Origin of the sequence: Novosphingobium terrae (assembly GCF_017163935.1) — a bacterium.
GTDB lineage: Bacteria > Pseudomonadota > Alphaproteobacteria > Sphingomonadales > Sphingomonadaceae > Novosphingobium > Novosphingobium terrae.
The window spans coordinates 1,412,667-1,470,337 of sequence record NZ_JABVZR010000001.1; the positions used below are offsets into that span (position 1 = coordinate 1,412,667).

Below are 57,671 nucleotides of genomic sequence, written 5' to 3' on the forward strand. Positions count from 1 at the left end.
CGCTGCCGGAGGATGCCGCCGTGCCGATGACGGCGGAGCCCAAGATCGACGGCCTGTCCTGCTCGCTGCGCTATGAAAAGGGCGTGCTGGTGCGCGCCGCCACGCGCGGCGACGGTCAGGTGGGCGAGGATGTGACGCCGAATGTGGCGCATATCCCCGATATTCCGCAGCAGCTGCGCGGCGATAACGTGCCCGACCTCTTCGAGGTGCGCGGCGAGGTCTATATGGAAAAGGCCGCCTTCGCCGCCCTGAACACCGCGCAGGAGGAGAAGGGCGAGAAGGTCTTCGCCAATCCGCGCAATGCTGCCGCCGGATCGCTGCGCCAGAAGGATGCGAAGGTCACAGCCAGCCGTCCGCTGCGCTTCTACGCCCATGGCTGGGGCGCCCATTCCGGCCTGCCCGCCGCCACGCAGGGCGGCGTGATGGAAGCCATCGCGGGCTGGGGCTTCGACACCGCTCTGGAGGAATGGCACCCGCGCGATCTGGATGGTGCGGTCAGCTATTACAACGATCTGTCCAAGCGCCGTGCAGGCCTGCCCTATGAAATCGACGGCGTGGTCTACAAGGTCGACTCGCTGGAATGGCAGGCGCGTCTGGGCTTCGTCGCCAAGGCGCCGCGCTGGGCCATCGCCCGCAAGTTCCCTGCCGAGCGCGCCGAAACCACGCTGGAAGCCATCGACATTCAGGTTGGCCGCACCGGCAAGCTGACTCCGGTGGGCCGTCTGGCGCCGGTGCTGGTGGGCGGGGTGACCGTCACCAATGTCACGCTGCACAACCGCGACGAGATCGGGCGCCTTGGCGTGCGTGTGGGCGACCGCGTGGTGCTGCAGCGCGCGGGCGATGTGATCCCGCAGGTGGTGGAGAACGTCACCCGCGATGAAGACCGCGAACCCTTCCACTTCCCCGACCACTGCCCCGAATGCGGCAGCGAGGCCGTCGCCGAAGAGGGCGAGGTCGATGTGCGTTGCACGGGCGGCCTGATCTGCCCGGCCCAGCGTACCGAAAGGCTCAAGCATTTTGTGAGCCGTGGCGCGTTAGACATTGAAGGTCTTGGAGAAAAGACCATCGATGAGTTCTTCGGCCTTGGCTGGCTGGAAAGCCCCGCAGACATTTTCCGCCTGAAGGCGCGCCGCGACGAGATCGTCGGGCGGCCCGGATGGCAGGATAAGTCTGTGGATAACTTGTTGAAAGCCATCGAGGCCAAGCGTCAGCCCGATGCTGCGCGGCTGCTGTTCGGCCTTGGCATCCGCCATGTCGGCGTGGTGACGGCGCGTGATCTGCTCAAGCGCTTTGTCACGCTGGACGGCCTGCGCCGCAAGATCGAGGTCCTCTCCCGCCACCGCGACGAGAAAGAGGCCAGCTATCACGCCGAACTGACCGGCGACGATGGCGAGGATATCAAGACCCCCGATCAGATCCGTTTCGCCCGCAAGCTGGCCAATGAGATGGCCGCGCAAATCGGCGTTCCCGGCGTCGGCCCCGAGGTGACGGTGGGACTGATCGACTTCTTCCACGAGATGCACAATGTTGACGTGTGGGAAGACCTGATGAACGAGGTCAGCCCGCCCGACTATATCGTGGAAACCATGGCCAGCGAGGTCGCGGGCAAGACCGTGGTCTTCACCGGCAAGCTGGAAACCATGAGCCGCGACGAGGCCAAGGCTCAGGCCGAGAGGCTGGGCGCGCGCTCGGCAGGCTCGGTCAGCGCCAAGACCGATCTGGTGGTGGCGGGGCCGGGCGCAGGTTCGAAGCTGAAGCAGGCCGCCGCCCTCAACATCCCGGTGATCGATGAGGCTGAATGGGCGCAGATCGTTGCGCGTGCGGGATAAATTCTTCTCGCAACCGATACTGTAATTCCCTCTTGGGGCGCCGTGCCGATTGGATTAGCCATAGCGCCGCGACGCTCTCGCTTCGATGGCGTCCCGAGGGAGAGTGCGATGATGAGCAAGTCTGTTTGGCGCGCCGGGGCTATGACTTTGGCGCTGAGTGTCGGCGTGCTGGGGGCCGGGTTCGCCACGGCCAAGCCGACCCATGTGGCAGGCGCATCGCCCGCCATCGCCGCCGCTCTGGCCGACAAGGCGCGCCCCGAAACGGACACCTCGCGCGATGAGGCCCGCAAGCCCGGCGCGCTGCTTGCCTTCGCCCGCGTCCACCCCGGTGAGAAGGTGGGCGAGTTGCTGCCCGGCGGCGGTTACTTCACGCGGCTGATCTCCAGGATCGTCGGCGAAAAGGGCGCGGTCTATTCGTGGATTCCGGGTGAAGGCCCCACGCGAGGCACCGCAAACTTCAAGGTCGTGCCGGATGTGAACTACACCAATGTCTCGCTGGTGCGCGGCCCGGCCTTCTCGGCGCCCGAGAAGCTGGATCTGGTGTGGACCAGCCAGAACTATCACGACCTTCACCACCACGGCGGCAATGCCGAGGCCACCAATGCCGCCGCTTTCGAGGCTCTGAAGCCCGGCGGCTATTATTTCGTCACCGATCACGCCGGAGCCAAGGGTACGGGTGACAGCCAGACCGATGCGCTGCATCGCATCGATCCCGAACTGGTGAAGAGCGAAGTCGCCAAGGCCGGGTTCAAGCTGGTGGGGGAGAGCAAGGCTCTGGCCAATGCTTCCGACGATCACACCGTCAGCGTGTTCAAGATCCACGACAAGACGGATCAGTTCGTGTTTCTGTTTCAGAAGCCCAAGGGGAAGTAAGCTAAGGAGGATAAGTGCGAGGGGGTTACCCCCTCGCGCTCCTATGACGTCTTCCGACGCTAGGGCAGTGGCGCCGAAATGGAGCGCCCAGCCTCTCCACCTGCGCAGCGCTAGGCGCCGCAGGCAATCGACATTTTTCATACGATGGGGGGGCGCTGGCAAATTTAAAGCCTGCGGCCCTCAGAATCCGCGCCTGCCTGTCAGCTTGGGCGCAACGTAGACACTAAAGGGAGCGCGAGGGTGTAACACCCTCGCATTTCCTCTTCCTTCTTAACCCCTTATCCCCACTTTTTCGCCCAATCCGGCAACTGCCCCGGACGGCTCGCCCGCACGCGCACATCGTTCCGCTTGCGCAGCCACAGCACAGACCAATCGCCATGCACCGCCCGTCGCGCGATCCGCAGCCCGGCGCGACGGCAGGCGGCGCGCACCTGCTCCTCCTGCGTGGAGAGCAGCCCGGCCAGCAGCAGCGATCCGCCCGGCACCAGCGCCTTGGCGAAATCGGGCGCCAGCTCGATCAGCGGCCCGGCGAGGATGTTGGCGATCAGCAGATCATAGGGCCCGCGCGATTGCAGGACGGGATCGTCCATACCGTCGGCGATCAGCATGGTGAGCTGGCCGGCGCCGGCGCCCGGCGCGATGTCGTTGATCTCGATGTTATGCTCGACCACGCCGAGGCAGGCGGCATCGATGTCCGAGGCGGTGGCCAGAGCGCGGGGCCACAGATGCAGGCCCGCGAAGGCCAGCAAGCCGGTGCCGGTGCCGATATCGGCCAGATTGCGGACCACCAGACCCTCGGCCTTCATCAGGCTGAGCATGGTCAGGCATCCGGCGGTGGTGGCGTGGTGGCCGGTGCCGAAGGCGCGGCTGGCGGGGATGGTGAAGGCGCGGATGCCTTCGGGGGGCTCCACGGGAAAATCAGGCGTATGGACGATAAAGCGCCCGGCGTGGATCGGTTCGAGGCCGGATTGGGAGAGGGTGATCCAGTCCTGATCGGGCAGGCGTTCCTCATTCATCTTCGGGGCCTTGCCCTTGCCGTCTTCGCCGGCGAACAGGGCCTTGATCGCGCTGCGGTCGGCGGCAGTGGGCTGGCGGGGCAGGAAGACGTCCATGCGCCAGTCTTCGGGCTTGTCGTCGGCGATCTCGCAGCCGGAGAGGATGACCGTTTCATCCCAGTCCCAGGCATCTTCATGGGCGATCAGCGCGGCTTCGATCTGCCAGCGCGGGCCGAAGAGGGTGATCTGCCAGCTTTGCTCCTCGGCTTCATCGGCGGGAGGTGTGACGGGGTTCTGGGATGCGGGTTTACGGGCCATGCGCGCGGCATAGCGTCAGTGTCCGGCCTCGCCAAGGGGCAGTCCGCGCATGAGCGCTATGGGGCAGCAGCGCATGCGTATGGCAAGAAGCTGAACGGCAGATGGTCGTAAGGCCTTTCTGACGCTTGCATGGTGTCGCGTTTTGGCTATGGGAAATATTCACGCGGGGCATGACCCCGCAATGCAGCAACGTGAATGCAGCAAACACAAAGGATTCCACCGATGGCCCAAGGCGCCACTGGCAAAAAGGCACGGCCGCTTTCCCCGCACCTTTCGATCTGGCGCTGGGGCCCGGCGATGTTCACCTCGATCATGCACCGCGTGTCGGGCAATGGTCTGGCCGTGGTGGGGCTGGGTGCCCTGCTGTGCTGGCTGGGCACGCTGGCCGCCGGTCCTGAGGCTTATGCCAAATATGCCGCCTTCGCGGTGAGCCCGCTGGGCCGCATCGTCTTTGTGGGCATCAGCTGGGCCTATTTCAACCATCTGTGCTCGGGCCTGCGCCACCTGCTGATGGACATCGGCGGCGGTTTCGAGGTGAAGACCAACAACATGTGGTCGATCCTGACGCATGTGTTCGGCGTGCTGCTCACCGTGGTCTTCTGGGCCATCCTGCTGCTGCGCTGAGGGAGATAGACGATGGGTAACGGAACCTCGATCGGCCGCGTTCGCGGGCTGGGCTCGGCGCATTCGGGCGCGCATCACTGGATCGTGCAGCGCGTCTCGGCCATCGGCAATCTGGTGCTGACGGCATGGTTCGCCGTCTCGCTGCTGCTGATGCCCAATTTCAACTACATCACCGTGCATGACTGGATTGTCAGCCCGGTGTCGGCGGTGGCGCTGTCGCTGCTGATCATTTCTGTGTTCTGGCATGTGCGCCTGGGCATGCAGGTCCTGATCGAGGACTATCTGCATGAAGCCGGCACGAAGTTCGTTGCGCTGGCCGCGCTGAACCTCGTGGTCTTCGGCGCCGCCTTCTACGGCGTGTTCACCATCGCCCGCCTCGCTCTGGGAGCTGCTTGAGATGTCCGCCCCTTCCTACAAGATCATCGACCATATCTATGACACCGTGGTGGTGGGCGCGGGCGGTTCGGGCCTGCGCGCCACGATGGGTGCTGCCGAAGCTGGTCTGAAGACCGCCTGCATCACCAAGGTGTTCCCCACCCGCAGCCACACCGTGGCGGCGCAGGGCGGCATCGCGGCTTCGCTGTGCAACAACACGCCCGACCACTGGACCTGGCACATGTACGACACCGTCAAGGGGTCGGACTGGCTGGGCGACCAGGACGCTATCGAGTACATGGTGCGCGAGGCGCCTGCCGCCGTTTACGAGCTGGAGCACGCTGGCGTGCCCTTCAGCCGCAACGCCGACGGCACGATCTATCAGCGCCCCTTCGGCGGCCACATGCAGAACATGGGCGAAGGCCCGCCGGTGCAGCGCACCTGCGCCGCTGCCGACCGTACCGGTCACGCCATGCTTCACGCGCTGTATCAGCAGTCGCTCAAGTATGACGCCGACTTCTTCATCGAATATTTCGCCATCGACCTCATCATGGACAATGGCAAATGCGTCGGCGTGATCGCGCTGTGCATGGATGACGGCACGATCCACCGCTTCCGCTCGCAGGCCGTGGTGCTGGCGACCGGCGGCTATGGCCGTTCCTATTACACCGCCACCTCGGCCCATACCTGCACCGGCGACGGCGGCGGCATGGTGCTGCGCGCCGGCCTGCCCCTGCAGGACATGGAATTCGTGCAGTTCCACCCCACCGGCATCTACGGCGCGGGCGTGCTGATCACCGAGGGCGCGCGCGGCGAGGGCGGTTACCTCACCAACTCGCAGGGCGAGCGCTTCATGGAGCGTTATGCTCCCTCGGCGAAGGATCTGGCCTCGCGTGACGTGGTCAGCCGTTCGATGGCGCTGGAAATCCGCGAAGGCCGCGGCGTGGGCCCCCATGCCGACCACATCTACCTGCACCTCGATCACATCGATCCCAAGGTGCTGGCCGAGCGTCTGCCGGGCATCACCGAGAGCGGCAAGATCTTCGCCGGTGTCGACCTGACCCGCCAGCCGCTGCCTGTGGTGCCCACCGTGCACTACAACATGGGCGGTATTCCCTGTAACTATCACGGCGAAGTCGTGACCATCGGCCCGGATGGCAATCCGGATCACGTGGTCCCCGGCCTGTTCGCCGTGGGCGAGGCGGCCTGCGTTTCGGTGCATGGCGCCAACCGTCTGGGTTCGAACTCGCTGATCGATCTGGTCGTCTTCGGGCGCGCCACCGGCCACCGTCTGAAGGAAATCGTGAAGCCGGGCGCTGCCCAGCCCGAACTGCCCAAGGACTCGGCCGATCTGGCGCTGGGCCGTCTGGACCACTTCCGAAACGCCAATGGCGGCAGCTCGACGGCGGAAATCCGCACCGAGATGCAGCGCGCCATGTCGCAGCACGCCGCCGTGTTCCGCACCGACGAGCTGATGGCCGAAGGCAAGCACAAGCTGGCCGACACCTATGCCCGCATGAAGGACATCAAGGTGACCGACCGCTCGCTGATCTGGAACAGCGATCTGGTCGAGACGCTGGAGCTGGACAACCTCATCAGCCAGGCCTCGGTCACGCTGCATGGCGCCCATGCCCGCAAGGAAAGCCGCGGCGCCCATGCGCATGAGGACTTCCCCGATCGCAACGATGCCGAGTGGATGAAGCACACCGTCGCCTGGTTCGACGGTTGGGGCGGCAATGGCGGCGGCGTGAAGCTGGACTACCGTCCGGTCCACGAATACACGCTGACCGACGATGTCAGCTACATCAAGCCGAAGAAGCGCGTGTACTGATCGCTTCTAACGCGGCTTAAAAAAGGGGCTGGAAGGCGCAGGCTTTCCGGCCCTTTTTGTTGCGCGCCTGTTGCTGGCTGACGATGCTGTGTATCACTTGCAGGATGGGCAGGAAGCATCTTGCCGGGCGGCTCGGTTTGTGATGCTTTACATGCCGATGAATCGGGTCACGTCGGCGACGAATCGAAACCTGCGGGCAAGCCGTAAATACCTGTCCATCATGGCGATGTTGTGCGCCATGATCGGGCAGCCGTTGGCGGCTGCCTCGTCGCATCGTGATTCCGGGCTGGAACAGCAATTGCTGGCCAGCATCACCCAGCTTGCCAGCGATGACTTCGCCGGGCGCGAGCCGGGCACCGAGGGCGAGAAGAAAACCCTGCGTTATCTGGCCCGGCAGTGGTTCGATATCGGGCTGGTCTCGGGCACCAATGATCCGGCGCATCCCTGGTTTCAGCCCGTGACGCTGGTGGGGCGCGAGCCCGTGGGATCGCATGCCGATTTCGCGCGGCGCGGGCGCCCGGTGCTGCTTGCGCCTGACGCTGTGCGGGTGATGACCTTCGGGCGGCGCGGCATGGTGCGCAATGCGCCTTTCTATTTCGTGGGGCGGATGTCGGGCGATCTGCCCTCTCGCACCGAACTGGCGGGCCGCGTGGCGGTGATCTTCGACAAGCCCGCGCCGCGTGTGGGCGGCGATGTGCTGCCGCTTGCGGTGCGCCAGAACGCTTTGCTGGAAGGCGGCGCGGCGGCGGTTCTGACTGTGCTGGACAGCTATCGCACCCTGGCTTCGGTGAGTGAGCGGCGGCGGCATCAGGGCTTCGCTCTGGCTGATGACGCGCCCGAGGGCGATCTGGAAGCCTATATCACCATGGAAGGCATGGCGCGGCTGCTGGGCGGGCGCGAGGCGCTTGATGCGCTGTCCAACGAGGCCAACCGTCCGGATTTCGCCCCGCATCTGCTCGATCTGACCGCCAATTTTGAGGCGACCACCCGCCAGACCACCATTCGCACGCATAATGTGATCGGTCGCATACCGGGCCGCCACCCTGAGGAAGGCGCGGTGCTGCTGCTGGCACATTGGGACCATTTCGGCACCTGCGGCACGGGCAGGCCCGGAGAGCCGGGGCATGAGCATCTGATCTGCAATGGCGCCATCGACAATGCCAGCGGCATCGCGGGCCTGACCGAGATCGCGCGTAGATTAGCGCATAATCAGACCGGCCCGCTCGATCGTGACGTCTATATTCTGGCCACCACCGCCGAGGAAATGGGCCTGCTGGGTGCCGAGGCCTTTGCCGAAAGCCCGCCGCTGCCGCTGGGCAAGATCGTGGCGGCTTTCAACCTCGATTCCATCGCCATCGCGCCTGCGGGCGGGCCGTTGGGCGTGGTGGGGGCGGGGATGACGCGGCTTGATTCCGGCATCTCAACCGTGGCGCAGGAGCAGCACCGCAAGATCGCCAATTCGGACTGGCCCAACACCTTCCTCAAGCGGCAGGATGGCTGGGCGCTGATCAGCCATGATATTCCCGCCGTGATGGTCACCTCCGCCTATGGCGACAAGCCGCGCTTCCAGCATTATCTGGAAACCGACTATCACCGCCCCGGCGATGTGGTGAAGCCCGGGCTGGAACTGGGCGGCGCTGCCGAGGATGTGTGGTTCCATGTGGCGCTGGTGCATTATTTCGCCGATCCGCGCCGCTGGACGGCGGCGGTCTCCACGGCGGAGCGCTGAAAATCTTCACGTAAATTCTTGTCATTGGCTCGCCGTTCATTGACGGTTCGCCCGCCGCGCAATAGTTTCCGCACCGCGCCCGGCTTTGTGCTTCGCGCAACTTGTCTCTTGAGGAGGGATGACATGAAGAAACTGATTATGCCTCTGGCCTTGCTTGCCGTTCTCGCCGTTCCCGTCACGGCTGAAGCGGCCACCTGCCGCAATGCCAAGGGTCAGTTCGCCAAGTGCGGCACGCCCGGCGCCAAGCCCGACGGTGCTGCCAAGGCTGCTCCCGCGATGAAGGCGGCTCCCGCCATGAAGGCCGCGCCTGCCATGACCGCCGCTCCGGCGATGAAGCCCATGGCCAAGGCCGAGCCTGCTGCCGCCCCCGCCAAGAAGAAGGGGCCTTGCAAGGATTCCAAGGGCAAGTTCGTGAAGTGCTGATCGGCGCCTGACGATCTGAACTCAAAAAGAAACCGGCGGGGGCTGCGATAACGCCCCCGCCGGTTTTCTTTTGCCTGCTTGAGGGAGCATGGCGAACCACGCTCCCTTGCCAGAGCTTACTTCTCCGCGCGCGCGGCCTTGGGCGCGAAGAGATTGCCGAAGAAGTCACCCTTGTACCACAGCGGCGGCGTGTCCGAATCCGCCATGGCGCTGGTGATGCGCCAGTTGGCCTCGGCAAAGCGGGCGCCCGCGCGCCAGTTGATGGGCTGCGACAGGTCGTCGCCCGGCTTGTGGTAGGTGGTCTTCATGAACTGCGTCCACTGCGCCGCGCCGCCATTGCCATAGCCGGTGGCCAGGAACACGGCGGGCACGCCCTGCTTCACGAACATATAGTGGTCCGAGCGGACGAAGATGTTCTCGGTCGGCATGGGATCGGGGCTGAGCGAAAGCTGCATCGCCTTGCCCGAATTGGCCACGATCTTGCCCAGCGTGGAGTGATCCGCGCCGAAAGCCACCAGATCGGTGAAGGGATAGAGCAGCACCGGCATGTCGAGATCGACATTGCCGACGATCTTCTCGACCGGCACGGCAGGGTGGCGGGCGAAGAAATCGGCGCCCAGCAGGCCCTTTTCCTCGCCGGTGGAGACCAGGAAGATTACGCTGCGGCGCGGGCCCTTACCGGCCTTGGCCTCCTGCGCCATCACATGGGCGACTTCCAGCAGCGTGGAGGTGCCCGCCGCATTGTCCAGCGCGCCATTGTAGATGCGGTCCTTGTCAGCCGGTTCACCGGGCTTGGGGGCATCGACGCCGAGGTGGTCGAGATGGCCCGAGAGCACCACATACTGGTCTTTCAGAGCCGGATCGCTGCCGGGGATCATACCCGCGACATTGGGGCTGGTGACGCGGGTCGAGGCGAAGTTGCCATAGATGCGCGCGCTGCCCTTCAGCGCGAAACCCTTCACCGCGACCGGCTTGCCCGAAACCCACGGCTTGTCGGCCAGCGTGCGGATCTGCGTCAGCGACTGGGGCGCACCGGCCAGCAGGGCGTTGGCGGCATCGTCGTCCAGCGAGGCGCTGGCGCGGATGCCGGTGGCATTGTCATGCGCCTTGCCGGCGTTGGGGCCATTGGTGTCGACCCAGTTGAAGCGCGGGGTGCCGGCGTATTGCAGGCTGCGCTCCCACGGGCGGACCTTGAGCGAGGCATTGGTGCCGATGGTGATGATGCCGATGGCGCCATGGGCGGCGGCGGCTTCACCCTTGGTGGCGCCGATATGCGCGGCTTCTTCGGAAGGGAGCCCGCTGGGGAAGCCCGAGAGCATCACCACGATCTTGCCCTTCACATCCAGCCCCTTGTAATCGTCGAGACCGTATTGCGCGTTCTCAAGGCCATAGCCCACGAAGACCAGCGGGGCCGAGACGTCCAGCTTGCTCTCGGTGACCGAGATGCCGACCAGAGCGTCCTTGCCCTGAGCGAAGGTCACAGCCTTGCCGTTGGCACCGGTGAAGTCCACGCCAGAGGCGCCATCGGCGCGGGTGGTCTTCTGGAAGGTGATGCGCTGCAGCCAGCTGCGTCCCGTTTCGCTCTGGTCGCCCATCGGCGTCAGGCCAAGGCCGGTGAAGCGCGAGGCGACATAGCGTGCGGCGATCTCATGGCCCTGGCTGCCCGTGTCGCGGCCCAGCAGCAGATCGTCGGCGAAGAAGGTGACATCGGCCTGAATGCGCGCGGGCGAGAAGCGCGGGTCGAGGGGCAGGGCGGCCTCGGCGATGGTCGGGCCGGCCATGGAGACGGGGGCTTCCTTGGCCGGGGCCTGCGGGCCCATGCCCAGCGTCATGCCCGCGATGTCGAGCGCGTCATCATCCTCATGCGCGGCGAGCGGCGCGGCCAGCGCCAGCGAGGCAACAGACATCAGCGCCAGAGGGCGCAGGGCAGAACGAAACTTGGTCATAACTGGAGGCGGCTCCCAAAACTGTTCGGCGCGCTTTAGAATCCTTGCGCGTGTGGGCAGCTTTATTACGAGTGTTGCGCCGAACGGCAAGAGGCTCCGCGCCAGCGACGGGTTGTACTCACTTGGGGGATTTGACGTATCTCGCCTCCACAGCACACCCTGTGGCAAACGCGCATCAAAAGCATATCCACGATCAGACAAATCGCCCTTTAAGGCTTGCTCGCCCGTGGCGCATCGCCCACATTAAGCACACGATGCTACGCCAATACGAACTTGTCGAAAGAGTGCTTTCCTACGCCCCGGACGCGGACGAGGCGATGTTGAACCGCGCCTATGTGTACACCGTGCAGAAGCATGGCAGCCAGAAGCGCGCCAGCGGTGACCCCTATTTCAGCCATCCGGTCGAGGTGGCGGGGCTGATGACCGAGCTGAAGCTCGATGTCGAAACGATCATCACCGCGCTGCTCCATGATACGGTGGAGGACACGCTGGCCACCGTCGACGAGATCGAGAAGCTGTTCGGGCCCAATGTGGCGCGGCTTGTCGATGGCGTGACCAAGCTCTCCAAGATCGAGGCGATGACCGAGAAGGAGCGCGCGGCGGAAAATCTGCGCAAGTTCCTGCTGGCCATGAGCGAGGATCTGCGCGTGCTGCTGGTGAAGCTGGCGGACCGGCTGCACAACATGCGCACGCTGCATTTCATCAAGAGCGAGGACAAGCGCCGCCGCATCGCCAAGGAAACCATGGAAATCTATGCCCCGCTGGCTGAGCGCGTGGGCATGTATGAATATATGCGCGAGATGCAGCTGCTGGCCTTCCAGCAGCTGGAGCCCGAAGCCTATGAGACCATCACCGGGCGCCTCGCGCAGATTCGCGAGACCGATGGCGGGCAGGTGGATGAGATCGCTCTGGCGATCAGCCAGACGCTGACCTCGGCGGGGGTGAAATGTCAGGTCTGGGGGCGTGAGAAGCACCCCTATTCGATCTGGCGCAAGATGGCCGAGCGCCATGTCTCCTTCGACAGCATCACCGACATCATGGCTTTCCGCGTGCTGGTCGAGAATGTCGAGGATTGCTACCGCGCCATCGGCCTGCTGCACACGACGTGGCAGATGATCCCGGGGCGCTTCAAGGATTACATCTCGACCCCCAAGAGCAACGGCTACAAATCGCTGCACACCTCGATGATCTATGAGAACTCGATGCGCATGGAGGTGCAGATCCGCACCTGGGATATGCATGAGACCAATGAATATGGTCTGGCCGCGCATTGGAGCTACAAGCAGGGCGGGGTGGCGCCGGATGGTCAGGTGGGCTGGCTGCGCGATCTGATCGAGGTGATCGACGACAGCCACGATGCCGAGGAGCTGCTCGAAAACACCAAGATGGCGATCTATCAGGATCGCATCTTCGCCTTCACCCCCAAGGGCGCGCTGCATCAGCTGCCCAAGGGGGCGACGCCGATCGATTTCGCCTATGCCGTGCATACCGATCTGGGCAGCATGGCGGTGGGGGCCAAGATCAATGGCCGCCATGTGCCGATGCGCACCGCGCTGGGCAATGGCGATGTGGTGGAGATCATCAAGAACCGCAGCGCTTCGCCTCAGCTGGCGTGGCTGGGCTTTGCCGTAACGGGCAAGGCGCGCGCCGCCATCCGTCGCGCCGTGCGCGCGAAGGAGCGTTCGGAAATCGCCGCCATCGGTGCGGATCTGTTCGATGAACTGGTCGAACGCCTGCCGACCAAGGTGGGCAAGAAGGCGCGCGGCGAGGCGGTGAAGCGCCTCGGCTTCAAGACCGAGGAAGAGATGCTGGTCGCCATCGGCAGCGCCAAGCTGGACGATGCCGCGGTGATGGAAGCCGTGCTGCCCGGCAGCGCCAAGACTCTGGCCGAAACTGACCAGTGGCCCAAGCAGGAACGCGCCATCTCGATCAAGGGGCTGACCCCGGGTCTGGCCTTCCATCTGGCCGAATGCTGCCACCCGGTGCCGGGCGACCGCATCGTTGGCGTGAAAAAGCCCGGCGTGGGGGTGGAGGTTCACTCCATCGCCTGTGATGTGCTCGCCAGCGGTCAGGATCATGACTGGCTTGATCTCTCGTGGGGCGCGCGCACCACGGGCGCCATCGGGCGCGTGCGCTGTGTGCTTTACAATCGCCCCGGCACGCTGGCCGAGGTGACGGGCATTTTCGCCAGCACCAAGGCCAACATCGTCAGCCTGAAGATGGCCAGCCGTGATGAACTGTTCGGCACCTATGAGGTCGATCTGGATGTGGCCGATCTGGCGCATTTGACGCGGATCGTCTCTTCGCTGCGGGCCAGCGGGTCGGTGGCTCAGGCCGAAAGGCTTTGACCCGCAGCGGGCCGGAAAGCTTTGCGCAACACTCTGCCTCTAGGAAGCCTGCATCGGGCAGAAAAATTTCACTGCCCTGAAGAACGGTGCTTGTCTCGGCGGCCTTGTCTGGCTTAGCCTCCGCAGTTGGAAGTATGGGAAGAGGAGAGGGCTGGCCGGGAGCATTCGTGTTCCCGGACCAGCCCCACCGCCGCGAAGGGCATCAGGAATAACCGGTCGCGCGGAAGGTTTCAGGCGCGTGGCCCCGTCTGGGAGTGCAGCCTTTGCCCGACACCGCCGTTGCTGACGATATCCACGATCTGGTGCTCGATGTGCTGCGCCATCGGATCGGCAAGGATGAACGCGCCGCCAAGCCGCATGACTGGTTTCATGCCGCTATCCTCTCGCTGCGCGACAAGATCGTCGACGCATGGATGGATTCGACGCGGCGTACCTATGACACCGGCGGCAAGCGGGTCTATTACCTCAGCCTGGAGTTCCTGATCGGGCGGCTGATGCGCGATGCGCTCTCCAACATGGGCCTCACCAGTGAGATGGCCAAGGCGCTGCGTGACCACGGTCTCGATCTGGCGCAGCTCGAAGAGCTGGAGCCCGATGCGGCGCTGGGCAATGGCGGTCTGGGCCGTCTGGCCGCCTGCTTTATGGAGAGCCTCGCCAGTCTGGATATCCCGGCCTATGGCTATGGCATCCGCTATCTCAACGGCATGTTCCGCCAGCGCATCGATGATGGCTGGCAGGTGGAACTGCCCGAAACCTGGCTTTCCCACGGCAACCCCTGGGAGTTCGACCGCCGCGAAAGCAGCTATTTCGTCGGCTTCGGCGGTGAGGTGAGCGAGAGCGCCTCGGGCGGCGTCACCTGGCACCCCAAGGAGCAGATCGAGGCCAGCGCCATCGACACGCCCGTCGCCGGTTGGCGCGGCAAGCGGGTGAACACGCTGCGCCTGTGGACGGCCAATGCGCCCGATCCGCTGCGCCTCGATGCCTTCAACGCGGGCGACCATGCCGGGGCGCTTCAGGCGCAGGTGCGGGCCAACAGCCTTGTGCGCGTGCTGTACCCCGCTGACAGCACGCCTGCGGGGCAGGAGCTGCGTCTGCGGCAGGAGTATTTCTTCTCCAGCGCCTCCATTCAGGACATCGTGCGGCGCCATGTGCAGTATGATGAGGACATTCGCACCCTGCCGGACCGCGCCGCGATCCAGCTGAACGATACTCACCCCAGCGTGGCCGTGGCCGAGCTGATGCGCCTGCTGGTCGATGTCCACAATCTGGACTTCGATGAGGCGTGGGATATCACCAAGCGCACCATCGCCTACACCAATCACACGCTGCTGCCCGAGGCGCTGGAAAGCTGGCCGCTGCCGCTGTTCGAGCGGCTGCTGCCGCGCCATATGCAGATCATCTATTCGATCAACAGCCGCGTGCTGCGCGAAGCCCGCAAGGCGGGCATGAGCGGCGAGCAGATCTCCGCCATCAGCCTGATCGACGAAGGCGGTGAGCGCCGCGTGCGTATGGCCAATCTGGCTTTCGTGGGCGCGCATAGCGTCAATGGCGTGGCCGCGCTGCACACCGATCTGATGAAGACCACGGTCTTTGCCGATCTGCACAAGCTCTATCCTACGCGCATCAACAACAAGACCAATGGCGTTACGCCGCGCCGCTGGCTGCAGCAGTGCAATCCGGGGCTGACCGCGCTCATCAAGGACGCCATCGGCCCCGATTTCCTCGATGATGCCCAGAAGCTGGTGGCGCTCAACGATCTGGCCGAGGACGCGCAATTCGGCGAACGCATCGCCGAGGTGAAGCGCGCCAACAAGGTTGCGCTGGCCGCGCATCTCAAATCGCTGATGGGCGTGCGGCTCGATCCCGATGCGCTCTTCGACGTGCAGATCAAGCGCATCCATGAGTACAAGCGCCAGCTGCTCAATCTGGTCGAGACCGTGGCGCTCTACGATCAGATCCGCAGCCATCCCGAAAAGGACTGGGTGCCGCGCGTGAAGATCTTCGGCGGCAAGGCGGCGTCAAGTTATCACAACGCCAAGCTGGTCATCAAACTGGCCAATGATATTGCACGCCGCGTGAACAGCGATCCCACGGTGGGCGGGTTGCTCAAGGTGGTCTTTGTGCCCAATTACAATGTCAGCGCGGCAGAGCGCCTGATCCCGGCAGCGGATCTTTCCGAGCAGATCAGCACGGCGGGCATGGAAGCTTCGGGCACGGGCAATATGAAGTTTGCCCTGAACGGCGCGCTGACCATCGGCACGCTCGATGGCGCCAACATCGAGATCAAGGACCATGTGGGTGACGACAACATCTTCATCTTCGGCCTCACCGCTGCCGAGGTGAACGAGAAGCGCGCCAATGGCTACGATCCGCGCGCCATCATCGACAACAGCCGCGAATTGCAGCAGGCCGTCCATGCCATCGCCAGCGGCGTCTTCAGCCCTGACGATCCGGACCGCTATGCCGGTCTGATGGGCGGGCTGCATGACCATGACTGGTTCATGGTCGCGGCCGATTTCGACTCCTATGCCGCCGCCCAGCGCGATGTCGATGCCCGCTGGCTCGACCAAAAGGCGTGGCGCGCCAGTGCGATACGGAACATTGCCAATGTTGGGTGGTTCTCTTCGGATCGGACCATCGCAGAATATGCAAAGGACATTTGGGGCGTTTTGTGAACCCAGACCAAGACGCCATCTCGGCCCTGATCGAAGGGCGCCATAGTGATCCTTTCTCTTTGTTGGGGGTGCATCGGGGGCCTTTGGGCACATTCGCCCGTGTGATCGTGCCGGGGGCCGAGCGTGTTGAAGCGCAGGCGCTCTCCGGCACGCCTTTGGGGGTTCTGGCCAAGGTCGATGGGCGAGGGCTGTTCGAGGGAGTGCTGGAAGGCGCCCCTCAACCCCTGCGCTATCGCGCCAGCAGCAATGGTCATGATTGGCTGGTCTCCGACCCCTACAGCTTCGGCCCGGTGCTGGGGCCGGTGGACGATTTCCTGATCGGGCAGGGCAGCCATCTGCGCCTCTTCGACAAGCTGGGCGCCCATCTGATCGAGCATGAGGGCGCGCAAGGCGTGCATTTCGCCGTCTGGGCGCCGCATGCGCGCACCGTGGCGCTGGTGGGCGATTTCAACCATTGGGACGGCGCGCGCCATGTGATGCGCCGCCGCGCTGACACCGGCATCTGGGAAATCTTCATGCCCGGGCTGGGCGTGGGCCATGCCTACAAGTTTCGCATCGTGGGCGAGGATGGCGCGCTGCTGCCGCTCAAGGCCGACCCCTTCGCGCTGGCCAGCGAATTGCGCCCGGCCACCGCCAGCCTCACCGCCCATCCGGTCAAGATCGACTGGCGCGATGAGGCCCATATGAAGCATTGGGCCAGCGTCGATCCGCGCCGCGTGCCGATCTCGATCTACGAGGTCCATGCCGGCAGCTGGCAGCGCGACGATGATGACTGGTTCCTCACATGGGATGCTCTGGCCGACCGGCTGATCCCATATGTGGTGGATATGGGCTTCACCCATATCGAGTTCCTGCCGATCTCCGAACACCCCTATGATCCCTCATGGGGCTATCAGACCACCGGGCTATACGCCCCCTCGGCGCGCTTTGGCGATGCGGAGGGCTTTGCCCGCTTTGTCGATGGTGCGCATCGCGCCGGGATCGGGGTGATCCTCGACTGGGTGCCCGCCCATTTTCCCACCGATGCCCATGGCCTTGCCCGTTTCGATGGCACGGCACTCTACGAGCACGAAGACCCGCGCCTCGGCTTCCACCCCGACTGGAACACGGCGATCTACAATTTCGGACGTCGGGAGGTGGCCTCCTTCCTCGTCAACAACGCCCTGTTCTGGGCCGAGCGCTATCATGTCGACGGGCTGCGCGTCGATGCCGTGGCCTCGATGCTCTACCGCGATTACAGCCGCGAGGGTGGTGACTGGCTCCCCAACGATCAGGGCGGGCGCGAGAATTGGGAAGCGGTGGATTTCCTGCGCGCCATGAACCGCGCCGTCCACGCCACGCATCCCGGCTTCCTGACCATCGCCGAGGAAGCGACCAGCTGGCCTGGCGTTACCACGCCGGCCTATGAGGTGGAGCAGCCATCGCCCGCCGGGCGTCCCTCGGCGCTGGGCTTCGGCTTCAAGTGGAACATGGGCTTTATGCATGACACGCTCCGCTATCTGGGGCGTGAGGCCGAGCATCGCAAATACCACCATGACGACATCACCTTCGGCCTGATGTACGCCTTTGATGAGAATTTCGTGCTGGCGCTCAGCCATGATGAGGTGGTCCACGGCAAGGCCAGCCTGATCCACAAGATGTCGGGCGATGACTGGCAGAAATTCGCCACTCTGCGCGCCTATTACGCGATGATGTGGGCCTATCCGGGCAAGAAGTCGCTCTTCATGGGCCAGGAGTTTGCCCAGCGCCGCGAATGGTCAGAAGAACGCGCGCTCGACTGGGAGATGCTGGAGTATGCCCCCCATCGCGGCATCCGCGATGTGGTGCGCGATCTCAACCGTACCTATCGCGAGAAGCCCGCGCTCCATGCCCGCGATTGCGAGCTGGAGGGCTTCGAATGGCTGATCGTCGATGATGCCGCCAATTCGGTTTTTGCCTGGCTGCGCAAGGCGCCGGGGGAACATCCGGTCGCGGTGATCGCTAACATGACGCCGCATGTCCACGAAACCTATCGCGTCCCCCTGCCGCATGACGGCATCTGGGCCGAGATCATGAACACCGATGCCGTTGAATATGGCGGCAGCGGCGTGGGCAATATGGGGCGCGTGGTGGCGCGTGATGGCGGCGGCAAGATGGTGCTGCCACCGCTCGCCACGGTGATGCTGGAATGGACCGGCAAGAAGGATACCGCCAAGGGGGCCGTGCGGGCCACCTCGGCAAAGGCAACGGGTCAAAAGACCAAAGGGGAGAAGGCTGCATGAGGGATACCTCCGGACAACCACTGGCGCGTGAGGCGATGGCCTATGTGCTGGCAGGCGGCAGGGGCAGCCGCCTGAAAGAGTTGACCGACAACCGCGCCAAACCCGCCGTCTATTTCGGCGGCATGAGCCGGATCATCGATTTTGCGCTCTCCAATGCGATCAACTCCGGCATCCGCCGCATCGGCGTGGCGACGCAATATAAGGCCCACAGCCTGATCCGCCATATGAACCGCGCCTGGAACTTCATGCGCCCCGAGCGTAACGAAAGCTTCGACATTCTGCCCGCCAGCCAGCGCGTCTCCGAAAGCCAGTGGTATGAAGGCACGGCGGATGCGGTCTATCAGAACATCGACATCATCGCGGCCCATGCCCCGAAATATATGGTCATTCTGGCGGGCGATCACATCTACAAGATGGATTACGAGCTGATGCTGCGTCAGCATGTGAACAGCGGCGCGGATGTCACGATCGGCTGTCTGGTGGTGCCGCAGAAAGAGGCGACGGCCTTTGGCGTGATGCATGTCGATGAGACCGACACCATCACCGATTTCGTCGAAAAGCCTGCTGATCCGCCCGAGATCCCCGGCATGCCGGGCTGGTCGCTGGCCAGCATGGGCATCTATGTCTTCGACACAAAATACCTCTTCGAGCGGCTGAAGGAAGATGCCGCCGATCCCAATTCCAGCCGCGATTTCGGACATGACATCATCCCGCGCATCGTGAAGCATGGCAAGGCGGTGGCGCATCGCTTCACCGAAAGCTGCGTGCGCGCGGCGGAGGAAATCGGCGAATACTGGCGCGACGTCGGCACGCTGGACGCCTATTTCGAGGCCAATCTGGACCTCACCGATGTGGTGCCGCGCCTCAATATGTATGACCGCGACTGGCGCATCTGGACCGATCAGGTTGTCGCCAGCCCGGCAAAATTCGTCCATGACGAGGAAGGGCGGCGCGGTCATGCGATCTCCTCTCTGATCTCGCAGGATTGCATTGTTTCGGGGGCCACGGCGCATCGCTCGCTGCTGTTCACGGGTGTGAAGATGGGGTCTTACTCTAGCGTCAGCGAAGGGGTGATCCTGCCCTATTGCAACATCGGGCGCGGGGCGTCCCTGAAGCGTGTGATCGTCGATTCCGGTGTGCGTATTCCGGAAAATCTTGTGGTGGGCGAGGATCCAGAATTGGATGCAACCCGCTGGCGCCGAACGGAAAATGGTGTATGCCTCATCACCAAATCGATGATGGATCAATATTTGGCGGGGCAATAGGATGATCCGCGTTCTCTCGCTCGCTTCGGAGGCGGTGCCGCTGGTGAAAACCGGCGGCCTTGCCGATGTGGTGGGCGCTCTGCCCCATGCCATCGCCGCCCATGGCGTGCAGATGAGCGTGATGATCCCGGGATATCCGCAGGTGCTGACGCGGCTCAACCCGCCTGCCGCCAAGGGCAAGGGGAAAGCCAAGAAAGCTGCCACCCCGCCGGTCGTCCATGAATGGAAAGACCTGTTCGGCGGCCCGGCGCGGCTGCTCTCGGGTCAGCTCGATGGCGATCAGGCGGGGGATTTGCTGGTGCTGGATGCGCCCCATCTCTTCAACCGCGATGGCAGCCCCTATGCCGATGGCTCTGGGCGCGACTGGGCCGACAATTGGCGCCGTTTCGCCGCGCTGTCGCGCGCGGGCGCCGATGTGGCGGGCGGTGTGATCGAAAGCATGCCATTCGACCTGCTTCATGCCCATGACTGGCAGGCGGGCCTGGCCCCGGCCTATCTCAAATTCGCACCGCCTGCCGGAGGGCGCTCGGTGCCCTCGATCATGACGATCCACAACATGGCCTTTCAGGGCTATTATCCGGCGGATGTTTTCCCGCGTCTGGGTCTGCCGCCCGAGGCATGGGCGGTCAATGGCGTGGAGTATCACGGCGGCGTCGGCTTTCTGAAGGCCGGGCTGGAATCGGCCTATGGCATCACCACGGTCTCGCCCACCTATGCGCTGGAAATCCGCAGCCCGCAGTTCGGCATGGGACTGGAGGGCTTGATCCAGAGCCGGGGCGACAATGTGCGCGGCATCGTCAACGGCATCGACGCCCATGACTGGAACCCCGCCGAGGACAAGACCATCGCCGCGCGCTTCTCCGCCCGCGCGCTGGCCAAGCGGGTGGCCAACAAGCGCGCGCTGGAAAAGGAATTCGGCCTTGATCGCGATGATGGCCCGCTGTTCATCGTCGTCAGCCGCCTGACATGGCAGAAGGGCATGGATGTCCTGTGCGAGGTGCTGGACCATCTGGTCGGCCTTGGCGGGCGTCTGGCGCTGCTGGGCACGGGCGATGCGGCGCTGGTCAGCGAATTGCACCGGGGCGCCGCGCGTCATGCGGGCCGTGTGTCGCTGCGCATCGGTTATGATGAGGCGCTGGCCCATCGCATGCAGGCGGGCGGCGATGCTATCCTCGTGCCCAGCCGCTTCGAGCCTTGCGGGCTGACCCAATTGTATGGCCTCGCCTATGGCTGCGTGCCCGTGGTGGCGCGCACCGGCGGGCTGGCCGATACGGTGGTCGATGCCAATCTGGCCGCGATCAAGGCAGGCGCCGCCACCGGCATCCAGTTCGCCGGGGTCGATTACCAGAACTTCGCGCTGGGCATCACCCGCGCCGTTGACCTCTACCGCCAGCAGGACGCCTGGACCGAGGTGCGCCGCGCCGGGATGCGCATGGATTTCAGCTGGAACCAGAGCGCGGCGGCCTATGCCGCGCTTTACCGCAATTATGTCGAACAGCCCTCTGCGGAGGGCGCTCCTAACCTTTCGGGGGACCAATGAGCACGCTGACCGTCATCGCCAAGCCCACCACGCCTTTTGCCGGGCAGAAGCCGGGCACATCGGGCCTGCGCAAGAAGGTGAAGATCTTCGCTCAGGAGAATTACGCCGAGAATTTCATCCAGAGCGTTTTCGATGTGGTGAAGCCCGAAAAGGGCGCGACTTTGGTGATCGGCGGCGATGGCCGCTATCATAACCGCACCGTGATCCAGCAGGCGATCCGCATCGCGGCGGCCAATGGCTATGGCCGGGTGCTGGTGGGGCAGGGGGGCATTCTCTCGACGCCCGCCGCCTCGCATGTGATCCGCCATTATGGCGCCAGCGGCGGTCTGGTGCTGTCGGCCAGCCACAATCCGGGCGGGCCGGAGGAAGATTTCGGCATCAAATACAACATCGCCAATGGCGGCCCCGCGCCCGAGGGGATCACCGATGCGGTCTATGAGCGCACCACCAACATTGACCGCTGGCTGACGGTGGAAACGCCCGATGTCGATCTGGATGTGCTGGGCAGCACCGATGTGGCAGGCCTGACCGTCGAGGTGATCGATCCGGTGGCCGATTACGCCACGCTGATGGAGAGCCTGTTCGATTTCGACGCGATCCGCGCGGCGGTGAAGGATGGACTGTCGATGACCTTCGACGCCATGCACGCCGTCACCGGGCCTTACGCGCATGAAATCCTTGAGAAGCGCCTCGGCTTCCGTCTCGGCACGGTGCGCAATGGCACCCCGCTGGAGGATTTCGGTGGCCATCACCCCGATCCGAACATGGTCCACGCCAAGGTATTGTTCGACACGATGTTCGATGCCGATGCGCCCGCTTTCGGCGCAGCCAGCGATGGCGATGGTGACCGCAATCTGATCCTTGGCAAGGGCATCTTTGTCACGCCTTCGGACAGTCTGGCGATGCTGGCGGCGAACGCTCATCTGGCCCCGGCCTATAAGGGCGGTCTGAAGGGCATTGCGCGCAGCATGCCCACCAGCGCTGCCGCCGATCTGGTGGCCAAGGCTTTGGGCATCCCGGCCTTCGAAACCCCGACCGGCTGGAAGTTCTTCGGCAATCTGCTCGATGCGGGCATGGCCACCATCTGCGGCGAGGAAAGCGCGGGCACCGGCAGCGACCATGTGCGTGAGAAGGACGGGCTTTGGGCGGTGCTGCTCTGGCTCAACATTCTGGCCGTGCGCCAGATCCCCGTCTGCGATCTGGCCGCCGAGCATTGGGCGACCTATGGCCGAAACTATTACGCCCGCCACGATTATGAGGCGCTGCCGACCGATGTCGCCAATGCGCTGATCGCTGAACTGACCGCTTCGCTGCCGTCGCTGCCCGGCAAGAGTGTTGGCCCGCTGACCATCGCCACAGCCGACAGCTTTGCCTACACCGATCCCGTCGATGGCTCGGTCAGCAAAAATCAGGGCCTGCGCATCCTGTTCGAGGGCGGTTCGCGCATCGTCTTCCGCCTGTCGGGGACCGGCACGGAAGGGGCCACTTTGCGCGTCTATCTGGAGCGTTACGAACCGGTCGGCGGCAATCTGGCGGCTCAGACACCCGAGATGCTCTCCGATCTGATCGCGGCGGCGCAGGAACTGGCAGGCATCACCCGCCACACGGGCCGCACGCAGCCCGATGTGATCACCTGAGCCCAAAGGACCAAGCCATGGATGACGCCGCGACGATCGCATTGGAGGCTCAGCTGGGCGCCCATGTCATCGCCGGCGAGGGCGGGGCGTATACGCATTTCGCGGTGCGCTCCCCCCGGGCCAGCGGGGTGTCGCTGTGCATCTTCGCTCAGGGCGAGGAGTTTCGCACGCCGATGCACCGGCAAGGCGAGTTCTGGCGCACCACGCTGAAGGGCGATCTGACGGGCGCCGCCTATGGCTATCGCACCGATGGCGAGTGGGCCCCGGAAAAGGGCCTGTGGTTCGATCCTGCGAAACTGCTGGTCGATCCCTATGCTGTCGAGCTGGATCGGCGGTTCGTTTATGATCTGGCGCTGTCCGATTTCGGCGTCGATACGGTGGGGCTGGTGCCTCACACCATCGTGCCGGGGCAGCGCGAGGCGGTGCCGCATAAGGTGCCCATCTTCACGCGCGGCGGGCTGATCTATGAGCTGAACGTGCGGGGCTTCACCCTGCTCCATCCCGATGTGCCCGAGGCTTTGCGCGGCACGGTGGCGGCTCTGGCCCATCCGGCGATCATCGCGCATCTGAAGAAACTGTCGGTCAGCGCGGTGGAGCTTATGCCCATCACCGCCTGGGTGGATGAGCGGCATCTGCCGCCGCTGGGGCTGCGCAATTTCTGGGGCTACAATCCTGTGGCGATGATGGCGCTCGATCCCGGCTTGTGCCCGGGCGGGGTGGCCGAATTGCGCGCGACCGTCGCCGCGCTGCATGATGCCGGGATCGGGGTGATCCTCGATCTGGTGTTCAACCACAGCGGTGAAAGCGATGAGGAGGGGCCGATCCTCTCGCTGCGCGGGCTGGACAATGAAACCTATGCCCATGAAGCGGATGGCCAATTGGTCAACATCACCGGCTGCGGCAACACGCTGGATTTCGCGCAGCCGCATGTCCGCGCGCTGACCCTGGCCAGCCTGCGCCATTTCGTCGAGCAGGCCGGGGTGGACGGGTTCCGCTTCGATCTTGCCCCGGTGCTGGCGCGCTCGCCCGATTACGATCCTCGGGCGCCGTTGTTTGATGAAATCGCCGCCGATCCTGTGCTGGCCGACCGCATCATGATCGCCGAGCCATGGGATATCGGCGAAGGCGGCTATCAGCTGGGGCAATTCCCCCACAATTGGCTGGAATGGAACGACCGCTTCCGCGACGATCTGCGCCGCTTCTGGAAGGGCGAGGGCAGCATCGGTGCCTTGGCCACACGGCTGGCGGGCAGCAGCGATATCTTCGGCGAGCAGGCTTGCCGCAGCGTCAATTTCCTCGCCGCACATGATGGTTTCACCTTGGCCGATCTGCTGTCCTACGACCAGCGCCATAATGAGGCCAATGGCGAGCACAATCGCGACGGGCACGGCGATAACCATAGCTGGAACCATGGCGTGGAAGGCCCCAGCGATGATCCAGAGGTGCAGGCAGCCCGCGCCGCCGATGCCCGTGCCTTGCTGGCCACGCTGTTCGCCAGCACCGGCACGATCATGCTGACGGCGGGCGACGAATTCGGTCGCAGCCAGCAGGGCAACAACAATGCCTATTGTCAGGACAGCCCCATCGGCTGGATCGACTGGCATGCCCGCGATATGGCGCTTGAGGACTTTGTGGCCGGGCTATCGGCATGGCGCGCGGCGCGGGCGCAGCACTTCGAGCAATTCCCCGAGGATGGCCTATGGCTGAACGCTCAGGGCGAAGCGATGAGCATCGCGGATTGGGAAGCCCCCGAAGCTGAGGTGCTTGCTTATGCCAGCCCGGCCTATCGCTTTGCGATTGATCGCAAAACACGCAGCGTCCGGCTGGGCGATGAAAGCGCGGAAACCGGCAGCTGAAGCGCCTGGCCCTGATGGGAAAATTTCATAGGACAGGCCGCAAACGGATCGAAGCGTGCCGTCAGCGCGGCGGATGGACCTTTTTCGGCCCAAAGGACAGCTTTCGCTTCCGTCAGTCACCGTATTGTCTTGTCTTGCCGTCACAGGGCAGGGAATCGTCTTGTGCGAGGGGAAAGCTTGAGTTCGCTCGGGCTGGCGCATAAGGCTGTGTCGCTTTGGCAAAATCTGCCGGATTGTCCCGGCGATTTTGGGGATAGGAATTGGAATGTCTGCAGACCACGTGTCTGGCGGGCATGATGGTGTCGGCCATGATTCGGTCGATGCCCGTCATGCTTTGCCCAAATCGGTGCAAGTGCGTTATCTGATCCTGGCGGGGGCCGGGGTTGCCGCCATTGCGGCGCTGGTGATGCTGGGGAAAACCCTGTTTCATCATGAGGACCAACCGGCGGCGCCGCTGCCTCCGGGTGTGGTGCAGTTGTCCAAGAGCCAGATGGCCAGCGTGAAGCTTGAGCGTGTCGACGCTGGCGACGATTACCAGCGCACTGACGCCACGGGTCAGATCGCGGCGGATGATACGCTTTCGACGCCGGTTTTCCTGCCTTACTCCGGGCAGGTGACGGACGTTTACGTGCAGGCGGGCGCTCAGGTGACCCCCGGCCAGCCCTTGCTCAAGGTGCGGACCGGCGATGTGGTCGATGCGCGCAACACTTTGTTTGCTGCCACGGCCCAGCATGCCAGCGCCAATGCGCAGCTCAAGCTGGCGCAGGCCAATCTCGCCCGTGCCGAGCAGGTCTACAAGACCGCCGGTGGCGCGCTGAAGGATTACCAGCAGGCGCAGAACGATTACGCGGCTGCTCAGGCCAATCAGCGCAGTGCCGAAAGCGCCCTTGCCGCCGCGCGCGACAAGCTGGTGGTCTTCGGCAAGACCGGCGCCGAGATCGGCAAGCTGCAGAATGCGGGCGATATCGGCGGGCTCCACGCCGAAACCGTGTTCCATGCCCCCATCGCGGGCGTGATCGCCCAGCGCTCGGTGTCGAGCGGGCAGTATGTGCAGTCGGGCGGCTCCAGTCCGGTGCTGACGATCGCCAATCCGGCCCGCGTGTGGCTGGTGGCGCAGCTGGCTGAAAGCGATGCTTCCGCCGTCCATCTGGGCGACGGGGTGGATGTGACGGTGCCGGGTCTGGGCAACCGCGTCTTCCATGCCACCATCGACAATGTGGCCCAGCAGCTCGATCCCACCACGCACCGCCTGCCGGTGCGCGCGACCATCGCCAACGCCGATCGCGCGCTGAAGCCCCAGATGTTCGCCAATTTCACCATCCGCCATGCCGTCAACACCGGCAACCGGCCCGATGGCGTGACGGTGCCGGCGCAAGCCGTGATCCATGAGGGCGATGCCGCCCGCGTGTGGATCTCGCAGGGCAATGGCCGCCTCGTCTCGCGCGAGGTCAAGGTGGCGGACAGCAGCGGTGGGCGTGTGCGCATCACCGATGGTCTGAAGGCGGGCGAGGTGGTGGCCACCACCGGCGCCATCTTCGTGAACGAAGCCGGGCTGGACAACTGATACGCTCATGAACAGTTTGATCCGCCTGTCGCTGCGTAACCGCATGCTGATCATCGGCTTCCTTGTCGCCTTGCTGGCGGCGGGCGGCATTGCCTTCTCACAGCTCAACATCGAAGCTTACCCCGACCCTGTGCCGCCGATGGTGGAGATCGTGACCCAGACTTCCGGCCTTTCGGCCGAGGAGATGGAGCGTAACGTCACCATCCCCATCGAGGTGCAGATGGCGGGCATTCCGCATCTCAACACCATCCGCGCGATCTCGCTGTTCGGCCTGTCCGACGTGAAGATCCAGTTCACCTATGATTACACCTTCAACGAGGCCCAGCAGCAGGTGATCAACCGCCTGTCGCAGATGGGCACGCTGGCGGGTGGGGCGCAGCCGGGCATTTCGCCCACCAGCCCCATCGGTGAAATCTTCCGCTACCGCGTCGTTGGCCCCAAGGGCTATTCGGTGATGGACCTGAAGACCCTTCAGGACTGGGTGCTGGAGCGCAAGTTCAAGGCCATTCCCGGCGTCATCGACGTGACGGGCTGGGGCGGCAAGATCCGCAGCTATCAGGTCACGGTCGATACCAACAAGCTGAACGGCCATGGCGCCACCGTGGCGCAGGTGATGCAGGCCATCGGCCATTCCAACGCGAATGCCGGCGGCCAGACCATCAACTTCGGCCCTCAGGCAGCCATCGTGCGCGGCGTGGGCCTGATCCAGTCGGTCGAGCAGATCAACAATGTGCTCGTGACGACCAATGGCGGCGTTCCGGTGCTGCTGAAGGACGTCGCCACGGTCGAGATCGGCAATGAGCCGCGTCTGGGCATCGCGGGCTACGGTCAGGAGGACGACATCGTCGAGGGAGTGGTGCTGATGCAGCGCGGCGCCAAGTCGATGCCGACCATCACCGCCGTCAAGCAGCAGCTGGAGGACATCAACGCCAGCGGCATCCTGCCGCCCGGTGTCCATCTGGAGCGCATCTATGACCGCTCGGATCTGATCAACCACACCACCTCGACCGTGATCGAGAACATGGTGGTGGGCATCATTCTGATCTTCGTGCTGCAATGGGCCTTTCTGGGCAATCTGCGCAGCGCGATCATCGTGGCGATCACCATTCCTTTCGCTCTGTCCTTTGCGGTGCTGATCATCGTGCTTCAGGGCGAATCCGCCAACCTGCTGTCCGTGGGCGCGCTGGATTTCGGCCTTGTGGTGGATGCCACGGTCATCATGGTGGAGAACATCTTCCGCCATATGGTCGAACGGTCCGAGCATGTGAAAGGCGGCCATGGCCACTTCTCGCTGGCGACGCGTCTGTCCTCGGTGCTGCATGCTTCGTCCGAAGTGTCGCGCGGCATCTTCTTTGCCGCCGCGATCATCATCGCCAGCTTCCTGCCGCTCTTCACCCTCACGGGTGTGGAAGGGCATATCTTCGGCCCCATGGCCAAGACCTATGCCTATGCCATTCTGGGCGGTCTGATCGCCACCTTCACCATCGCGCCGGTGCTGGCCACCATGCTGCTGCCCGATGAGCTGGATGAGGTGGATACCTGGCTGGTGGGCCGCATCCGCCGTCTTTACGAGCCGGCCGCGCGTTTCGCTCTGGCCAACCGCCTGCTGACTTTGGGTGGCGCGCTGCTGCTGTTCGTCATTTCGATGTTCGGCATGCGCTCGCTGGGCGTGGAGTTCCTTCCCCATCTGGAGGAAGGCAACATGTACATCCGCGCGTCCTTGCCCGCCTCGATCAGCCTTGAAGGCGGCCAGCCGACGGTCAATGCCATCCGCAAGGTGATCGCCACCTATCCCGAGGCCGAAAGCGTGCTCTCGGCGCAGGGGCGGCCTGACGATGGCACCGATGCCACCGGCTTCTTCAACGCCGAATTCTTCGTGCCGTTGAAGCCCGCCAAGGAATGGCCCGGCGGCATCACCAAGGAGCAGCTGACGCAGCAGATGAACGCTGATCTGCAACAGCGCTTCCCGGGCATCGAGTTCAACTTCAGCCAGTATATCGAGGATAACGTTGAGGAAGCAGCCTCGGGCGTGAAGGGGGCCAATTCGGTCAAGATCTTCGGGCCTGACCTGACCGAGCTGTCCAAACTGGGCGACCAGATCAAGGGCGAGATGCAGAAGGTGCAGGGCATCACCGATCTGGGCGTGTTCCAGTCGCTGGGCCAGCCGACCGTCCGCATCGACATCGACCGGGTGAAGGCCAGCCGCTATGGCATCCTGCCGGATGACATCAATGCCGTGGTGCAGGCCGCCATCGGTGGCCAGTCGCCGGGCGACCTCTATGAGAAGGGCACCGACCGCCACTTCTCGATCATGGTCCGCCTGAAGGCCGAGCAGCGTGACAGTCTGGAAGCGATCCGTCGCATCCCGGTGGGCGTTACCAATCCCAATGGCGGGATGATGCAGGTGCCGCTCTCCGAACTGGCCGACATCAAGCTGACCACCGGCGCCAGCTTCATCTATCGCGAGCATCAGGAGCGTTACGTTCCGATCAAGTTCTCGGTGCGTAACCGTGACCTTGGCAGCGCGGTGGGCGAGGCGCAGGCCCGCATTCAAAAGAATGTCATCCTGCCGCCGGGCTATCACCTGGAATGGGCGGGCGAGATGGGCAACCTCACCAACGCTGTCCATCGTCTGGAGATCGTGGTGCCGATCAGCCTGCTGCTGATCTTCGGCCTGCTGATGGCCAACTTCCGCAGCTTCCGGGACTCGATGCTGGCCTTCAGCGTGATCCCCATGGCGATCATCGGCGGCGTGATGGCGCTGGCCCTGACGGGTACGGCCTTCTCGATCTCGGCAGCCATCGGTTTCGTGGCGCTGTTCGGCATCGCGGTGATGGACGGCATCCTTGTGGTGACGACCTTCAACCAGGCGCTGAACGAAGGCTCCAGCCGGGCCGAGGCGCGCCATGTGATCGTCAGCAACTGTCTGCGTCCGGTGGTGATGACCTGTCTGGTCGCCGCCATCGGCCTGCTGCCTGCGGCTGTGGCCACGGGCATCGGTTCGCAGGTGCAGAAGCCGCTGGCGCTGGTGGTGGTGGGCGGCATGACGCTGGCCCCGATCCTGATCCTGCTGGTGCTGCCCGTGCTGGTCGAGAAGTTCAGCCGTCACGTTGGCCCCAATGACCGCGGCGCTCATGGCAGCGATCCGCATCACTCCATCGAAGCGCAGGGGGAGGGCGCGTGATGAAACGTCTTTTCCTTCTGATGCCTCTGATGGGGGCTGTGGCCGCTTGCACCTCGCTGGGGCCCAAGGCTGAAACGCCGGTGTCGCTGGCCCCCACCGGGGCCGGCAATGCCGAGATCCAGCCGGTCGATCCGGTCAGCGGTGAGCCGCAGCACTTTACCGAGGGCGCCAAAGTGCCCACGCAATGGTGGAAGGGCTTCGGCAATGCCGATCTGGATGCGCTGGTCGATCAGGCGCTGAAGGCCAACAACGATCTGGCGGCTGCGGATGCTGCCCTGCGTCAGGCCAAGGCCTTGGCCGGGGCGGCAGCGGGCGATCGCCTGCCTCAGGTCGATGTCGGCTATGGCGTGGAGCGGGCTCAGGTTTCGAACGTGATCTCGCCGCCCTTGGCCGATCCCAACCAGACGCTCTACACGCTGCATACGGCGACGGCCTCGGTGACCTTCCCGCTCGACGTGTTCGGCGGGGTAGCCAGCAAGGTGAAATCCGCGCGCGCTGCTGCTGCTGCTCAGGCATGGCGGACGCGGGCGGCCAAGACCACCGTGGTGGCCAATCTGGTGCTGGCGGTGGTGCAGCAGGCGGCTTTGGCCGATCAGGTCGCGGCGCAGCGTGAGGCGATTGCCTCGGCGCGCGGCGTGCTCGATCTGCTGAAGAAGCGGCAGGCGCTGGGCGCTGTGGGTGCTTCGGATGTGGCGGCGCAGGAGACCCAGCTGGCCACGGCTGAGACTGCTTTGCCAGCTCTGGAACGTGGCCAATTGCACCAGCAGGCGCTGATCGCGGCACTGCTGGGCGTGGCCCCGGGCACGCCTCTGCCGACACTGCCCAAGCTCTCCGAGATGCATCTGCCTGCCGATCTGCCGGTTTCGGTGCCTTCGGTGCTGGTGGCGGAGCGGCCCGATGTGCGTGCGGCTCAGGCCGCGATGCAGGGCGCGGCGGCGGATGTGGGCAGCGCCATTGCGGCGCGTCTGCCTGCGCTCAGCCTTGCGGCCAATGTCGGCGGGCAGGGGGAGACCTTCTCGCAGATGTTCGCGGGCGGCAATCTGTTCTGGACGCTGATGGGCAATGTCGCCCAGCCGATCTTCCATGGCGGGCAGCTGCTCAACCAGCAACGCGCGGCCAAGGCGGCCTTCGACCAGTCCAAGGCACAGTATCGCGCCAGCGTGCTTCAGGCCTTCGTTGATGTGTCGGATGCGCTGGCGGGACTGTCAGGCGACGGGCGGGCTTTGGATGCCGCCTCGCGCGCCGATGATGCCGCGTCGCGCCAGCTGACCTTCACCCGCCGCCAGCTTGAGCTGGGCGGGGTGGGCACGCTCGATCTGCTCAATGCGCAGAGCGCGCGGGCGCAGGCGGCGGCGGCCCTGGTCGTGGCGCGCAGCAGCCGTTTTGCCGATACGGTGGCGCTCTATCAGGCGCTGGGTGGAGGCGTTTCCGCCGAATAACAACAGCTTGCGTAACAGAATAGGCGGCGTGAGGATCACCCTCACGCCGCCTTTCTTGTGTCTCAAAAAATCTTTCAAGATATATCTTGAAAGATCGTGAGTAAGGCGTATCTTCTCCTCATGACAAGACTCACAGGAGAAAACATGATGAGGCACTTTCATGGACGTCGCGGTGGCGACGGTGAAAGGCATGAACATCGAGGCGAGCGCCATCACCGTGGTGCCCGCATGATGCGTATGATGATGGCCGGCTGCGGCGGCGATGCCGAAGGCCTGCGCGCCCGCTTCGGCGAGCGCTTCGCCAGCCGTTTTGGCGGCTTTGATGGCCCCGATGGCGAAGGCTTCGGGCGCGGCTTTGGCGGCCCGTTCGGTGGCGGTTTCGGCGGCGGCGGCTTTGGTGGTGGCCGTGGCGATGGCTTCGGTCGTGGCCGTCGCGGCAAGATGTTCACCGGCGAGGAACTGCGGCTGATGCTGCTGGCCCTGCTGGTCGAAAAGCCCGAGCATGGCTACCAGCTCAAGCGCCTCTTCGCCGAGCGCAGCAATGACGCCTATACGCCCAGCCCGGGTGTGCTCTACCCGCTGCTCTCGCTGCTCGAAGACGAAGAGATGATCGAGCATGCCGAAGGCGGCACCGGCTCCAAGCGCCAATGGGTGCCCACGGACGCAGGCCGGGCCGAGGTCGAGACCAACAAGGAGGCCATCGAGGCGCTCTTCGCCCGTCTGGCCAAGCTGGGCGAGGCCAACAGCCGCACCGACAATGCTCCGGTGCGCCGCGCGGTCCATAACATGAAGGCTGCTCTGATGGAGCGCCTCAGCCGCGAAGGCGCTGACAGCGAGATCGGCTTCGAAATCGCCAAGATCATCGATGAGGCGACGCAGAAGATCGAAAGGCTCTGAAGAAGGAAAGGGGTGATGCGAGGGTGTTACACCTTCGCGCTCCCCTTCTTGTCTGCGTAGCGCATAGGGTTCGGCCTTAGGGTCACTTCGCCGCGCCGCAGGCTTTGACCGAGAAAAGGCGCCGGGCATTCTGCCTGCGGCGCCTTTTCTGTGTCCATGGAACGGTTGCGCACTGTTCGGATGCCGCTGCCTTTGTGTCGGAAGACGTCCCGGGAGCGCGAGGGGGTAACCCCCTCGCATGACCCTTTCCCTTCAATCCCCCTGGATCCACAAGATAGATGATATACATGCCGCAAGCGAATAGCGGATTGATCCCGGCCACCAGCCTGTGACACTCCCCGCCGCAACGCGGAGACCTTTCCGCATGATTCGGGGAGTTTGCCATGTCGCTGCGTTCGGTTGTTCTGGGTGGTCTGGTGTCTGCTGCCTTGCTGTCTGCCATGCCTGCCCATGCGGCGGGTGATGCTGCGGCGGGGGCGGCTCTGGTCAAGGCGCGGTGCCAGATGTGCCACGTGCTGAACAAGGGCCAGAAGCCCACCGCTCTGGCGCCCAACCTCAATGGCGTGGTGGGTCGCAAGGCGGGGTCGACCAGCGATTTCGCACTCTATTCGCCTGCGCTGAAGGGTTCGAACATCGTCTGGACGCCTGCCAAGCTGGATACTTTCCTTCAGGCGCCGGGCAAGCTGGTGCCGGGCACCAAGATGGTGATCAGCGTAGCCGATGCGAAGGACCGCGCCAACATCGTCGCCTTCCTCGCCAGCAATAAGTAATTAACCAAGCACTCATCCCCCGCATGCTAGAAGCCGGGGGATGAGCGTGAAGGCCGATCCTGCCCCCCATGATCGGAGCCATTGGCATGGAGCCGGTGGCTGGCAGGCGCGTGCGGGCAGTGCGGCGCTGGCCTTTGTGGTGCAGATCTTGGTGCTGGCCGTGCTGCTTCTGGGCCTGAGCCCGGCGGCGCGGCAGGCCGTCAGGCAAAACGCCTTGGCGGCCTTTGTGGTGGACGACACACCGCCACCTCCGCCGCCATCCCCGACAAAGGCGCCGCTTCATGCCGCGCCCCAAGCCGCTGCTTTGAGCGGGGCCGCCGGTGCCCATGCCGTGCCCCGCCCGGTGATCGCGCCGGTTCCCCTTATTCCTTTGGTCCATCCGCCTGCGCCTCAGGTGGCGGCCTCTGGTGCTGCCGATACGTCAGGCATGCGCGATGCCGGGGCGGGCACGGGCGCTGGCGCCACCGGCACGGGCGGCGGCAATGGGGCCAGCGGCGCCGGGCAGGGCGGAGGCGGCGGATCGGCGCTGGTGCAGATATCGGGCAGCATCGATTCGGCGAAGGATTACCCCCGCTCCGGGCGTGACGCACGCATCGGCCATTCCGCGCTGATCGTCTTCACCGTGGGCACCGATGGGCGCGCGCATGATTGCCGCACCCGCGAAAGCTCGGGCGATGCCGAAAGTGATGCGATCACCTGCAAACTGGCGCTGGAGCGCTTCCGTTTTCGCCCCGCAACCGATTTCTCCGGCCGCCCGATCGAGCAATTGCATGGCTGGCGGCAATCATGGTTTTACGGTTCTGCCACTCGACCTTGATCGCACTTGACGGCGGCGCTGCAACCGCGAAGACTGCCTCTGCCGGTTGAGGGACCGTTTCGATCGGTGCGTATAAAAATGGGAGCCTGATCGTGTCCACCACCTACCCCGTGCCCGCCGATTGGGCGGCGCACGCCTTGATTTCGGCGGAAAGCTATGCCGACAAATACCGCCAGTCGATCGAGGAGCCCGAGGCGTTCTGGCGGCAGGAAACCGCCCGGCTGGACTGGATCAAGCCCTGGACGCAGCTCAACACCTCCAGCTTTGACGAGGCCGATTTCGGCATCGGCTGGTTCACAGATGGCACGCTGAACGTCTCGGCCAATTGCCTCGACCGCCATCTGGTCGAGCGGGGCGAGCATACCGCGATCATCTGGGAAGGCGACGATGCGGCCCAGACCGTCCGCCTGACCTACGCGCAGCTTCATGCCGAGGTCTGCCGCTTTGCCAATGTGCTGAAAAAGCTGGGCGCGAAGCGCGGCGATCGCATCACCATCTATCTGCCGATGATCCCCGAGGCAGCCATTGCCATGCTGGCCTGCACGCGCATCGGCGCCATCCATTCGATCGTCTTTGCGGGCTTCAGCCCCGATGCGCTGGCCGGGCGCATTCTCGATTGCGGTTCGACGCTGGTGATCACCGCCGATGGCGGCAACCGTGGCGGCAGACTGGTGCCGTTGAAGGACAATGTCGACAAGGCGCTGGAGCAGTGCCCGGATGTGTCCGCGGTGCTGGTGGTGGATCACGCGCAGAACCCGGTGCAGATCAAGGAAGGCCGCGATGTCTGGTGGCTGGACGAGCGCGACGACGTGTCCGCTGATTGCCCCCCGGAGGAAATGGGCGCGGAAGACCCGCTGTTTATTCTCTACACCAGCGGCTCGACCGGCAAGCCCAAGGGTGTGATGCACACCACCGGCGGCTATCTGACATGGGCCGCGATGACCCATGAGTATGTCTTCGATACCCGCCCCGACGATATCTACTGGTGCGCCGCCGATGTAGGCTGGGTGACGGGGCATTCCTACCTTGTGTACGGTCCGCTGGCCAATGGCGTCACCACGGTGATGTTCGAGGGCGTGCCCAACTACCCCGATTTCAGCCGCTTCTGGCAGATCGTGGACCGCTATCAGGTCACGACCTTCTACGGCGCCCCAACGGCCCTGCGCGCCCTGATGCGCGAAGGCGACGAATGGGTGAAAAAGACCAACCGTTCCAGCCTGCGCCTGCTGGGCAGCGTGGGCGAGCCGATCAACCCAGAAGCCTGGGAATGGTACTATCATGTGGTGGGTGAGGGCCGCTGCCCCATCGTCGACACCTGGTGGCAGACCGAAACCGGGGGCCAGATGATCACGCCTTTCGCGGGTGCGACGCCGCTCAAACCCGGCAGCGCCAGCTGGCCGATGTTCGGCGTGGTGCCCCAGATCGTCGACGCTGACGGCAAGGTGCTGGAGGGCGCCACCGAGGGCAATCTTGTCCTCGCGCAGAGCTGGCCGGGCCAGATGCGCAGCGTCTGGGGCGATCACGATCGCTTCTTCCAGACCTATTTCACCACCTATCGCGGCAAGTACTTCACCGGCGACGGCTGCCGCCGCGATGAGGACGGCTACTACTGGATCACGGGCCGCGTGGATGATGTGATCAACGTCTCCGGTCACCGCATGGGCACCGCCGAGGTGGAGAGCGCCCTTGTCGCACACACCAAGGTGGCCGAGGCAGCCGTGGTGGGCATGCCACATGAGATCAAGGGGCAGGGCATCTATGCCTATGTCACGCTGAACGCAGGCGTGGAGGGTGACGAAGCCACGCGCAAGGCGCTGATCACATGGGTGCGTCAGGAGATCGGGCCCATCGCGACGCCGGATGTAATCCACTTCGCGCCCGGTCTGCCCAAGACGCGCTCGGGCAAGATCATGCGGCGGATTTTGCGCAAGATCGCCGAGGGGGATACGTCCTCTTTGGGCGATATCTCGACCTTGGCCGATCCGGGCGTGGTGGATCATCTGATCAAGACCAAGGTTTGAAGACAAGGGATAAGTGCGAGGGTGTTACACCCTCGCGCTCCCATTTTTTGTCTGCGTTGCGCTTGGGGTTCGGCGTTGGAGCAACGTCGCTGCGCCGCAGGCCGCAACAAGGTTTTTAGAGCCTGCGGCGCTTCAGGTGGCGCAGGTGGAGAGGTAGGGCGCATCATTTCGGCGCCACTGCCCTATCGTCGGAAGACGTTATGGGAGCGCGAGGGGGTAACCCCCTCGCTTTTCTCCTTTATTCCTTGGAAACCTCATCCCCGCCATACTTGTAATCCAGAAACCGCGTCTGGATGGCGAGATTATCGATCGAGCCCTCGGCCAATTGCCGCGTTACACTGTCGATCTCGGTGCTGATCCGCCCAAGGCTGGCGGCCAACTGCTCGTCCGGCGAGGCATCGCCCTGCTTTTGCGAGCGCAGAGGCTGCGGGATAGCGGTGTAGGCATTCACCAGATCGGGCAGGTTCTGGCCGACCAACGTGCGGACCTGCGCCACGGCCGGCGTGCTTTCATCCAGCTTATCCAACTGAGTGCCCAGCAAATCCAGCTGCCCGCCAATTTGGCCGACAAGGTTCAGCGCAGGTGCGGGCAGGGCGGGGCGCTGCGCTTCCAGCCAAAGCTGCGTGTTGCCAACCAGCGCCTTGGCGGGGGCCTTGCGCAAATCATCCAGCTTGGGGATTTTTACCGCTGTTTGCCGACCGAGCGCCAACACCGCCACGGCGATCAACGCCAGCACGATCACCACCAGCACGGCACTGATGGCATGGAGGATAAACGACCCCATGCCGATCAGCGCCAGACCCGCGATCAGCGTGATCATGATCTTGCGCAACTGGCGCCACTGCGCCTCGCGCCGGATCGCGGCCGAACGCTGACCGATCGCGCCTTGCACGCGGCGGCCACCGGCGCGCTGCTGGTTCAGGCTGGCGCGCGCGGCGGCCAGGATCGCATCGGAATCGCGGGCTGAATCCGCCATGGCTCAGCCTTCCAGCGAGAGCAGGTTGGGCGTGTCATGCGCCACCTGCGCCTGGCTCGTGCCCTGCGCGCGGGCGATATAGGCGCGCGACTTCTCGACCTCGCTCGAGAGCGTGTTGACCGTCTGCTTCATCGAATCGAGCGCCTTCAGCTTGAAGGTGTCGATCGTGTCCATCGTGTCATAGATGTTCTGGAAGGCGCGCTGCAGCGTTTCCACCGGGATCGTGCTGCTGGCGGCCTGCTCGTGGATTTTGCTGGTTTGATCTTTCAGCAGCGCGCTGGTCGAATCGATGATGTTGGCGGTGGTGGTGTTGAGCGCGGTGATCTGCCCCAGCACCAGCCGCTGGTTGGTCATGGCCTGCGCCACGGTGACGGCGGTGCGCAGCGCGCCCACGGTGGTGGTGCTGGCACGCTCAACACCCTTGATCAGCTCGACATTGTTCTTCTTGACTAGATCGAGCGCCAGATAGCCCTGCACCGTCACCGCCATCTGCGTCAGCAGATCCTGCGTGCGCTGGCGGGTGTAGAACAGCGCTGATTCGCGCAGGGCTTTGGCCTTGGCGGGATCGGTGGCGTCGAGGTCATTCGCCTTGTCCTCGATCTTCTCGTCCAGCTTCTTGGAGATATGGATCATCTGTTCGAGGCTGCCCATCGCCTCCCACAGCTTGCCGCGCTCCACATCGATGGCGGCATTGTCCATCAGCAGCTCATCCTTGCCGCTGGCCAGCCTGTCCAGCACGGCCTTGATATGGCCTTGGGCCGAGACATAGCCGTCGAAATATTTCTTCACGCTGTTGCCGAAGGGGATGATCCCCAGCAGCTTGCGCGGCTTGCCCATGATGCCCGACTTGCCGGGATCAAGATCCTCGACCGTCTTGCGCAGGGCCAGCAGATTGGCGCCCACGCCGCTGTCCTTGTCCATGGCGCGCACCGGCCGGTCGAGGAAGCGGTTGGAAAGCCCTGCCGCCGCCGCGATTTCCTTGCGGCCCATGGATGTCAGCTGATCGACACGCTTGCCGAATTCCGGGCTGGCCGAATCCTGCGCCACCAGATCGGCGACAAAGGCATCGACCTTCTGGTCCAGCTTGCTGGTCTGCTCGCTTGACAGCGGCACAAGCCCGGCGGCCTGAGCGGGCGCGACCACCGGTACCGGATCGGGCGGTGTCAGCGTGATGGCGGGGGCATCGAGTTGCGTGGGCGTGGAGGCCATGGGCACCTGCTTTTCGTCAACGACATGAATGGCCTTATGATGTGGGGCATCAGGCCGCTGACTGCAAGCTGTATTGCAAGACTAAGGCACAATGCGTCCTTCTTGAAGGACGCATTGTGCCTGAGCTTTTGGGTGTCGCATCGCTTTCGTGAAAAACCGGTTCTCACTTCTCCGCGCGATGCTTCAGGGCGCTTGACGGGCGGTGGATCGACCTTGCGCAGAGATCAGGCCCGGCCTGTCGAGCGGCTGCGTGACGGTATGATCGCCCAGTGCCAGCAGATTGCTCTGAGCCCGCCGCGCGATGCGCAGCATGGCTTTTTTCCGTGCCTTGCGGTCGAAATTCAGCGCTGCTGTCACGGTTTTGGCGATGACTGAGGCATCGGGCGGGCCGCTGATGCGGACAGATGGAATGCCGAAATCGCGGCACAGCGCGCGCATCTTGTCCGATCCGTCATCCACCACCAGCAAGGCTCCGCCTGACAGCAGGGTGAAGATGCTGGCATGCAGGCGGTTAGTGATGGTCAGCACGGCATGGCGATAGGCTTCGCATAGGGTTGCAAGCTGGCCGTCATCCAGCTTGTGGGCATCGTTAAGGTCGTAATAGGCGATCAGCCAGTCGGCGGCGCCGCCATCGACTTCGGGTCTGGGATCATGGCAGGCCAGCACCAGCGGCGCCTTGGGCATTTCCTGCCGTACGCAGGCAAGTAGGGTGGGGAAGCCTTCGCCATCGATCGAGCGGCCCTCGCTTGCCTCGATGCAGGGGGCGATCAGGATGGTGGTCCGCTCGCTTTCCTGTCCCCCGAAATCCTGCGCCGCGAGATCGCGATGCAGAGTGCCCGGCAGAAAGGCCATATCGGCGCTTTGCACCACCGCGCGCGCGGGAAACAGGCGCCTTGCGTGATCAAGCGAGAGCGCATCGCGCACGGCAATCCGCTCACCGGGGCGAAACACCAGACGCCACAGAAAGCGCGCCAGCCATCCGCGCACCGGCCCCACACCCATGCCCCAACCCGAAACCCTGCCACCGCCCAGGCGCACCAGCGCCAAGGCCCAGATCATGGCGATCAGGCTGGGGAGCGAGACATTGCTGCGCACAATCTGCCCGCCGCCGATCACCGCATCGCAGCGGGAAGCCAGCCTTGGCAAGCCCAGCAGATTGCGGCCCGAGATGATCGAAGCCCCGAGCGCCTCCACCTGCCGGGCAATGACGGGCGGTGGAGGCGCCCATTGGCGGACGTAAACCTGCCGCCCCTGATTGCGCCCTGCCGCCACGCTTTGGGCCAGCAGGGCCAGATCGCCAAGATTGACCAGCGTATCGCACACAATCAGCAGAGGGCGTTTGCTCAAGGCCGCTTCCTTCATGGCAGGAACCATCGGAGCGAACCATGCGCAGGCTCGCCTTGGTGGCCAAGGCGATGAAACAACCGTTACGAAGGTAAATCAGATGCTTCGCCGCACGATGCCTGCAATCCGGGCATCAACCCCTCCATTCCGGATGCGGATGCGAAGTGCCCAAACAGCAAAACGGCCCGGTGCGTCTGTCGCACCGGGCCGTTCCACGAGCCAGTTTTCAGCGGGGCGCGATCATGCCGCCAGCTGCAACGGCTCGATCTCGCCGGAAAGGTAGAGCTTCTTGGCCTTGGCGCGGCTCAGCTTGCCCGAAGAGGTGCGCGGCAGGGTGCGCGGCGGCACCAGCTCGACCACGGCCGGGTGGCCCAGAATGGCGCGGACCTTCTCGGCCACGGCATTCTTCAGCTTCAGGCGCTCGTCAGGATCGGAAACGCGGCAATGGACCAGCACGGCGGCGGTTTCCTCACCGGTTTCGGTCTCAAGCGAGAAGGCGGCGATGTCGCCCTGATGGAAGCCGGGCAGCTGTTCCACGGCCCATTCGATGTCCTGCGGCCAGTGGTTCTTGCCGTTGATGATGATCATGTCCTTGGCGCGGCCCACGATGAACAGATAGCCGTCCACGCTGTAGCCCATGTCGCCGGTGTCCAGCCAGCCATCGACCATGCAGGCCGCCGTGGCTTCGGGATCGCGGAAGTAGGAGTGCATGACGCTGGGGCCCTTGCACCACACCTTGCCGATGTGATGGTCGGCCTGGATGCGGCCGGCGCCGTCGCGGATCTCCACGACCATATCCTTCACCGGCTTGCCGCAATTGACGATGGCGCGGTAGCGGGCCGGACGCGAGAGATCGCGCGGCGTGCCCGACAGGCGCTCTTCCTCAACCAGCTCGACGCGGATGCCTTCGCCCGGCGGCATGATGGTGACCGACAGCGTCGCCTCGGCCAGACCGTAGCTGGGCAGGAAGGCGCTGGCGTGGAAACCGGCAGGGGCAAAGGCGTTGACGAAGCCCTGCATCACGTCCGGGCGGATCATGTCGGCGCCATTGCCGGCCAGACGCCAGCGGTGCAGATCGAAACGCTCATCCACATGGCTCTGGCTGGAGATGCGGCGGGCGCAAACGTCATAGCCGAAGGTGGGCGAATAGCTGATCGAGGTGCCCTTGTTGCGGCTGATCATGTCCAGCCAGGCGAGGGGACGGCGAGCGAAATCCTCGGTGCGCAGATAATCGGTCGAGACCTGATTGGCGATCACCGAGAGGAAGCAACCGACCAGACCCATATCGTGATACCAGGGCAGCCAGCTGATGCAGCGGTCGCTCTCGATCAGGCCCATCGCCTCGCCATGGCCCGCCAGATTGTTGAGCAGCGAGGCATGGGTGACGGCCACGCCATGGGGAAAGCGCGTCGAGCCGCTGGAATATTGCAGATAGCAGATGTCCTCGCCCGTAACCTCGGGCAGGGCGGTCTTTGCGGGCGTTTCGGCGTAAAGCACGTCCCAGCCTTCGCCCTTGCAGGCGGCGCCATTGGCTTCATTGTGAGCAGCCGTGGCGGCATCGCCCATCGCCGCGATCTCGGGCGGATAGAAGAACAGCGACGGGTCCGAGCTGCGCAGCTGCACCGCCAGCTGGTCGATATAATTGTCCTTGCCGCCAAAGCTGGTGGGCAGGGGCAGCGGCACCGGCCAGGCACCGGCATAGACCGTGCCGCAGAACAGCGCCGCGAACTGGGCGCCCGTCTCGGCGACCAGAGCGATACGGTCGCCCTTCTTCACGCCGCGCGCGATCAGGCGATAGGCGACATCCAGCGCGTCCTGACGCAGCTCGCTGAAGGGATAGGGGCGCGTGAGATTGCCGCGCGGATCGTGGAAGTTCAGCCCGCGCGTGCCCTTGGCGGCGTAATCCAGCGCCTCGCCAAACGTGCCGAAATCGGAGAGGCGGCGCGGCAGGGCGCAGCCATTGGGGGTGGCCTGAAGGGTTTCACTACGATCAAGCACGTCTTGCGTCATGGGTCTCGGGTCCATCGGTCTCGGCCCTCCTCTCGCATCCTCCGGCGGGGCGCATTGGACTGCACCCCTTAGAATTAACCGGCTGATTCGGCCGCGAGAGTCGAAAGGCCGGGGTCAAAAACTGTGTGTTGCCGTCTGGTAAAGGACAGCTTCATCCTCCCCCTTGAGGGGCGACTGTGGCACGATTATGGCCGCGCGCAGGTGAATGAGGCAGATATGGACAGCGGTGAGGATTTACCATCACGCCCCCAATATGGGCGAGAACGCAAGGCGCCGCGCCCTCTGACGGCCATAAAGCTGGAGGAGATGGCGCTGGCCTATGTGGCGCGTTTCGCCACCAGCGTGGGCAAATTGGAGGCCTATCTGGCCCGCAAGCTGCAGGAACGCGGCTGGGATGGGGAGGGCGACGGGCGCACGGCCATCGCTGCTGTCATCGCGCGTTTTGCCGATCTTGGTTACGTCGATGATGCGGGTTTTGCCCGAATGCGCTCCACCAGCCTGTTGCGCCGGGGCTATGGCGCAAGGCGCATCGCTCAGGATCTGAATGCGGCGGGTATCGGCGAGGCGATCCGCTCCGATTGCACCCCCGACGAAGGTGCGGCCCGGCGCGCGGTGCTGGCTCTGGCGCGGCGCAAGGGGCTGGGGCCTTTCACGCGCGGGCTGGGCGAAGGTGAAAGGCTCGATCCGGCGCTGCGTGAAAAGCAGATGGCCAGCCTGCTAAGGGCCGGGCACGCCATGGGTGTGGCGCGGGCTCTGCTGGCTTTGGCTACGCGTGAGGACGCCGAAGAATGGGCGGCGGAAGCCGGGGAAGCGCCGTCACAGGGCTTTTGGGATTGATCCTGCTCTTTTTGACGGCGCTTTCGCCTTATCGCCTATTGCCCTTGCCCCCTTTCCTCCGCTAGGCGGCAGGCGTAATGCTTGGTTTCAAGCCCAAGCCCCATAGTTCGTTACCCTGTCTTCGTTTTTGAAGGATGTGTCCGATGCTCTTCACCTGGTGGAACGGTTCGACGTTCGGAACCTGGCTCAACAACAAGCGGCACGGTGAGCATGTCGGCACCGACTTTCAGGGCAACAAGTATTACCGCAGCACGAAGAAGATCCCCGCTGGCGCCAACAGCCCCTTCGCCGGGCGTGAGCGCCGCTGGGTGATCTACAACGGCAGCAATGATTCCAGCCGCGTGCCCGCCGAATGGCATGGCTGGCTGCACAATTCCTATGATGGCGTGCCAGAGAGCCATCTGCCCCCGCCGCGCATCTGGGAGGTGGAATACACCCCCAACGCCACCGGCACGGCCAAGGCGCATCACCCCGCCGGTTCGCTGGCCGCGGGCGGTCACCGTCCTGCCGCGACGGGCGATTACGAAGCCTGGTCGCCCGACGCCTGAGCCCAAGCTGAGCCCGGCGCCCTCACGCATGTCACGTTCCGTCCTGCGAGTCGCGGCGCCGCTGGCCTTTGGCTGTGCCGCTCTGGCGCTGACCGGCTGCCAGAAGATCGGCATGGGCGGCGACAGTTCGGACAAGGATGCGCCCAAGCCCACCGCTCGCCCCGCAGGCGGGACGGTGGAGACGCAATATGGCACGCCGGTGAAAGACCGCGTTGCCACGCTGGGGATCATCAACAAGCGCAACAATCTCACCGAGGAGTTCAAGCTCAAATCGGGTGAGCAGCGCACCATTGGCAATGTCGTGGTGCGTCTGGCCACTTGCGAGAAGACCGCGCCCTGGGAAAGCCCTCAGGAAACCGGGGCTTTCGTGCAGGTGCTGGTGCATGAGCGGACCAGCGTCTCGCAGCCGCTGGTGTGGCGCAAGGTCTTCTCGGGCTGGCTGTTCAAGAACAGCCCCTCGCTCAATGTGGTGGAACACCCGGTCTATGACGTCTGGGTCAAGGATTGCGCGATGAAGTTCCCCGGCGAGGAAGAGGCGCCCGAGGATTTCAAGGCTGCTGCCAAGGCGCCGAAGGCTTCGGGCAGCGCCAGCGCGCCGGTCGTCACGCCGCCGCCGGTGTTGCCGGGCGGCAATGAGGCCGATGGCGGCGACGCTCCGCCCACCAACTGAAGCTCCGGATGGGGTTCTGTGCCGCGCTGGGCGTGGCGCAGCAGGGTGAGATAGCGCTTCTGGCTGATCTCGATCGCGCCCAGAGATGCCAGATGCGGCGTGATGAACTGGCAGTCGAGCAGTTCGACGCCGCCCATGCGCAGCGCCACCACCAGCCACGCCAGCGCTACCTTCGACGCCTCGCTGACGCGCGAGAACATGCTTTCCCCGCAGAACACCCGGTCGAAACCGACGCCGTAAAGGCCGCCGACCAGCTGGCGTTCGCCTTCGTTATCCAGCTGCCAGCACTCGACGGAATGGGCAAAGCCTAGCGCATGCAGCCTTTCATAGGTGCCTGCGATGCGGTGGCTGATCCATGTCTCGCCCCCCGATTCGTCCGAATCGCTCGCGGAGGCCATGCGCGGCGCGGCGCAGGCGGCCAGCACCTGCGTGAAGGCCGCGTTGCAGGTGACCTGTAGTTTTCCGCGTCGCAAGGTGCGCGCCAGTGAATGCGAACAGCGAAACCCGTCGAGCGGCAGGATGCCGCGCCGCTTGGGCTCCACCCAGAAAATATCGGGATCGTCACGCCGGTCGGCCATGGGGAAGATGCCGCTGCGATAGGCTAGCATCACCAGAGATGGGTCGATAAGAGGGCTTTGGCGATCGTCCATGCTGCGCATCATAGCAGTTTGCTGCGCCTGACCCAGCCATGAAGCATGCCGAAATGGAGCCAGCCTGTGGGTAAGACAGGAAATTTATGCAGATACCCTGTCTTTGCCCTTGCCATCCCCGCCGGGCCGATCTAGAGGCCGCCCACCCCACAGGAGCGTAGCTCAGTTGGTAGAGCATCGGTCTCCAAAACCGAGGGCCGTGGGTTCGAGTCCCTCCGCTCCTGCCATGTTTCATGGCGATGTGGGTTTTATGAGGCGGTTTGCATTTCATGCAAGCCGCCTCATCCATTTTAGCCTTGTCCAATCAGATGAAAGATGGCCGCCCCTCGGGTGTTGGGACTTTGTTTGCCTTGCGTCGGCGAGATGTCATCCGTGAGATGGTGAAATATTTGCAGGCCATGATGGCCAAAACCGCGACGATGATCCCGATCGCTATATCGCTGAAATAATGTCCGCCATGGATCGGCGTGGAGAGAAGCATCGCTCCATTCGTAGCCAGAAAAACATGGCGGAGCTTGCCCAGATTCCATGTCGCCCAGACATACAGAATGCAGCATATGGCATGAAAGCTGGGCACGGTGATGAGTCCGATCATGTCGGCAACTTGAACAGTCTTCAGTGTCCCGATTCGCAGACCTTCGATCACGGCGATATGGCTGCTGCCAGCCAGCGGCATGTTTGGCGCATTATGAGGCAGATAATGCGCCGCAGCCGAAGTGGCTGGAAAATACACCAGCGATATGTCTGCAAGAAACAGGCAGATCAGGTAAGCGGCGAGGAAGCGGTAAAGTCGGTCGAAATGCCCGGCCGCTGCAAGGGCGGCAATGATCAGGCTGGGGCTGGCGCTGATTGATTTATAAGCGGTGGAAAGAATATCGTTTAACAGCGGATGGCTCTGGACAAGGTTCCAGTAGCCTAGCCAGTCTAAACCGATGAGCTGATCTCCATAGATCAGGCTGTCATCGATCCAGCCTGAACTCAGCGCTGCCATGGCATAGGAGGCGGTGGCACCGATGAGAACGATGGTTACGAACAATCCCAGGCATTCAAAGCCGCAGACAATGCGATCCAGCCAGGCAATGCCTTCTGAGCGATAAACCGCCACCGGAAGAAAAGATGCTGCCACCAGCAATGGCAGGTTGACCGGAAGATGGTTGAAGCCAAGCGAAAGATGGGCTTCTTTTAACAAGATGGCGGTGCCCAGAAAGCAGAGCGTGGTGCTGATGTAGACAAAGCGCCTGGCATCGATCATAGGGTACTCCATAGCGGTGGTCGCTGACTAACTGTTGCTGGTTAAGGAGCTGTTGACCGCAATGTGATGATGCAATCAGAAATGCGTTTTATTTTTCGTTTCCAGCTTTACTTTCTGCGTGAACGCCGTGTGGCATACGGGGCGATGTGAAACACAAGAGTGCGATGCTCGCCGTTGCCGTCCTGGGTTTCGCGGCGACCGGCGGTGGACAACGCGCAACTTTGGCACTTTCATCGTCTTGTTGTGGCAGCAGGTGACTTGATTTCATCCGTCCGAGGGCTAACAGGCGTGGTTTGCGGACCGCCCTTGTGGCGGGCGTTTGTACCGGATGGAAACGGCGCAGGCCTTGTGGCAGTGCCGGAGGGATGGGGTTCCATGTTGCTTCGCATGGCCGATGAGGCATTGATCCGGTCGCGGTCCTGGTATCGCTCGGCATCGGTGTGGGCGGCGTTGATTCTTGCCTTGGCTTCGGCGCTGCCGGTGCTGATGGCACCGCATACCGAGATGATCGACTTTCCCGCGCATATGGCGCGCTATGCGGTCATGCTCGATCATGGCGCCAATCCGTGGTTCGCGCGCTATTACAGCTTCGACTGGAAATGGACCGGCAATCTGGGCGTGGATCTGCTGATCTTCCCCTTTGCCAAAATCTTCGGGCTGGAGGCAGGCGCGAAGCTCATCGTTGCGCTTGTGCCGCCGCTCACTGGCATCGGCATCGTGTGGAGCGAATGGGCGCTGCGCCGCAGGATCGGCGTGGGCACCTTGCTGGGCCTGTCCTTCATCTGGTCGCCGATGCTCAATCTGGGGCTGGTCAATTACGCGCTGGGTCAGGCGCTGGCGCTGCTCTTCTTCGCCGCCTGGGTGGAGATGGGCCCGCGCGGCGCCTGGCAGCGCGCCATGGACTGGCGCTGGGTTCTACTGCTGGTGGCGGGCTTTGCGGTGTGGGTCAGCCATATCTCGGCCTGGGCCGTGCTGATCGTGATGGTGGCGGGCGCCGATTTCAGCCAGCGGCTGGATGAGGGCTGGCGCCGCTGGTGGCGCCCGGCGCTCACCAGCCTGCCGATGTTCGCGCCGATCATCGTGATGGTGCTGATCCCGGGCACCTCCAGCGACAACAGCTATGGCCGCTTCTGGTGGCTCTACAAGCAATCCACCTGGGACCGCGCGATGCGCGACAGCAACTGGTGGCTCGACCATATCTCGCTCTGGGCGATGGGCAGTGTGATTGCGCTGGCCCTGGTGTTTTCGGCCCTGTCATGGGGCATGAAGCGCTGGCGCGGGGGCTGGTGGTTCCTCGATGGCCGCTTCTGGATCGATGGGCGTCTGGGCTGGGCCGGGCTTGGCCTGATCATCCTGAGCTGGGTGGTGCCGCGCCATATTTCGGGCGGCGATCTGGCCGATTATCGCCTGATTACCACGGGCCTGATGGTCTGTGTGATGGCGATCGACTGGTGCGCCCCATGGTGGGTGCTGAGCGCGCCTGCGGGCCTTTATGCCGTGCGTCTGGCCACCACCACGCTGAGCTGGCAGCAGGATTCGGCCGAGACCGACGAAATCCTCAAGGCACTGAACTTCATCCCCGATGGCGCGAAAGTGGCCAGCGTGGTGCTGACCCCGCGCGAATTCTGGTGGTTCAACAAGCAGGAGCATGTCGGCGGCTATGTGGTGATCCGCCGCCACGCGCTGGTGAACATGAATTTCGCCCTGCCGCATATCCATATGCTGCATGTGAAGGAGGGCGGCCCCGGTTTCGCTGATCCTTCGCATCGCCTGCTGCAGTCGATTCATCAGCCGGTGCGGCTCGACTGTATTCGCCCGGCCTATCATGCCGACTGGCTGCTCTATGTCGGCGCCAAGGCGCCCGAAACGCTGCCCGACAAGGCGAAGCTGGTGTGGCAGGGCAAGGGCGTCTGGCTGGCCAGCCTGCCCAACACCGGCGTGGTGCCGGACCGTTGCAGCAAGCCGCGTCTGCCCGATTCGCCCGAGCAGCGCGCCATCGATCGCAAGCTCTCGCATATGCCCGACCTCAAGCTTGAGGGCAGCGCCTATCAGCGCGGGATGCATGACAGCAATTGAGGCGCAAAGCCTTGGCTTGCGTCATGCGCTTGCAAAATCGGCGCGCGCGCATTAAGTCCGGTGGAACTTCCCGACATGGATGTTCTCACTGCCCCTCCCGGACCTGATCCGGGGCGGCGCGGAGGCCATGGCGGAAGACAGGATTAATCGCCTAAGGAAATGACAGGCATGAACGACCGCGCCGCCAATGACGGAGCCAAGACGAGCCCCGGCGAATTCATCAACCAGGTGAAGGTCGAGGCCCGTAAGGTGGTGTGGCCCACCCGTCAGGAAACGCTGACCACGGGTATCTTCGTGGGCATTCTGATGCTGATCCTGGCCGTGTTCTTCCTGGGCATCGATACGGTGTTCGGCAAGCTGGTGCAGTTTTTGCTGTCGCTGGCGTAAGCTTCGCGCCCGCTTTCACCCGATTTACGCGCTTTGCGGCGCAAACCATTGACGACAAGAGGCAAACATGGCCCGCTGGTATATCATTCACGCCTATTCCGGCTTTGAGAGCAAGGTCAAGGAAGCCATCATCACCGAGGCCGAGCGCCTGGGTCTGGAGCAGTTGGTCGAGCAGATCGAAGTGCCCTCCGAGCAGGTGACCGAGGTCAAGCGCGGCAAGAAGGTTCAGGTCGAGCGCAAGACCATGCCCGGCTATGTGCTGGCCAAGCTGACGATGAACGACGACATCTACCACCTGGTGAAGAACACCGCCAAGGTGACCGGCTTCCTGGGCCTGAACGGCAAGCCGCAGGCCATCAGTGAGCGCGATGCGGAGCGTTACTTCGGCAACCGCGAGCAGGTCGCCACGCAGGTCAAGAAGCATGTCGCGGTCGATTACGAGATCGGCGATTCGGTCAAGGTGCTGGACGGTCCGTTCAGCAGCTTCACCGGCATCGTGGAGGAGCTGGATTTCGACAAGAACCGCGTCAAGGTTTCGGTGTCGATCTTCGGTCGCGCCACCCCGGTCGAGCTGGACTTCGAGCACGTCGAACTTTCGAAGTAAGATTTTCGCGAGAAGCGCAAAAAAGGGGCGGGCTGCTTTGGGTGGCTCGCCCCTTTTTTGTGTCCGGGAAGAAAGGATCGTGCAGGGGCGTTACCCAGGCACGCCTGTGTGGTGAGGTAGCGGCGGGCCATGCCGCCATGTCTTGTCGATGGGCGGGTTCATTAACCCCGATCCTTTAGATCGGGTTCATGAGCCTGGACTGTCGATCTCCCCTATCTGTTGCCATAATGCGCCTGACCCGGCTGGACGGTTTGCGCGGTCTGGCGGCGCTTGGCGTTTTTCTTCACCATATGGCATTCTTCTGCGGGGATCGTGCAGCTGATCTGCCGATGGGGCTTGGCTGGTCGCTGGGCTGGATCATCGAGCGAGGCTGGGCCCTGGTCGATCTGTTCTTCCTGCTCTCCGGCTATGTCTTTGCCCATGTCTATGGCGCGCCCGGACAGTTGCGAAGGGCTGGCGCCATGGGAGATTTCTGGATCGCCCGTATCGCGCGGCTCTGGCCGCTGCATCTGGTCGCGCTGCTTCTCTTCGCGCTGATTGGCTGGGGTGGGGCCAAGAATGACGCGCCGCATTTCATCCTCAACCTGCTGATGCTTCAGGGTTTTGACCTCGATACGCGCTTCAGCTTCAACATTTCCAGCTGGTCGCTCAGTGTCGAAATGCTGGCCTATGCGATCTTTGCCTTCGGGGCACGGCTGGGGGATCGGGCGCTGTGGAGGATCACCCTGCTGACGGTGGCGGGCGGTCTGGCATGGCTTGTCTTGCTTGGTTATCCGCGCGGTGTCTGGCCGGGCGAGATGATTCTGCGTGGCCCTCTGGGCTTCTTCATCGGCCAGTTGCTGTGGCGCGGGCGGGCTGTTGCCGGTCGCATTCCGGCATCGCTGCTGCTGGCCATGCTCGCGGGCGGCCTGTGGCTCGAGCAGGGGGCTTACAGCCCCATCCTGCCGCTCGATCTGCTGTGCTGGCCTGCCGCCGTCCTGCTGGCTCTGCGTATGCCCTGGCTGGAGCGTGGCCCCTTTATCTGGCTGGGCGAGCGTTCCTTTGGCATCTATATGCTTCATCTGCTGGTGATCCGCAGCGTGAATGCTCTCTGGTCGCCGCACTGGTTGGGTGGCGGGGGCACCATGCTCAGCCATGCCACGATCATCCTGCTCACATTGTCCTGCGCTGAATATGCCCATCGCCGCATCGAAATTCCCGGGCGTGCCGCGACCCGCGCGCTCTGGGCGGCACGACAGGCTGAGAATGCGGACGTCAGCGCGCAACCGGCCTGATTTCCGCTTGCTTTTCCCCGCGATCCGTCTAAGGGCACCGCTTCCCGGTGGCATGCGCTGCCGGGTGTCCGTGCGGGAGGGGCCTCGCCCCGCTTGACCGCTTGACTTGAGGGGGCTGGCCCAAACCATCCCCGACAGAGTGAAAGGAGGCCACTGTGGCCAAGAAAATTGACGGTTACATCAAGCTGCAGATCGCAGCTGGTGAAGCAAAGCCCAGCCCGCCGATCGGCCCCGCACTGGGTCAGCGCGGCGTGAACATCATGGGTTTCTGCAAGGAATTCAACGCCGCGACTCAGGAAGTCGAAAAGGGCACCCCGCTGCCGACCATCATCACGGTCTATTCGGACAAGTCCTTCTCCTTCGTGACGAAGACCCCGCCCGCCACCTTCTTCATCAAGAAGGCTCTGGGCCTGAAGTCGGGTTCGAAGGCTCCCGGCAAGGACAGCGTCGGCCAGATCACGCGCGCTCAGCTCGAGACGATCGCCGAGTCCAAGATGAAGGACCTCAACGCCAACGATATCGTCGCTGCCGCGAAGATCATCGAAGGTTCGGCCCGTTCGATGGGCCTGAAGATTGTGGAGGGCTGACACCATGGCCAAGCTGACCAAGAAGCAGAAGTCGCTCACCGAAAAGCTGGGTGACAATCAGAACCTGCACGGCATCGACGATGCCATCCAGTTCCTGAAGGACCTCAAGAGCGCCAAGTTCGACGAGACCCTCGAGATCTCGCTGAACCTGGGCGTTGACCCCCGCCACGCCGACCAGATGGTCCGCGGCATGGTCACCCTGCCTTCGGGCACCGGCAAGGACGTCAAGGTTGCCGTCTTCGCCCGTGGCGACAAGGCTGAGGCCGCTCTGGCCGCTGGCGCTGACCGCGTGGGCGCCGAGGACCTGCTGGAAGACATGCAGGCCGGTAACCTCGACTACGGTCGCGTCATCGCCACGCCCGACATGATGGGCGTTGTCGGTCGCCTCGGCAAGCTGCTGGGCCCCAAGGGCCTGATGCCGAACCCGAAGCTGGGCACCGTGACCCCGAACGTCGCTGAAGCGATCAAGGCTGCCAAGGGCGGCCAGATCGAGTTCCGCGTCGAAAAGGCCGGCATCATCCACGGCGGCATCGGCAAGCTGAGCTTCACCAACGAAGCCCTGCGCGCCAACTTCGACGCCTTCGTCGATGCCATCGTCAAGGCCAAGCCGTCGGGCGCCAAGGGCAAGTACCTGCGCAAGATCGGCCTCTCGACCTCGATGGGCCCCGGCCTGAAGGTCGACCTGAGCCAGGTGCACGGCGGCTGATCTTTCAGTCGTTTTGCTGACAGAGATTGGGCCGGGAGGGAAACCTTCCGGCCTTTTCTTTTGTCCGTTGCAGAACGGGAAAAGGAAATGCGAGGGGGTTACCCCCTCGCGCTCCCATGACGTCTTCCGGCGATAGGGCAGTGGCACCGAAATGAAGCGCGTCGCCTCTCCACCTGTGCAACGCAGGGCGCCGCAGGCAATCATTCTTGGCGGCAGGCTGTGCGGACGTTTCATGCCTGCGGCGCTGCGACATTGCTCTATGGCTGAACCTGTGGCGCGACGCAGACAGTCATGGGAGCGCGAGGGTGTAACACCCTCGCATTCATTCTTATCTTCTTCCCTTAAAAGCTTGAATTCAAGCCCTTCCAGTTTGCCCGGACAGATGCGAGGGATCGACCCCTTCAGCCACCCAGATCGCATGCCAGCGATCATCGACGGGCGTATCGAACAGGATCCCCGGATGGCTGTCTGCCGCGAACCAGCCATGCTCGCGCATTTCGCTTTCCAGCTGCCCGGCGCCCCAGCCTGAGTAGCCCAGAGCGATCAGCCATTGCTTCGGCCCTTCGCCTTGCGCGATGCTGGTGAGGATTTCCCGGCTTGCCGTCACCGACCATAGAGGGCTGGGCGTGATGGTGCCCGCGCCGGTGTAGTCTGGCGAGTGGATCACAAAGCCGCGCTGGGGCTCGACAGGGCCGCCGAAGTGGATCGCGGCATCGGGGGCGGTGCCCGGATCGATATCCAGATCTTTCAGCAGCATATGGAGCGAGATGCCATCCAGCTCATGCCCCACGCCGATGCCCATCGCGCCTTCCTCATTGTGGAGGCACAGAGCGATGACGGCGTCTTCGAAGCGGGTGTCGGGCATGCCGGGCAGGGCCAGCAGCAGGCGTCCGTCGAGGTGTTGGGCGTCGAGGGTAGGGGCCACGGTCATCCAGTCAAGGTAAGGCGAGGCGCAGCGCGGTGCAATGGGCAGTCGCGCCGTATCAGCGCAGATTGGCCGACGTATAGCACTCCAGCACCAGCGCCAGGACGCGATTGTCGGGCAGGCGCAGCAGGGCGCGGTTGGCCAGAATGGTGTCGGCGGGGCAGCCTGGCAGCGGGCCGCGCCGGGTGGCCAGCTTCTCGCGGCGGAAATGCAGCGCGGCCACGGCCTTGCCGAAGGGCGTGTCGGTGGTGGCCAGAAGCTGGTTCATTTCGGCGGTGAGCAGCGCGGGGTTGTACCAGTTGTGCGCTTCGGACAGCACATGAGGGCCGCAGCTGAGGCGCACATGGCGATAGCCGGGCTCTTCGGTGCCCAGCGTCTCGGGAAGGTCGGGGGCGGGCAGGGCGTCCTCGCCTTTCACCAGCGTGGCGGAGATGCGTGCCTCGGGCGCCAGCTTGCGCTGTTCGCACCACTGGGTGAGCGCCATGGTGGCGCTGTCCGTGCTGGAGAGCGTGGCCTCGAACTGGTCGATCAGCTTGCCGTGAGGGGCTTCGGGGGCGGCCTGCAGGGCAATGAGCAGGGGGAGCAGCATCAGATGCCTCCCTCAACGGCCTGATGGCCCAGCGTGGCCAGATCCCGGGCCAATTGGCTGGAGCAGGCGGCCAGTTCCTCGGCATCGGTGGAGCGGATCACGAAATTGACGCCGGTCTTGCCCTCACGGAAGAAGGGGTAGCTGCCGATCTGTACGCCCGCGAAGGCCTTTTCGGTGCTGGCCAGCAGATCCGCGACTTCGCTTTCGCCCACCCAGCAGCCCAGCGTGGCGGAGAGCACCGGCGCGCCGCCTTCCAGCGATCCGGTCAGAGCGTCGAGCATGCCGGCGGTGATCATGGGTACGCCCGCCATGATGTAGATGTTGCCCCAGCGGATGCCCGGCGCGCCGGAATAGCGGTTCGGGATCAGATCGGCGCCTTCGGGCACGCGGGCCATGCGCAGGCGCGCCTCGGTCAGCGTGCTGCCCTTGCTGGTGTAATAGGCATCGAGGATGGCGCGGGCTTCCTCATGGACCACCACGGGCACGCCCAGGGCTTCGGCGATGGCATCGACGGTGATGTCGTCATGCGTGGGGCCGATGCCGCCGGTGGTGAAGAGATAGTCGTTGCGCACCCGCAGGGCGTTCACCGCTTCCACGATGGCCTCGGTCACATCGGGCACCACGCGCACCTCGCGCAGGCGGATGCCCTGCACGCCCAGCCAGCTGGCGATCTGGGCGATGTTCTTGTCATGCGTGCGGCCCGAGAGGATCTCGTCTCCGATCACGATCAGGGCGGCGGTGTAGATGCGGGCGGAATCAGGGGAAGCAGACATGGGGGAAGGGATTAGCGGGCGGGAGCCGGGCTGGGAAGGGGGGCTGGGGCAGGGCTCTCATCGCCGATAAAGCCGATATGCAGATCGGCGGCGGAAGAGAATTTCAGCAGGCAGAGAAAGGCCTTATCGGTCTCGGCAGCATTCCGGCCGGGGTTGGCGATGCGGCCCAGCGCCAGACTGGGTTGGGCCGCCCCGGGCGCGCGCACCAGCTTGAGCATGGCCTTGCTGGAGGGGCCGCAGAACTCGCCCAATTGCCGCGCCAAAGCGGGGGCATCGTTGCGCAAGGCGTCCAGCTTGGCGACGCTGGGGGCGAGTTGCTCGCGCTCGATCATCTGCTGACGGTTGTCTTCTCCCCCGTTGAGCATTGCGGGCAGCAGAAAGCGGCGCAATTGCTGAGCCAGAGCAGGAGGATTATCACCCGGCCACAGCTTGTCGGCCACCATCAGCTTTGCGGCGCATTCCAGCTGCTGATCATTGGGCGGCGCGGCGGGGTTCAGCGTGACGGCAAAGCTGTCATAGGCTTCCTCGACCTGCGCCTGAGGGAAGCCGCAAGCGCCGATTTGCGCCTTGATGGCGTCTTGCGGAGGGGGCGGTGCGGCCTGCATCAGCAGGGCAAGGGCTGAAAGCAACATGAGCGCAAGGTGTCATGGCTTGGCCTGCGCGGCAATTGCCCGGCGGTATGATGTTTTAAAAGAAGGCCGGGGCTGTTGGCCGGATGCGCGCAAAAAGAAGCCCGGTCCCGCGACCGGATGTCGATAAAAAGAAAGCCCGGTCTTGCGACCGGGCTGTGAAAGTTTTGGGAGAGGATGCCTGAAAGGCCCGCTCCTTAAGCCGGAAAACGGTTGTTGTTGCAATTGCGAATATGACGTAGTGCAATGCATAAAATGCAACTCAGGATTTCGTTCCCTCGTTTCACCATGCGCTGATGCACGCTTCGTCGCGGTATAGCGTTCAGCTTTCCACGATCACGCCAAAAAGATCATGCGCATCGGCATCCTCGATATGGACGCGGACGATGGCGCCGGGCTCCAGATCTGCAGGCACGTCGCGCAGCAGAACCTGACCGTCGATCTCCGGCGCATCGGCCTGGCTGCGGCCCGTGGCGCCGCGATCGCCCTCTTCGTCAGCCTCACCCACCTCGTCGATGATGACGGGAATGGTGCGGCCGATTTTGCGGGCAAGACGCGCCGCGCTGATCGCCTCGGTCTTCTCCATCAGGCGGGTGTAGCGCTCTTCCTTCACCGCCTCGGGCACGGCGCCGGGCAGATCATTGGCCGTCGCACCCTCGACAGGCTCGAAACGGAAGCCGCCGACGCGATCGAGCTGCGCCTCATCCAGCCAGTCGAGCAGATACTGGAAATCCTCCTCGGTCTCGCCGGGGAAGCCCACCACGAAGGAGGAACGGATCGCCAGATCGGGGCAAATCTCGCGCCACTTCTTGATGCGTTCCAGCACCTTGGCCTCATTGGCCGGGCGCTTCATGGCGCGCAGCACATTGGGCGCGGCATGCTGGAAGGGAATGTCGAGGTAGGGCGTGATCAGCCCCTCGGCCATCAGCGGAATGATGTCGTCCACATGCGGATAAGGGTAGACGTAATGCATACGCACCCAGGGCGGCGTGCCATCAGCTGTGCGCAGATTGCCCAGCTCACGCGCCAGATCGGTCATGTGAGCGCGAACCTCCTGGCCCTTCCACATGCGGCTTTCATGGCGGATATCAACGCCATAGGCCGAAGTGTCCTGACTGATGACCAGCAGTTCCTGCGTCCCGGCCGCAACCAGCTTTTCCGCCTCGCGCAGCACGGCATCGATCCGGCGGCTCGCCAGCTTGCCGCGCAGCTGCGGGATGATGCAGAAGGAGCAGGAATGGTTGCAGCCTTCCGAAATCTTCAGATAGGAATAGTGGCGCGGCGTCAGCTTCACCTCGCCATCGCGGCTCGGGATCAGATCGACGAAGGGCCCCTGCGAGGGCGGCGCGGCAATATGCACCGCATCGACCACCTGCTCATACTGATGCGCGCCGGTGACGGCCAGCACATCGGGGAAGCGGGCGCGGATCACATCGGCCTCATTGCCCATGCAGCCTGTCACGATCACGCGACCGTTTTCGGCAATCGCCTCGCCGATGGCGGCCAGCGATTCTTCCTTGGCGGAATCGAGGAAGCCGCAGGTGTTCACCAGCACCACATCGGCGCCGGCATAATCCGGGCTCATGGCATAGCCATCGGCCCGCAAACGCGTGAGAATCCGCTCGGAATCGACAAGGGCCTTGGGACAGCCAAGGCTGACCATGCCGACCTTGGGAGCATCGGGAAGAACGGTGATCGTGTTTTCGCTGGACATAACGGACGCGCCCCTACACCCAAAGCGCCCAAAACGCTACTGCTGGCGTTATATTGCGAATGCGCGCGAAAGGATTGCACCTATGGGCCCCGTCAACTGGATCGCGGTGATCCTCGCAGCGGCGGTGGCCGCAGGCATCGCGTGGCCGTGGTACGCCCTGTTCCGCCGCGCTGTTCCGCCTGCGTGGCGTCTGTTGGTGCTGTTTTTCCCAGCCTCGCTGATCGGGCATAATTTCGCGCGGGTGGGCGTGGATGCGCTGGCGGTGAAGCCATGGCTCTACTGGATGATGAGTGGAGGCTTTGCGCTGTCGATCATCATTCCCGCGCAGGTGGTGGCCGATGGGCGGCATAAGGTGCCTTGCCGGGAAACGCTGATCGATGCCGGCTATTGGCTGGTTGCGTTTCTCGGGATGGGGACGGTGTTTTGGGTTTTGAAGTAAGAAGTTAGGAAGAGAAGATGCGAGGGGATTATCCCCTCGCGCTCCCATGACGTCTTCCGACGAAACGGTAGTGGCACCGCAGCCGAGTGCCCAATCTCTCCACCAGCGCAATGCAGAGCGCCGCAGGCATGTTATCCTGTGATCAATAGGCTGTGCGGGGTATTTTACGCCTGCGGCGCTGCAATCCGGGCGCAAGGCCGAACCCGATGCGCGACGTAGACAAACCCGGGAGCGCGAGGGTGTAACACCCTCGCATTCTCACTTCTTCTTCACGACCTTCTTGACCGCAACCTTCTCATCCACCTTCTTCTCGGCAACCCGCTTCGGCAGAAGGCCCGCAGGATCGACGGGATGGTTATCCTGCCTGATCTCGAAATGCAGCTCGTCGCGCGTTGCCTTGCCGGAGTGGCCGACCAGCCCGACTCGCTCATGCGCCTTGACGGGATCGCCTTCCTTCACGGTGATCTTGCTCAGGAAGCCATAGGCTGACTGCCAGCCGTTCCCGTGGTCGATCACGACCAGACGCCCGAAGCTGTCTGGCTCTTCCTTGGCAAACAGCACCGTGCCCGAGGCGACAGCACGCGCAGCGCTGCCTTCCGGCGCGACGATGTCGAGCCCGTCATGGAAATTGGGCTTGCCGCGCGGCGTGAAGCCACGGCGCACCGGCCCGTTCAGCGGCCATGAAAAATGCGGCGCGGCCTTGGCCGAACCGCCGTCACCATGATCCGCCTTGGCCTCGCGCGGGCTGGGGGTGTCAGCGGCGTCGTTCTCGGCGGTGGGTTTGTCCTTCCTGGCGGGCTTGTCGTCCGCTGCCACCACGGCCTTCTTGTCCGACGACAGCATCGTCGGGATCAGCAGCGACTGGCCGACATCCAGCTTGGTGCCATCCTTCAGCCCATTGGCGACCAGGATCGAGGACAGCGGCACGCCATAATGATAGGCGATGTCAAAGCCGGTCTCGCCTTCTTTCACCGTATGGCGGCGGGTGCGGGGCAGCATCAGCCGCTGCCCGGCGTGGACGTCATAGGGCGGCTTGATCGAGTTGGCCTCGATGATCAGAATGCGCGGCACCTTGGCGCGATGCGCGATGCCGCCCAGCGTCTCGCCGGGTTTCACCAGATGGACATGCTCGCGATCGAGCGGGACATCGTTCTCACCCTTCGCCTCGGCGGCAGGCTTGTGCTTTTTCGCGGGCGTCTTTTCAGGCGCCGCGACAGCGGGGGCGGCGATCACCAGAGCTGCTGCCAGCAGCGGCAGCGCCTTCACGCCTGGAACCTTGCGCCCAGCGCCGCCAGCGAAGCCTCATGCGTCAGGTCGAGCTGCAGCGGCGTCACCGAGACGAAGCCGTCGGCAATCGCTTCCAGATCGGTGTTATGACCGGTGGTGTGTTCGATGCCGTGCAGGCCGAACCAGAAGTAGCGATAGCCGCGCGGATCGGTGCCTTCGACCACCGAACCGCGTGCGTAATCATGGAAACCCTGCCTTACCACGCGAATGCCCCTTACCTGATCGCCTGCGATCGGAGGGAAATTTACGTTAACCAATGTGCGTGGCGCAATCGGGGCATTCACCAATGGTTGTAAAACTTTGTATCCCCATGCTTCTGCCGCCGAGAAGGACACCGAATCGCCCAGACCTTCCTTGGAATAGACCTGGCTGAGCGCAATCGAGCGGATTCCGGCCAGCGCGCCTTCCATCGCGGCGGAGACGGTACCCGAATAGGTCACGTCATCGCCCAGATTGGCGCCGCGGTTCACGCCCGAGAGAATCAGGTCGGGCGCGGCGGGCAGGATCTTTTTCAGCGCCATGGTCACCGAATCGGTCGGCGTGCCGCTGACGGCGAAACGGCGTTCCTCATACTGGCGCAGGCGCACCGGCCGGCTGAGCGTCAGCGAGTGGCCCGCGCCCGACTGCTCTTCCTCGGGGCAGCAGATCCAGATGTCGTCGGAAAGCTGGCGGGCGATGGCTTCCAGCACCTTCAGGCCGGGGGCGTGGATACCATCGTCATTGGTCAGCAGGATACGCATGGAGAAACTTCCGTATAAGATCAGATCAGGGGCGCAGGACGTCGAGGCCGCCCATATAGGGGCGCAGCGCCTCGGGCACGGTCACGCTGCCGTCCGTGTTCTGGTAATTCTCCAGCACGGCGACCAGCGTGCGGCCCACGGCCAGACCCGAACCGTTGAGCGTGTGCAGGAAGCGCGTGCTCTTCTGGCCCTCGGGCTTGTAGCGGGCGTCCATGCGGCGAGCCTGGA

General features: G+C 63.9%; 46 protein-coding genes, 1 tRNA gene and 1 pseudogene (2 of these 48 cut by a window edge). 32 read left to right on the top strand and 16 right to left on the bottom strand.

Annotated elements, in window-relative coordinates:
- Together ligA and HGK27_RS06530 are read left to right on the top strand one after the other, a co-directional pair.
- Positions 1-1,829, top strand: the 3' portion of a protein-coding gene (gene ligA / locus HGK27_RS06525; RefSeq protein ID WP_206239731.1) for an NAD-dependent DNA ligase LigA. 343 nt of this gene lie to the left of the window's left edge; only the last 1,829 of its 2,172 coding nucleotides appear in the window; the start codon falls outside the window, past its left edge; the stop codon is at positions 1,827-1,829.
- Positions 1,830-1,937: 108 nt separating this feature from the next.
- A complete protein-coding gene (locus tag HGK27_RS06530; RefSeq protein WP_206239733.1) occupies positions 1,938-2,702 on the top strand; it encodes a class I SAM-dependent methyltransferase in 765 nt (254 codons plus the stop codon).
- A 278-nt stretch (positions 2,703-2,980) separates the two neighbouring features.
- On the opposite strand, the gene HGK27_RS06535 is transcribed toward HGK27_RS06530, so the two are convergent.
- Entirely contained in the window at positions 2,981-4,015 is a 1,035-nt protein-coding gene (locus tag HGK27_RS06535; protein WP_206239735.1) for a 50S ribosomal protein L11 methyltransferase, read from the bottom strand.
- A 222-nt stretch (positions 4,016-4,237) separates the two neighbouring features.
- Between HGK27_RS06535 and sdhC the strand changes: the two genes are divergently transcribed.
- The 5 genes from sdhC to HGK27_RS06560 all read left to right on the top strand — a co-directional run bounded on the left by sdhC (position 4,238) and on the right by HGK27_RS06560 (position 8,997).
- On the top strand, positions 4,238-4,639 hold the full coding sequence (gene sdhC / locus HGK27_RS06540; protein ID WP_206239736.1) for a succinate dehydrogenase, cytochrome b556 subunit: 402 nt from the start codon (positions 4,238-4,240) through the stop codon (positions 4,637-4,639).
- A 12-nt stretch (positions 4,640-4,651) separates the two neighbouring features.
- The gene (gene sdhD / locus HGK27_RS06545; protein WP_068080954.1) at positions 4,652-5,035 is read left to right on the top strand and encodes a succinate dehydrogenase, hydrophobic membrane anchor protein; all 384 of its coding nucleotides are present in this window, start codon (positions 4,652-4,654) and stop codon (positions 5,033-5,035) included.
- Between the two features lies 1 nt (position 5,036).
- Positions 5,037-6,845, top strand: a complete 1,809-nt coding sequence (gene sdhA, locus HGK27_RS06550; RefSeq protein ID WP_206239738.1) for a succinate dehydrogenase flavoprotein subunit — start codon at positions 5,037-5,039, stop codon at positions 6,843-6,845.
- A 238-nt stretch (positions 6,846-7,083) separates the two neighbouring features.
- Entirely contained in the window at positions 7,084-8,574 is a 1,491-nt protein-coding gene (locus tag HGK27_RS06555; protein WP_241126887.1) for a M28 family peptidase, read from the top strand.
- 123 nt (positions 8,575-8,697) lie between these two features.
- Positions 8,698-8,997, top strand: a complete 300-nt coding sequence (locus HGK27_RS06560; RefSeq protein ID WP_206239740.1) for a hypothetical protein — start codon at positions 8,698-8,700, stop codon at positions 8,995-8,997.
- Between the two features lie 116 nt (positions 8,998-9,113).
- Here HGK27_RS06560 and HGK27_RS06565 read toward each other — a convergent pair whose 3' ends face one another.
- Complete coding sequence (locus HGK27_RS06565; protein ID WP_407674606.1) at positions 9,114-10,943, bottom strand: M28 family peptidase; 1,830 nt, start codon at positions 10,941-10,943, stop codon at positions 9,114-9,116.
- A gap of 254 nt (positions 10,944-11,197) precedes the next feature.
- On the opposite strand from HGK27_RS06565, the gene HGK27_RS06570 reads away from it, so the two are divergent.
- The 14 genes from HGK27_RS06570 to acs all read left to right on the top strand — a co-directional run bounded on the left by HGK27_RS06570 (position 11,198) and on the right by acs (position 35,217).
- Complete coding sequence (locus tag HGK27_RS06570; RefSeq protein ID WP_206239742.1) at positions 11,198-13,291, top strand: RelA/SpoT family protein; 2,094 nt, start codon at positions 11,198-11,200, stop codon at positions 13,289-13,291.
- Between the two features lie 263 nt (positions 13,292-13,554).
- Positions 13,555-15,966 (top strand): glycogen/starch/alpha-glucan phosphorylase, encoded by a 2,412-nt coding sequence (locus HGK27_RS06575; protein WP_241126889.1) that lies wholly within the window; start codon positions 13,555-13,557, stop codon positions 15,964-15,966.
- Positions 15,963-18,227, top strand: a complete 2,265-nt coding sequence (glgB, locus tag HGK27_RS06580) for a 1,4-alpha-glucan branching protein GlgB (RefSeq protein ID WP_206239744.1) — start codon at positions 15,963-15,965, stop codon at positions 18,225-18,227. Before HGK27_RS06575 ends, glgB begins: the two co-directional genes overlap by 4 nt.
- Positions 18,224-19,492: a glucose-1-phosphate adenylyltransferase gene (glgC, locus tag HGK27_RS06585; protein WP_206239746.1), complete on the top strand. Its 1,269-nt coding sequence runs from the start codon at positions 18,224-18,226 to the stop codon at positions 19,490-19,492. Before glgB ends, glgC begins: the two co-directional genes overlap by 4 nt.
- A gap of 1 nt (position 19,493) precedes the next feature.
- Positions 19,494-21,032, top strand: coding sequence for a glycogen synthase GlgA (glgA, locus tag HGK27_RS06590; protein WP_206239749.1), 1,539 nt, complete (start codon positions 19,494-19,496; stop codon positions 21,030-21,032).
- Positions 21,029-22,669: an alpha-D-glucose phosphate-specific phosphoglucomutase gene (locus HGK27_RS06595; RefSeq protein WP_206239751.1), complete on the top strand. Its 1,641-nt coding sequence runs from the start codon at positions 21,029-21,031 to the stop codon at positions 22,667-22,669. Before glgA ends, HGK27_RS06595 begins: the two co-directional genes overlap by 4 nt.
- Positions 22,670-22,686: 17 nt before the next feature.
- On the top strand, positions 22,687-24,525 hold the full coding sequence (gene glgX, locus HGK27_RS06600) for a glycogen debranching protein GlgX (RefSeq protein ID WP_206239753.1): 1,839 nt from the start codon (positions 22,687-22,689) through the stop codon (positions 24,523-24,525).
- Positions 24,526-24,790: 265 nt separating this feature from the next.
- The gene (locus HGK27_RS06605) at positions 24,791-26,089 is read left to right on the top strand and encodes an efflux RND transporter periplasmic adaptor subunit (RefSeq protein ID WP_206239755.1); all 1,299 of its coding nucleotides are present in this window, start codon (positions 24,791-24,793) and stop codon (positions 26,087-26,089) included.
- 7 nt (positions 26,090-26,096) lie between these two features.
- Positions 26,097-29,273 (top strand): efflux RND transporter permease subunit, encoded by a 3,177-nt coding sequence (locus HGK27_RS06610; RefSeq protein WP_206239757.1) that lies wholly within the window; start codon positions 26,097-26,099, stop codon positions 29,271-29,273.
- A complete protein-coding gene (locus HGK27_RS06615; protein WP_206239759.1) occupies positions 29,273-30,712 on the top strand; it encodes an efflux transporter outer membrane subunit in 1,440 nt (479 codons plus the stop codon). Before HGK27_RS06610 ends, HGK27_RS06615 begins: the two co-directional genes overlap by 1 nt.
- A gap of 228 nt (positions 30,713-30,940) precedes the next feature.
- Positions 30,941-31,609 carry a PadR family transcriptional regulator gene (locus tag HGK27_RS06620; protein ID WP_241126891.1) on the top strand — a complete coding sequence of 223 codons (669 nt, stop codon included), beginning with the start codon at positions 30,941-30,943 and terminating at the stop codon, positions 31,607-31,609.
- 383 nt (positions 31,610-31,992) lie between these two features.
- Positions 31,993-32,379, top strand: coding sequence for a c-type cytochrome (locus HGK27_RS06625; RefSeq protein WP_206239760.1), 387 nt, complete (start codon positions 31,993-31,995; stop codon positions 32,377-32,379).
- Between the two features lie 40 nt (positions 32,380-32,419).
- Positions 32,420-33,196 (top strand): energy transducer TonB, encoded by a 777-nt coding sequence (locus tag HGK27_RS06630; protein ID WP_206239762.1) that lies wholly within the window; start codon positions 32,420-32,422, stop codon positions 33,194-33,196.
- Between the two features lie 89 nt (positions 33,197-33,285).
- Positions 33,286-35,217, top strand: a complete 1,932-nt coding sequence (gene acs / locus HGK27_RS06635) for an acetate--CoA ligase (RefSeq protein WP_206242892.1) — start codon at positions 33,286-33,288, stop codon at positions 35,215-35,217.
- Positions 35,218-35,455: 238 nt separating this feature from the next.
- On the opposite strand, the gene HGK27_RS06640 is transcribed toward acs, so the two are convergent.
- The 4 genes from HGK27_RS06640 to HGK27_RS06655 all read right to left on the bottom strand — a co-directional run bounded on the left by HGK27_RS06640 (position 35,456) and on the right by HGK27_RS06655 (position 40,756).
- Positions 35,456-36,193: a hypothetical protein gene (locus tag HGK27_RS06640; protein WP_206239765.1), complete on the bottom strand. Its 738-nt coding sequence runs from the start codon at positions 36,191-36,193 to the stop codon at positions 35,456-35,458.
- Positions 36,194-36,196: 3 nt separating this feature from the next.
- The gene (locus tag HGK27_RS06645; RefSeq protein ID WP_206239766.1) at positions 36,197-37,402 is read right to left on the bottom strand and encodes a toxic anion resistance protein; all 1,206 of its coding nucleotides are present in this window, start codon (positions 37,400-37,402) and stop codon (positions 36,197-36,199) included.
- A 183-nt stretch (positions 37,403-37,585) separates the two neighbouring features.
- Positions 37,586-38,749, bottom strand: coding sequence for a polysaccharide pyruvyl transferase family protein (locus HGK27_RS06650; protein WP_206239767.1), 1,164 nt, complete (start codon positions 38,747-38,749; stop codon positions 37,586-37,588).
- Between the two features lie 237 nt (positions 38,750-38,986).
- A complete protein-coding gene (locus tag HGK27_RS06655; protein WP_206239768.1) occupies positions 38,987-40,756 on the bottom strand; it encodes a fatty acyl-AMP ligase in 1,770 nt (589 codons plus the stop codon).
- A gap of 216 nt (positions 40,757-40,972) precedes the next feature.
- On the opposite strand from HGK27_RS06655, the gene HGK27_RS06660 reads away from it, so the two are divergent.
- From HGK27_RS06660 to HGK27_RS06670, 3 genes and pseudogenes are all read left to right on the top strand, one after another.
- Positions 40,973-41,593: a regulatory protein RecX gene (locus tag HGK27_RS06660; protein ID WP_206239769.1), complete on the top strand. Its 621-nt coding sequence runs from the start codon at positions 40,973-40,975 to the stop codon at positions 41,591-41,593.
- Positions 41,594-41,736: 143 nt separating this feature from the next.
- Positions 41,737-42,141: an NADH:ubiquinone oxidoreductase subunit NDUFA12 gene (locus tag HGK27_RS06665; RefSeq protein WP_241126894.1), complete on the top strand. Its 405-nt coding sequence runs from the start codon at positions 41,737-41,739 to the stop codon at positions 42,139-42,141.
- A 112-nt stretch (positions 42,142-42,253) separates the two neighbouring features.
- Positions 42,254-42,589 (top strand): annotated as a pseudogene (locus HGK27_RS06670) (DUF2155 domain-containing protein); the annotation flags it as partial.
- 35 nt (positions 42,590-42,624) lie between these two features.
- Here the strand turns inward: HGK27_RS06670 and aat are convergent.
- Entirely contained in the window at positions 42,625-43,461 is an 837-nt protein-coding gene (gene aat, locus HGK27_RS06675) for a leucyl/phenylalanyl-tRNA--protein transferase (RefSeq protein ID WP_206239771.1), read from the bottom strand.
- A 151-nt stretch (positions 43,462-43,612) separates the two neighbouring features.
- Here aat and HGK27_RS06680 point away from each other — a divergent pair.
- A tRNA-Trp gene (locus tag HGK27_RS06680) sits at positions 43,613-43,688 on the top strand.
- Between the two features lie 77 nt (positions 43,689-43,765).
- Here HGK27_RS06680 and HGK27_RS06685 read toward each other — a convergent pair.
- Positions 43,766-44,713 carry a phosphatase PAP2 family protein gene (locus HGK27_RS06685; RefSeq protein WP_206239772.1) on the bottom strand — a complete coding sequence of 316 codons (948 nt, stop codon included), beginning with the start codon at positions 44,711-44,713 and terminating at the stop codon, positions 43,766-43,768.
- Positions 44,714-45,088: 375 nt separating this feature from the next.
- On the opposite strand from HGK27_RS06685, the gene HGK27_RS06690 reads away from it, so the two are divergent.
- From HGK27_RS06690 to rplA, 6 genes are all read left to right on the top strand, one after another.
- Positions 45,089-46,789 (top strand): hypothetical protein, encoded by a 1,701-nt coding sequence (locus tag HGK27_RS06690; protein ID WP_206239774.1) that lies wholly within the window; start codon positions 45,089-45,091, stop codon positions 46,787-46,789.
- A gap of 168 nt (positions 46,790-46,957) precedes the next feature.
- Positions 46,958-47,176, top strand: a complete 219-nt coding sequence (gene secE / locus HGK27_RS06695) for a preprotein translocase subunit SecE (RefSeq protein WP_068081008.1) — start codon at positions 46,958-46,960, stop codon at positions 47,174-47,176.
- Between the two features lie 67 nt (positions 47,177-47,243).
- Entirely contained in the window at positions 47,244-47,780 is a 537-nt protein-coding gene (gene nusG, locus HGK27_RS06700; RefSeq protein WP_068081011.1) for a transcription termination/antitermination protein NusG, read from the top strand.
- Positions 47,781-48,007: 227 nt separating this feature from the next.
- Positions 48,008-49,054 (top strand): acyltransferase family protein, encoded by a 1,047-nt coding sequence (locus tag HGK27_RS06705; RefSeq protein ID WP_206239775.1) that lies wholly within the window; start codon positions 48,008-48,010, stop codon positions 49,052-49,054.
- A 155-nt stretch (positions 49,055-49,209) separates the two neighbouring features.
- Positions 49,210-49,641: a 50S ribosomal protein L11 gene (rplK, locus tag HGK27_RS06710; protein WP_206239777.1), complete on the top strand. Its 432-nt coding sequence runs from the start codon at positions 49,210-49,212 to the stop codon at positions 49,639-49,641.
- A 4-nt stretch (positions 49,642-49,645) separates the two neighbouring features.
- A complete protein-coding gene (rplA, locus tag HGK27_RS06715; protein ID WP_206239779.1) occupies positions 49,646-50,347 on the top strand; it encodes a 50S ribosomal protein L1 in 702 nt (233 codons plus the stop codon).
- Between the two features lie 355 nt (positions 50,348-50,702).
- Here rplA and HGK27_RS06720 read toward each other — a convergent pair whose 3' ends face one another.
- The 5 genes from HGK27_RS06720 to rimO all read right to left on the bottom strand — a co-directional run bounded on the left by HGK27_RS06720 (position 50,703) and on the right by rimO (position 54,977).
- Positions 50,703-51,272, bottom strand: a complete 570-nt coding sequence (locus tag HGK27_RS06720) for a YqgE/AlgH family protein (RefSeq protein ID WP_322099019.1) — start codon at positions 51,270-51,272, stop codon at positions 50,703-50,705.
- 58 nt (positions 51,273-51,330) lie between these two features.
- Positions 51,331-51,861, bottom strand: coding sequence for a hypothetical protein (locus HGK27_RS06725; RefSeq protein ID WP_206239781.1), 531 nt, complete (start codon positions 51,859-51,861; stop codon positions 51,331-51,333).
- Complete coding sequence (locus HGK27_RS06730; RefSeq protein ID WP_206239782.1) at positions 51,861-52,634, bottom strand: competence/damage-inducible protein A; 774 nt, start codon at positions 52,632-52,634, stop codon at positions 51,861-51,863. The genes HGK27_RS06725 and HGK27_RS06730 overlap by 1 nt, the downstream gene beginning before the upstream one ends.
- 11 nt (positions 52,635-52,645) lie before the next feature.
- The gene (locus HGK27_RS06735) at positions 52,646-53,266 is read right to left on the bottom strand and encodes a hypothetical protein (RefSeq protein ID WP_206239784.1); all 621 of its coding nucleotides are present in this window, start codon (positions 53,264-53,266) and stop codon (positions 52,646-52,648) included.
- Between the two features lie 319 nt (positions 53,267-53,585).
- Entirely contained in the window at positions 53,586-54,977 is a 1,392-nt protein-coding gene (gene rimO, locus HGK27_RS06740; protein WP_206239786.1) for a 30S ribosomal protein S12 methylthiotransferase RimO, read from the bottom strand.
- Between the two features lie 82 nt (positions 54,978-55,059).
- Between rimO and HGK27_RS06745 the strand changes: the two genes are divergently transcribed.
- Positions 55,060-55,416: a DUF1761 domain-containing protein gene (locus HGK27_RS06745; protein ID WP_206239788.1), complete on the top strand. Its 357-nt coding sequence runs from the start codon at positions 55,060-55,062 to the stop codon at positions 55,414-55,416.
- A 258-nt stretch (positions 55,417-55,674) separates the two neighbouring features.
- Here HGK27_RS06745 and HGK27_RS06750 read toward each other — a convergent pair whose 3' ends face one another.
- The 3 genes in view from HGK27_RS06750 to serS are tightly spaced (at most 25 nt apart) and all read right to left on the bottom strand, a layout consistent with a single transcriptional unit that may run on beyond the window.
- A complete protein-coding gene (locus HGK27_RS06750; protein WP_206239790.1) occupies positions 55,675-56,682 on the bottom strand; it encodes a M23 family metallopeptidase in 1,008 nt (335 codons plus the stop codon).
- A complete protein-coding gene (gene surE / locus HGK27_RS06755) occupies positions 56,679-57,443 on the bottom strand; it encodes a 5'/3'-nucleotidase SurE (protein WP_206239792.1) in 765 nt (254 codons plus the stop codon). Before surE ends, HGK27_RS06750 begins: the two co-directional genes overlap by 4 nt.
- Positions 57,444-57,468: 25 nt before the next feature.
- Positions 57,469-57,671: the 3' end of a serine--tRNA ligase gene (gene serS / locus HGK27_RS06760; RefSeq protein WP_206239794.1), read on the bottom strand. Its footprint extends 1,069 nt past the window's final position; only the last 203 of its 1,272 coding nucleotides appear in the window; the start codon falls outside the window, past its right edge — the gene reads right to left on this strand; it ends in the stop codon at positions 57,469-57,471.

Bases quoted from the DNA above. Each gene is read 5' to 3' on its own strand.
- HGK27_RS06555 (WP_241126887.1), top strand. From the start codon at position 7,084: ATGATCGGGCAGCCGTTGGCGGCTGCCTCGTCGCATCGTGATTCCGGG.
- rplA (WP_206239779.1), top strand. From the start codon at position 49,646: ATGGCCAAGCTGACCAAGAAGCAGAAGTCGCTCACCGAAAAGCTGGGT.
- HGK27_RS06665 (WP_241126894.1), top strand. From the start codon at position 41,737: ATGCTCTTCACCTGGTGGAACGGTTCGACGTTCGGAACCTGGCTCAAC.
- rimO (WP_206239786.1), bottom strand. From the start codon at position 54,977: ATGTCCAGCGAAAACACGATCACCGTTCTTCCCGATGCTCCCAAGGTC.
- HGK27_RS06660 (WP_206239769.1), top strand. From the start codon at position 40,973: ATGGACAGCGGTGAGGATTTACCATCACGCCCCCAATATGGGCGAGAA.
- sdhD (WP_068080954.1), top strand. From the start codon at position 4,652: ATGGGTAACGGAACCTCGATCGGCCGCGTTCGCGGGCTGGGCTCGGCG.
- HGK27_RS06570 (WP_206239742.1), top strand. From the start codon at position 11,198: ATGCTACGCCAATACGAACTTGTCGAAAGAGTGCTTTCCTACGCCCCG.
- HGK27_RS06560 (WP_206239740.1), top strand. From the start codon at position 8,698: ATGAAGAAACTGATTATGCCTCTGGCCTTGCTTGCCGTTCTCGCCGTT.
- HGK27_RS06595 (WP_206239751.1), top strand. From the start codon at position 21,029: ATGAGCACGCTGACCGTCATCGCCAAGCCCACCACGCCTTTTGCCGGG.
- HGK27_RS06690 (WP_206239774.1), top strand. From the start codon at position 45,089: ATGTTGCTTCGCATGGCCGATGAGGCATTGATCCGGTCGCGGTCCTGG.
- HGK27_RS06565 (WP_407674606.1), bottom strand. From the start codon at position 10,943: ATGACCAAGTTTCGTTCTGCCCTGCGCCCTCTGGCGCTGATGTCTGTT.
- aat (WP_206239771.1), bottom strand. From the start codon at position 43,461: ATGGACGATCGCCAAAGCCCTCTTATCGACCCATCTCTGGTGATGCTA.
- HGK27_RS06730 (WP_206239782.1), bottom strand. From the start codon at position 52,634: ATGTCTGCTTCCCCTGATTCCGCCCGCATCTACACCGCCGCCCTGATC.
- HGK27_RS06535 (WP_206239735.1), bottom strand. From the start codon at position 4,015: ATGGCCCGTAAACCCGCATCCCAGAACCCCGTCACACCTCCCGCCGAT.
- sdhC (WP_206239736.1), top strand. From the start codon at position 4,238: ATGGCCCAAGGCGCCACTGGCAAAAAGGCACGGCCGCTTTCCCCGCAC.
- HGK27_RS06640 (WP_206239765.1), bottom strand. From the start codon at position 36,193: ATGGCGGATTCAGCCCGCGATTCCGATGCGATCCTGGCCGCCGCGCGC.
- HGK27_RS06735 (WP_206239784.1), bottom strand. From the start codon at position 53,266: ATGTTGCTTTCAGCCCTTGCCCTGCTGATGCAGGCCGCACCGCCCCCT.
- HGK27_RS06615 (WP_206239759.1), top strand. From the start codon at position 29,273: ATGAAACGTCTTTTCCTTCTGATGCCTCTGATGGGGGCTGTGGCCGCT.
- HGK27_RS06725 (WP_206239781.1), bottom strand. From the start codon at position 51,861: ATGCTGCTCCCCCTGCTCATTGCCCTGCAGGCCGCCCCCGAAGCCCCT.
- sdhA (WP_206239738.1), top strand. From the start codon at position 5,037: ATGTCCGCCCCTTCCTACAAGATCATCGACCATATCTATGACACCGTG.
- HGK27_RS06630 (WP_206239762.1), top strand. From the start codon at position 32,420: ATGAGCGTGAAGGCCGATCCTGCCCCCCATGATCGGAGCCATTGGCAT.
- HGK27_RS06625 (WP_206239760.1), top strand. From the start codon at position 31,993: ATGTCGCTGCGTTCGGTTGTTCTGGGTGGTCTGGTGTCTGCTGCCTTG.
- HGK27_RS06645 (WP_206239766.1), bottom strand. From the start codon at position 37,402: ATGGCCTCCACGCCCACGCAACTCGATGCCCCCGCCATCACGCTGACA.
- HGK27_RS06530 (WP_206239733.1), top strand. From the start codon at position 1,938: ATGATGAGCAAGTCTGTTTGGCGCGCCGGGGCTATGACTTTGGCGCTG.
- surE (WP_206239792.1), bottom strand. From the start codon at position 57,443: ATGCGTATCCTGCTGACCAATGACGATGGTATCCACGCCCCCGGCCTG.
- HGK27_RS06620 (WP_241126891.1), top strand. From the start codon at position 30,941: ATGATGCGTATGATGATGGCCGGCTGCGGCGGCGATGCCGAAGGCCTG.
- secE (WP_068081008.1), top strand. From the start codon at position 46,958: ATGAACGACCGCGCCGCCAATGACGGAGCCAAGACGAGCCCCGGCGAA.
- HGK27_RS06610 (WP_206239757.1), top strand. From the start codon at position 26,097: ATGAACAGTTTGATCCGCCTGTCGCTGCGTAACCGCATGCTGATCATC.
- glgA (WP_206239749.1), top strand. From the start codon at position 19,494: ATGATCCGCGTTCTCTCGCTCGCTTCGGAGGCGGTGCCGCTGGTGAAA.
- HGK27_RS06745 (WP_206239788.1), top strand. From the start codon at position 55,060: ATGGGCCCCGTCAACTGGATCGCGGTGATCCTCGCAGCGGCGGTGGCC.
- HGK27_RS06605 (WP_206239755.1), top strand. From the start codon at position 24,791: ATGTCTGCAGACCACGTGTCTGGCGGGCATGATGGTGTCGGCCATGAT.
- HGK27_RS06705 (WP_206239775.1), top strand. From the start codon at position 48,008: ATGCGCCTGACCCGGCTGGACGGTTTGCGCGGTCTGGCGGCGCTTGGC.
- HGK27_RS06685 (WP_206239772.1), bottom strand. From the start codon at position 44,713: ATGATCGATGCCAGGCGCTTTGTCTACATCAGCACCACGCTCTGCTTT.
- glgC (WP_206239746.1), top strand. From the start codon at position 18,224: ATGAGGGATACCTCCGGACAACCACTGGCGCGTGAGGCGATGGCCTAT.
- nusG (WP_068081011.1), top strand. From the start codon at position 47,244: ATGGCCCGCTGGTATATCATTCACGCCTATTCCGGCTTTGAGAGCAAG.
- HGK27_RS06655 (WP_206239768.1), bottom strand. From the start codon at position 40,756: ATGACGCAAGACGTGCTTGATCGTAGTGAAACCCTTCAGGCCACCCCC.
- glgX (WP_206239753.1), top strand. From the start codon at position 22,687: ATGGATGACGCCGCGACGATCGCATTGGAGGCTCAGCTGGGCGCCCAT.